The organism is Psychromonas ossibalaenae ATCC BAA-1528 (assembly GCF_000381745.1).
Lineage (GTDB): Bacteria > Pseudomonadota > Gammaproteobacteria > Enterobacterales > Psychromonadaceae > Psychromonas > Psychromonas ossibalaenae.
Map to the genome: position 1 here is coordinate 1 of NZ_KB906970.1, position 56,870 is coordinate 56,870.

58 protein-coding genes and 7 tRNA genes (1 of these 65 running past the window's edge) are annotated in these 56,870 nt (G+C 41.3%); 35 read left to right on the top strand and 30 right to left on the bottom strand.

Annotated elements, in window-relative coordinates; genetic code table 11:
• Positions 1-20 precede the first annotated feature (20 nt).
• From G327_RS0102880 to G327_RS0102930, 11 genes are all read left to right on the top strand, one after another.
• Positions 21-111: transfer RNA gene (locus tag G327_RS0102880), tRNA-Ser, on the top strand.
• A gap of 490 nt (positions 112-601) precedes the next feature.
• The gene (uvrY, locus tag G327_RS0102885; protein ID WP_019613263.1) at positions 602-1,246 is read left to right on the top strand and encodes a UvrY/SirA/GacA family response regulator transcription factor; all 645 of its coding nucleotides are present in this window, start codon (positions 602-604) and stop codon (positions 1,244-1,246) included.
• A 42-nt stretch (positions 1,247-1,288) separates the two neighbouring features.
• Positions 1,289-3,121, top strand: a complete 1,833-nt coding sequence (gene uvrC, locus G327_RS0102890) for an excinuclease ABC subunit UvrC (protein WP_019613264.1) — start codon at positions 1,289-1,291, stop codon at positions 3,119-3,121.
• Positions 3,122-3,285: 164 nt separating this feature from the next.
• On the top strand, positions 3,286-3,834 hold the full coding sequence (gene pgsA / locus G327_RS0102895; protein ID WP_019613265.1) for a CDP-diacylglycerol--glycerol-3-phosphate 3-phosphatidyltransferase: 549 nt from the start codon (positions 3,286-3,288) through the stop codon (positions 3,832-3,834).
• A gap of 385 nt (positions 3,835-4,219) precedes the next feature.
• Positions 4,220-4,294 (top strand) — tRNA-Gly (locus G327_RS0102900).
• Positions 4,295-4,309: 15 nt separating this feature from the next.
• Positions 4,310-4,383: transfer RNA gene (locus G327_RS0102905), tRNA-Cys, on the top strand.
• Between the two features lie 18 nt (positions 4,384-4,401).
• Positions 4,402-4,487 (top strand) — tRNA-Leu (locus G327_RS0102910).
• 73 nt (positions 4,488-4,560) lie between these two features.
• A tRNA-Gly gene (locus tag G327_RS0102915) sits at positions 4,561-4,635 on the top strand.
• A gap of 106 nt (positions 4,636-4,741) precedes the next feature.
• Positions 4,742-4,815: transfer RNA gene (locus tag G327_RS0102920), tRNA-Cys, on the top strand.
• A 15-nt stretch (positions 4,816-4,830) separates the two neighbouring features.
• Positions 4,831-4,916, top strand: a tRNA-Leu gene (locus tag G327_RS0102925).
• A gap of 370 nt (positions 4,917-5,286) precedes the next feature.
• The gene (locus tag G327_RS0102930; RefSeq protein ID WP_019613266.1) at positions 5,287-7,059 is read left to right on the top strand and encodes a glycoside hydrolase family 36 protein; all 1,773 of its coding nucleotides are present in this window, start codon (positions 5,287-5,289) and stop codon (positions 7,057-7,059) included.
• A gap of 92 nt (positions 7,060-7,151) precedes the next feature.
• Here the strand turns inward: G327_RS0102930 and arcA are convergent, their stop codons facing one another.
• A complete protein-coding gene (gene arcA, locus G327_RS0102935; protein WP_019613267.1) occupies positions 7,152-7,868 on the bottom strand; it encodes a two-component system response regulator ArcA in 717 nt (238 codons plus the stop codon).
• An 895-nt stretch (positions 7,869-8,763) separates the two neighbouring features.
• Here arcA and thrA point away from each other — a divergent pair.
• From thrA to tesB, 4 genes are all read left to right on the top strand, one after another.
• Positions 8,764-11,226, top strand: coding sequence for a bifunctional aspartate kinase/homoserine dehydrogenase I (gene thrA / locus G327_RS0102940; RefSeq protein ID WP_019613268.1), 2,463 nt, complete (start codon positions 8,764-8,766; stop codon positions 11,224-11,226).
• A gap of 86 nt (positions 11,227-11,312) precedes the next feature.
• Entirely contained in the window at positions 11,313-12,269 is a 957-nt protein-coding gene (gene thrB / locus G327_RS0102950) for a homoserine kinase (protein ID WP_019613269.1), read from the top strand.
• A complete protein-coding gene (thrC, locus tag G327_RS0102955) occupies positions 12,266-13,543 on the top strand; it encodes a threonine synthase (RefSeq protein ID WP_019613270.1) in 1,278 nt (425 codons plus the stop codon). Before thrB ends, thrC begins: the two co-directional genes overlap by 4 nt.
• 97 nt (positions 13,544-13,640) lie before the next feature.
• Entirely contained in the window at positions 13,641-14,501 is an 861-nt protein-coding gene (gene tesB, locus G327_RS0102960; RefSeq protein WP_019613271.1) for an acyl-CoA thioesterase II, read from the top strand.
• 397 nt (positions 14,502-14,898) lie between these two features.
• On the opposite strand, the gene grcA is transcribed toward tesB, so the two are convergent.
• Positions 14,899-15,279, bottom strand: coding sequence for an autonomous glycyl radical cofactor GrcA (gene grcA / locus G327_RS0102965; protein ID WP_019613272.1), 381 nt, complete (start codon positions 15,277-15,279; stop codon positions 14,899-14,901).
• Positions 15,280-15,632: 353 nt separating this feature from the next.
• Here grcA and ung point away from each other — a divergent pair, with 353 nt between their 5' ends.
• Positions 15,633-16,283, top strand: coding sequence for a uracil-DNA glycosylase (gene ung / locus G327_RS0102970; protein ID WP_019613273.1), 651 nt, complete (start codon positions 15,633-15,635; stop codon positions 16,281-16,283).
• Between the two features lie 76 nt (positions 16,284-16,359).
• Positions 16,360-16,899: a hemerythrin domain-containing protein gene (locus G327_RS0102975; protein WP_019613274.1), complete on the top strand. Its 540-nt coding sequence runs from the start codon at positions 16,360-16,362 to the stop codon at positions 16,897-16,899.
• A gap of 83 nt (positions 16,900-16,982) precedes the next feature.
• Here G327_RS0102975 and ruvX read toward each other — a convergent pair whose 3' ends face one another.
• From ruvX to rsmE, 4 genes are all read right to left on the bottom strand, one after another.
• Positions 16,983-17,420, bottom strand: a complete 438-nt coding sequence (gene ruvX / locus G327_RS0102980; RefSeq protein ID WP_026339158.1) for a Holliday junction resolvase RuvX — start codon at positions 17,418-17,420, stop codon at positions 16,983-16,985.
• 59 nt (positions 17,421-17,479) lie between these two features.
• Entirely contained in the window at positions 17,480-18,109 is a 630-nt protein-coding gene (locus G327_RS0102985) for a YqgE/AlgH family protein (protein WP_019613276.1), read from the bottom strand.
• Positions 18,110-18,317: 208 nt separating this feature from the next.
• Positions 18,318-19,274: a glutathione synthase gene (gene gshB, locus G327_RS0102990; RefSeq protein ID WP_019613277.1), complete on the bottom strand. Its 957-nt coding sequence runs from the start codon at positions 19,272-19,274 to the stop codon at positions 18,318-18,320.
• Positions 19,275-19,302: 28 nt separating this feature from the next.
• Positions 19,303-20,031 (bottom strand): 16S rRNA (uracil(1498)-N(3))-methyltransferase, encoded by a 729-nt coding sequence (gene rsmE, locus G327_RS0102995; RefSeq protein WP_019613278.1) that lies wholly within the window; start codon positions 20,029-20,031, stop codon positions 19,303-19,305.
• Between the two features lie 170 nt (positions 20,032-20,201).
• Here rsmE and G327_RS0103000 point away from each other — a divergent pair, with 170 nt between their 5' ends.
• The 4 genes from G327_RS0103000 to G327_RS0103015 all read left to right on the top strand — a co-directional run bounded on the left by G327_RS0103000 (position 20,202) and on the right by G327_RS0103015 (position 22,937).
• On the top strand, positions 20,202-21,158 hold the full coding sequence (locus G327_RS0103000) for a methylenetetrahydrofolate reductase (RefSeq protein WP_019613279.1): 957 nt from the start codon (positions 20,202-20,204) through the stop codon (positions 21,156-21,158).
• Between the two features lie 31 nt (positions 21,159-21,189).
• Complete coding sequence (locus G327_RS0103005) at positions 21,190-21,966, top strand: threonine/serine exporter family protein (RefSeq protein ID WP_019613280.1); 777 nt, start codon at positions 21,190-21,192, stop codon at positions 21,964-21,966.
• A 57-nt stretch (positions 21,967-22,023) separates the two neighbouring features.
• A complete protein-coding gene (locus tag G327_RS0103010; protein WP_019613281.1) occupies positions 22,024-22,488 on the top strand; it encodes a threonine/serine exporter family protein in 465 nt (154 codons plus the stop codon).
• Between the two features lie 113 nt (positions 22,489-22,601).
• Entirely contained in the window at positions 22,602-22,937 is a 336-nt protein-coding gene (locus G327_RS0103015; protein ID WP_019613282.1) for a PBPRA1643 family SWIM/SEC-C metal-binding motif protein, read from the top strand.
• 185 nt (positions 22,938-23,122) lie between these two features.
• On the opposite strand, the gene G327_RS27305 is transcribed toward G327_RS0103015, so the two are convergent.
• The 3 genes from G327_RS27305 to G327_RS0103025 are packed head-to-tail and all read right to left on the bottom strand — an operon-like array spanning position 23,123 to position 24,789.
• Positions 23,123-23,371, bottom strand: a complete 249-nt coding sequence (locus tag G327_RS27305) for a GDCCVxC domain-containing (seleno)protein (RefSeq protein ID WP_483826382.1) — start codon at positions 23,369-23,371, stop codon at positions 23,123-23,125.
• Entirely contained in the window at positions 23,371-23,784 is a 414-nt protein-coding gene (locus tag G327_RS0103020; protein WP_019613283.1) for a hypothetical protein, read from the bottom strand. The genes G327_RS27305 and G327_RS0103020 overlap by 1 nt, the downstream gene beginning before the upstream one ends.
• Before the next feature lie 15 nt (positions 23,785-23,799).
• Complete coding sequence (locus G327_RS0103025) at positions 23,800-24,789, bottom strand: DUF2333 family protein (RefSeq protein WP_019613284.1); 990 nt, start codon at positions 24,787-24,789, stop codon at positions 23,800-23,802.
• A 159-nt stretch (positions 24,790-24,948) separates the two neighbouring features.
• Between G327_RS0103025 and folA the strand changes: the two genes are divergently transcribed.
• Together folA and G327_RS0103035 are read left to right on the top strand one after the other, a co-directional pair.
• Positions 24,949-25,437 (top strand): type 3 dihydrofolate reductase, encoded by a 489-nt coding sequence (folA, locus tag G327_RS0103030; RefSeq protein ID WP_019613285.1) that lies wholly within the window; start codon positions 24,949-24,951, stop codon positions 25,435-25,437.
• A gap of 44 nt (positions 25,438-25,481) precedes the next feature.
• Positions 25,482-26,750 (top strand): GGDEF domain-containing response regulator, encoded by a 1,269-nt coding sequence (locus tag G327_RS0103035; protein WP_019613286.1) that lies wholly within the window; start codon positions 25,482-25,484, stop codon positions 26,748-26,750.
• Positions 26,751-26,775: 25 nt separating this feature from the next.
• On the opposite strand, the gene G327_RS0103040 is transcribed toward G327_RS0103035, so the two are convergent.
• From G327_RS0103040 to lptD, 5 genes are read right to left on the bottom strand one after another with little or no spacing between them, the layout of a single operon-like run.
• On the bottom strand, positions 26,776-27,597 hold the full coding sequence (locus tag G327_RS0103040; protein WP_019613287.1) for a symmetrical bis(5'-nucleosyl)-tetraphosphatase: 822 nt from the start codon (positions 27,595-27,597) through the stop codon (positions 26,776-26,778).
• Positions 27,597-28,412 carry a 16S rRNA (adenine(1518)-N(6)/adenine(1519)-N(6))-dimethyltransferase RsmA gene (gene rsmA / locus G327_RS0103045; RefSeq protein WP_019613288.1) on the bottom strand — a complete coding sequence of 272 codons (816 nt, stop codon included), beginning with the start codon at positions 28,410-28,412 and terminating at the stop codon, positions 27,597-27,599. The genes G327_RS0103040 and rsmA overlap by 1 nt, the downstream gene beginning before the upstream one ends.
• A 25-nt stretch (positions 28,413-28,437) precedes the next feature.
• Entirely contained in the window at positions 28,438-29,421 is a 984-nt protein-coding gene (gene pdxA / locus G327_RS0103050) for a 4-hydroxythreonine-4-phosphate dehydrogenase PdxA (protein WP_019613289.1), read from the bottom strand.
• On the bottom strand, positions 29,421-30,740 hold the full coding sequence (locus G327_RS0103055) for a peptidylprolyl isomerase (RefSeq protein ID WP_019613290.1): 1,320 nt from the start codon (positions 30,738-30,740) through the stop codon (positions 29,421-29,423). The genes pdxA and G327_RS0103055 overlap by 1 nt, the downstream gene beginning before the upstream one ends.
• Positions 30,741-30,750: 10 nt before the next feature.
• On the bottom strand, positions 30,751-33,135 hold the full coding sequence (gene lptD / locus G327_RS0103060) for an LPS assembly protein LptD (RefSeq protein WP_019613291.1): 2,385 nt from the start codon (positions 33,133-33,135) through the stop codon (positions 30,751-30,753).
• Positions 33,136-33,406: 271 nt separating this feature from the next.
• Here lptD and djlA point away from each other — a divergent pair, with 271 nt between their 5' ends.
• The 3 genes from djlA to dapD all read left to right on the top strand — a co-directional run bounded on the left by djlA (position 33,407) and on the right by dapD (position 35,895).
• Positions 33,407-34,204: a co-chaperone DjlA gene (gene djlA / locus G327_RS0103065; protein WP_019613292.1), complete on the top strand. Its 798-nt coding sequence runs from the start codon at positions 33,407-33,409 to the stop codon at positions 34,202-34,204.
• The gene (locus tag G327_RS0103070) at positions 34,205-34,732 is read left to right on the top strand and encodes a DUF2937 family protein (RefSeq protein ID WP_019613293.1); all 528 of its coding nucleotides are present in this window, start codon (positions 34,205-34,207) and stop codon (positions 34,730-34,732) included.
• 134 nt (positions 34,733-34,866) lie between these two features.
• Entirely contained in the window at positions 34,867-35,895 is a 1,029-nt protein-coding gene (gene dapD / locus G327_RS0103075) for a 2,3,4,5-tetrahydropyridine-2,6-dicarboxylate N-succinyltransferase (RefSeq protein ID WP_019613294.1), read from the top strand.
• A 145-nt stretch (positions 35,896-36,040) separates the two neighbouring features.
• Here dapD and G327_RS0103080 read toward each other — a convergent pair whose 3' ends face one another.
• From G327_RS0103080 to G327_RS0103115, 8 genes are all read right to left on the bottom strand, one after another.
• Positions 36,041-36,340 carry a YciI family protein gene (locus G327_RS0103080; RefSeq protein WP_019613295.1) on the bottom strand — a complete coding sequence of 100 codons (300 nt, stop codon included), beginning with the start codon at positions 36,338-36,340 and terminating at the stop codon, positions 36,041-36,043.
• A 2-nt stretch (positions 36,341-36,342) separates the two neighbouring features.
• Positions 36,343-36,915: a septation protein A gene (locus G327_RS0103085; RefSeq protein ID WP_019613296.1), complete on the bottom strand. Its 573-nt coding sequence runs from the start codon at positions 36,913-36,915 to the stop codon at positions 36,343-36,345.
• Between the two features lie 41 nt (positions 36,916-36,956).
• A complete protein-coding gene (gene trpA, locus G327_RS0103090; RefSeq protein ID WP_019613297.1) occupies positions 36,957-37,766 on the bottom strand; it encodes a tryptophan synthase subunit alpha in 810 nt (269 codons plus the stop codon).
• Positions 37,766-38,953, bottom strand: coding sequence for a tryptophan synthase subunit beta (trpB, locus tag G327_RS0103095; RefSeq protein ID WP_019613298.1), 1,188 nt, complete (start codon positions 38,951-38,953; stop codon positions 37,766-37,768). The genes trpA and trpB overlap by 1 nt, the downstream gene beginning before the upstream one ends.
• A gap of 162 nt (positions 38,954-39,115) precedes the next feature.
• Positions 39,116-40,525 carry a bifunctional indole-3-glycerol-phosphate synthase TrpC/phosphoribosylanthranilate isomerase TrpF gene (gene trpCF, locus G327_RS0103100; RefSeq protein WP_019613299.1) on the bottom strand — a complete coding sequence of 470 codons (1,410 nt, stop codon included), beginning with the start codon at positions 40,523-40,525 and terminating at the stop codon, positions 39,116-39,118.
• Positions 40,519-41,541, bottom strand: a complete 1,023-nt coding sequence (trpD, locus tag G327_RS0103105) for an anthranilate phosphoribosyltransferase (RefSeq protein ID WP_019613300.1) — start codon at positions 41,539-41,541, stop codon at positions 40,519-40,521. The genes trpCF and trpD overlap by 7 nt, the downstream gene beginning before the upstream one ends.
• Positions 41,542-42,150: an aminodeoxychorismate/anthranilate synthase component II gene (locus tag G327_RS0103110; protein WP_019613301.1), complete on the bottom strand. Its 609-nt coding sequence runs from the start codon at positions 42,148-42,150 to the stop codon at positions 41,542-41,544.
• 4 nt (positions 42,151-42,154) lie between these two features.
• Complete coding sequence (locus G327_RS0103115; RefSeq protein WP_019613302.1) at positions 42,155-43,756, bottom strand: anthranilate synthase component 1; 1,602 nt, start codon at positions 43,754-43,756, stop codon at positions 42,155-42,157.
• 370 nt (positions 43,757-44,126) lie between these two features.
• Between G327_RS0103115 and rnm the strand changes: the two genes are divergently transcribed.
• The 4 genes from rnm to galU all read left to right on the top strand — a co-directional run bounded on the left by rnm (position 44,127) and on the right by galU (position 47,684).
• A complete protein-coding gene (gene rnm, locus G327_RS0103120; RefSeq protein ID WP_019613303.1) occupies positions 44,127-44,996 on the top strand; it encodes an RNase RNM in 870 nt (289 codons plus the stop codon).
• The gene (locus tag G327_RS0103125) at positions 44,993-45,613 is read left to right on the top strand and encodes an L-threonylcarbamoyladenylate synthase (protein ID WP_019613304.1); all 621 of its coding nucleotides are present in this window, start codon (positions 44,993-44,995) and stop codon (positions 45,611-45,613) included. Before rnm ends, G327_RS0103125 begins: the two co-directional genes overlap by 4 nt.
• Positions 45,614-45,794: 181 nt before the next feature.
• Complete coding sequence (rluB, locus tag G327_RS23905) at positions 45,795-46,682, top strand: 23S rRNA pseudouridine(2605) synthase RluB (RefSeq protein ID WP_019613305.1); 888 nt, start codon at positions 45,795-45,797, stop codon at positions 46,680-46,682.
• Positions 46,683-46,859: 177 nt separating this feature from the next.
• On the top strand, positions 46,860-47,684 hold the full coding sequence (gene galU / locus G327_RS0103135) for a UTP--glucose-1-phosphate uridylyltransferase GalU (protein ID WP_019613306.1): 825 nt from the start codon (positions 46,860-46,862) through the stop codon (positions 47,682-47,684).
• Positions 47,685-47,750: 66 nt separating this feature from the next.
• Here galU and murQ read toward each other — a convergent pair whose 3' ends face one another.
• Positions 47,751-48,644, bottom strand: coding sequence for an N-acetylmuramic acid 6-phosphate etherase (murQ, locus tag G327_RS0103140; protein WP_019613307.1), 894 nt, complete (start codon positions 48,642-48,644; stop codon positions 47,751-47,753).
• Between the two features lie 118 nt (positions 48,645-48,762).
• Between murQ and G327_RS0103145 the strand changes: the two genes are divergently transcribed.
• The gene (locus G327_RS0103145) at positions 48,763-49,170 is read left to right on the top strand and encodes a CidA/LrgA family protein (protein ID WP_019613308.1); all 408 of its coding nucleotides are present in this window, start codon (positions 48,763-48,765) and stop codon (positions 49,168-49,170) included.
• 2 nt (positions 49,171-49,172) lie between these two features.
• Entirely contained in the window at positions 49,173-49,850 is a 678-nt protein-coding gene (locus tag G327_RS0103150; protein ID WP_019613309.1) for an LrgB family protein, read from the top strand.
• A 113-nt stretch (positions 49,851-49,963) separates the two neighbouring features.
• On the opposite strand, the gene purN is transcribed toward G327_RS0103150, so the two are convergent.
• Both purN and purM read right to left on the bottom strand, forming a co-directional pair.
• Positions 49,964-50,629 (bottom strand): phosphoribosylglycinamide formyltransferase, encoded by a 666-nt coding sequence (gene purN, locus G327_RS0103155; protein WP_019613310.1) that lies wholly within the window; start codon positions 50,627-50,629, stop codon positions 49,964-49,966.
• 3 nt (positions 50,630-50,632) lie between these two features.
• Positions 50,633-51,673 carry a phosphoribosylformylglycinamidine cyclo-ligase gene (gene purM / locus G327_RS0103160; RefSeq protein ID WP_019613311.1) on the bottom strand — a complete coding sequence of 347 codons (1,041 nt, stop codon included), beginning with the start codon at positions 51,671-51,673 and terminating at the stop codon, positions 50,633-50,635.
• A gap of 297 nt (positions 51,674-51,970) precedes the next feature.
• Here purM and G327_RS0103165 point away from each other — a divergent pair, with 297 nt between their 5' ends.
• Positions 51,971-53,026 carry a DUF2066 domain-containing protein gene (locus tag G327_RS0103165; RefSeq protein ID WP_019613312.1) on the top strand — a complete coding sequence of 352 codons (1,056 nt, stop codon included), beginning with the start codon at positions 51,971-51,973 and terminating at the stop codon, positions 53,024-53,026.
• Between the two features lie 12 nt (positions 53,027-53,038).
• A complete protein-coding gene (gene hda / locus G327_RS0103170) occupies positions 53,039-53,767 on the top strand; it encodes a DnaA inactivator Hda (RefSeq protein WP_019613313.1) in 729 nt (242 codons plus the stop codon).
• A gap of 22 nt (positions 53,768-53,789) precedes the next feature.
• Here hda and G327_RS0103175 read toward each other — a convergent pair whose 3' ends face one another.
• The 5 genes from G327_RS0103175 to G327_RS0103195 form a co-directional block, all read right to left on the bottom strand.
• A complete protein-coding gene (locus G327_RS0103175) occupies positions 53,790-54,182 on the bottom strand; it encodes a DUF2069 domain-containing protein (RefSeq protein ID WP_019613314.1) in 393 nt (130 codons plus the stop codon).
• A gap of 42 nt (positions 54,183-54,224) precedes the next feature.
• Positions 54,225-54,575 (bottom strand): arsenate reductase (glutaredoxin), encoded by a 351-nt coding sequence (gene arsC / locus G327_RS0103180; protein ID WP_019613315.1) that lies wholly within the window; start codon positions 54,573-54,575, stop codon positions 54,225-54,227.
• Positions 54,576-54,656: 81 nt separating this feature from the next.
• Positions 54,657-55,097 carry a YcgN family cysteine cluster protein gene (locus tag G327_RS0103185; RefSeq protein WP_019613316.1) on the bottom strand — a complete coding sequence of 147 codons (441 nt, stop codon included), beginning with the start codon at positions 55,095-55,097 and terminating at the stop codon, positions 54,657-54,659.
• A 7-nt stretch (positions 55,098-55,104) separates the two neighbouring features.
• Positions 55,105-56,121 (bottom strand): lytic murein transglycosylase, encoded by a 1,017-nt coding sequence (locus tag G327_RS0103190; RefSeq protein WP_019613317.1) that lies wholly within the window; start codon positions 56,119-56,121, stop codon positions 55,105-55,107.
• Positions 56,118-56,408, bottom strand: a complete 291-nt coding sequence (locus tag G327_RS0103195; RefSeq protein ID WP_019613318.1) for a YcgL domain-containing protein — start codon at positions 56,406-56,408, stop codon at positions 56,118-56,120. The genes G327_RS0103190 and G327_RS0103195 overlap by 4 nt, the downstream gene beginning before the upstream one ends.
• Before the next feature lie 126 nt (positions 56,409-56,534).
• Between G327_RS0103195 and minC the strand changes: the two genes are divergently transcribed.
• Positions 56,535-56,870, top strand: partial view of a septum site-determining protein MinC gene (gene minC, locus G327_RS0103200; RefSeq protein WP_019613319.1) — the beginning only. The gene runs 381 nt beyond the window's last position; 336 of the gene's 717 nt are visible here — the first part of the coding sequence; the start codon lies at positions 56,535-56,537; its stop codon lies beyond the right edge, outside the window.

Consider the following 56,870-nt stretch of genomic DNA (forward strand, 5'->3'; position numbering starts at 1 on the left):
TGTATTATTCGCCTCGTTCCGGAGGGGTGGCAGAGCGGCTGAATGCACTGGTCTTGAAAACCAGCGAGGGTTAATAGCTCTCCGAGAGTTCAAATCTCTCCTCCTCCGCCACATAAAAAGGCCGTTTTAGTATGTGTGAGATTATCAATCTTTCCTACTCTTAGCTAAGCCACATAAAAACCCCACTGCTTGCAGTGGGGTTTTTTGTTTGTATAAGAAATGGTTTAAGAATTACGTGATGAAAGTTAAATTTCTCCTGCCTGCAGTTTTTTGTCTCCAGCAGTAAGTTCTGAAACCTATAAGTAAGAGTTTATATCTCTCCTGCTTTAAACTAAGCCGCTTTTGAAAAGGTCTATCAAGTAAACTGACTTTTCGTTCTAACTAAATGTTTCATTTTTACCTGCTTAATTAACACTGTTTTTTTATGTTATAATTATCTAGCTTTGATTGTTCTATTGTATAGTTCTGCATTATTGTTAAGTAACGCAAAAAGTTATGTTTTTTGACTATGTGAAATATAACTCAGTCGTTATTATCTGCGCTCTTAAAATGTGTCCGTTTTATCTTAATGCCTGCCTATAGGTATTAATGGAGAAGTATTGTGATAAATATCCTGCTGGTCGATGACCATGAATTAGTTCGTACAGGGATTAGCCGTATCATTGATGATGTTCGAGGCATGAAAGTTATTGGTGAAGCCGAAAGTGGTGAAGAGGCGGTAAAGTGGTGCCGCAGTAATGATCCAGATGTAATATTAATGGATATTAATATGCCCGGTATAGGTGGTTTAGATGCTATGCATCGAATTTTGCGTATTAATGAAGATATAAAAATCATCATGCTGACCATGCATACTGAAAACCCTTTTCCCTCAAAAGTGATGCAGGCAGGTGCTGCCGGCTACCTCAGCAAATCAGCTGCACCCGATGAAGTGCTTAATGCAATTCGAGCTGTCAATTCAGGACAGCGTTATTTAGCACCGGAAATAGCGCAGCAGATGGCCCTTTCACAGATATCACCGGCAACGGAAGATCCGTTCAGCGTACTGTCTGAAAGAGAGCTGCAGATTATGATGATGATAACCAAAGGGCAGCGAGTTGTAGATATTTCTGAGCAGCTTCATCTCAGCCCTAAAACAATTAATAGTTACCGTTACCGTCTGTTTGATAAATTAGGTGTTAATGGTGATGTTGAGTTAACGCATTTAGCTATACGTTACGGCATGCTTGATGCCGATACGCTGTAGCCTGCAGACTAAGAAGATGGCACTTAGGGCGGCCATTTTTGTATGACTGACTTTTGCTCTGAAAGTTTTTTAAAAACAGTGACCAGTGAACCTGGTGTCTACCGTATGTTCAATGAGCAGCAGACGGTCATTTATGTTGGTAAAGCTAAAAATTTAAAAAAACGCCTCAGCAGTTATTTTAGTCTCACCCAGAAACATCCTAAAACCTTAGCCTTAGTCAGTCATATTGCTAATATTGAAGTAACAGTGACGCACACTGAGACTGAAGCATTAATTCTCGAACATAATTTTATTAAGCAGTATAAACCGAAATACAATGTACTGCTGCGTGATGATAAATCTTACCCATACCTTTTTTTAAGCGCTCACAAACATCCGCAGTTAACATTAGTACGTGCGCAGAACAAAAAGCGCAAAGGCACTTATTTCGGACCTTACCCCAGCGGCGGGGCGGTGCGCGAAAGTCTGCATTTGATGCAGAAGCTGTTTCCTATTCGTCAGTGTGAAGACAGTTATTACAACAATCGTTCTCGGCCGTGTCTTCAGTATCAGTTAAAGCGCTGCTTAGGCCCCTGTGTCAATGCCATGCCTGAGGATGAATATAAACACCAGGTCGAGCTTGCTGCTGAATTTTTACAGGGTAAAAGCCAGAATGTTATCAACCAGCTGGTTAGTGAAATGGAGCTGGCCAGCCGGGAGCTTGAATTTGAAAAAGCTGCGGTCAGGCGGGATCAGATTCAGTCCCTTAAAAAAGTACAGGAACAACAGTGGGTCAGCGGTGACATTGAACAGCTTGATGTGATCGGGGTTGTGTATGAGCAGGGCGTTGCCAGCATTCACTTGTTATTTGTCCGCCAGGGACGAATTTTAGGCAGTCGTAATTATTTTCCCAAGGTCCCCAAAAACTCCACTAAAGATGAGCTGTTAAGTTCTTTTTTAAGTCAGTTCTATCTTTCCGGTCAAAACGGCAGGGCAATTCCTAAAGAAATTTTACTCAGTGATGATTTTGCCGAGCGTTTTTTATTTACGGATATGTTTACTGAATACTGCGGTTATAAAACCGTATTAAAAATTGAGATGCGCGGTGAACGTGCAAAGTTTACTAAACTTGCTAAAACCAATGCGAAAATAGCCCTGCAGACCCATCTAAGTCAAAAAAACAATATTCTGCAGCGTTATCAGCTTCTGGAAGAAAAGTTAGAGCTAACCAGGCCTATCAAGCGTATGGAATGTTATGATATCTCTCATATGATGGGGGAAAAAACGGTTGCCTCTTGTGTGGTTTTTAACCGTGAGGGGGCTAATAAATCGGCCTATCGGCGCTTTAATATCAGCGGGGTCACTCCAGGTGACGATTATGCCGCCATGGGGCAGGTTTTAGAGCGTCGCTTCAAAGACTCGCAGTCACCGGAAAGTATTCCTGATATTATCTTTATTGACGGCGGACTCGGGCAGCTGAGTCAGGCCGAAACCATCATTAGTTCACTGGAGCATAATTTTTCCGGTAACTACCCGTTGCTGATCGGGATTGCTAAAGGTGTAACCCGAAAAGCGGGGCTCGAGACATTAATACTGGCAGAGAGTCATGAAATCTTAGAAATGTCAGACGATTCTCCGGCACTGCATTTAATTCAGCAGATACGTGATGAATCACATCGCTTTGCTATTATGGGGCACCGCCAGCAGCGGGATAAAAAAAGACGTACCAGTACCTTAGAAGGGATTCCCGGGGTAGGGGCGAAACGCCGTCAGGCTCTATTGAATCACCTTGGCGGCTTACAAGGAGTTAAATCTGCAAGTGTTGATGAACTGTTGAAAATACCGGGAATCAGCCGTGCATTAGCAGAAACGATTTATGAGACCCTGCATCTTTAATAAGACATATTTTGTCGTATTATTCTCTATTCAGTCTGCCTATTTGTCCTTGAAATTAGTATATGTAAAGCGCTGATATATATTTGGTAAATTATCACGGTTAAGCATTTGCATAATGAAACAATATAATGCAAAAATAGATGTCTCACTCAAAGGACATTTTAATGATAAACATTCCTAATATTTTAACGGGCTTTCGAATTTTCTTAATCCCTGTTTTTGTCGTTTTTTATTATTTACCCGTCGAATGGTCATCTTTCAGCGCGGCCCTTATCTTTTTTATTGCCGGCAGTACCGATATGCTCGATGGTTATCTGGCTCGAAAACTTAATCAGTCAACGGCATTCGGCGCGTTTCTCGATCCGGTTGCCGATAAAATAATGGTTGCTGTGTCACTGGTGATGATTGTTGAGCATTATGAAGTTATCTGGATCACCATACCGGCAATGATAATGATCTGCCGGGAAATTATTATTTCAGCCTTACGTGAGTGGATGGCTGAGCTGGGAGAGCGTGCCAGTGTCGCTGTTTCCTGGGTAGGTAAAATAAAAACGGTTGCGCAGATGCTGTCGTTATTTTTACTTATCTGGCAGGATTCTCCGGAAATGGAGTGGGTTGGTTTTACACTGCTTTATGTCGCCACTGCTTTAACCCTGTGGTCAATGATTGTTTATCTAAAAGCTGCCTGGCCTGCGCTGAGTAAAAATTCATAGGTTATGCTGTTGCCGAAAATATATAGTAAAAAGCCGTCATTCATCTGACGGCTTTTTTGTATGTCTCGTTTGAGTAAAGTGGATAGAGGTGGTGATTATTAGTTTTAATTTTCAAAATTACTTTTTGATTGTTTTCTGAAAGTAGAAATGCAGTTTTTATCAAGCGTAATTATCGAGTTGGTTAGTCTCTGAATTTATGGCGGCTGAACACACTAATTTTGCTGGATAAGCAAACGCTTCGTTTGAAAAAACAGCGAACAGCATGAAATTAACAAAAAAGTTGCTAAAGAGTGTTGACTCAGTTCGGAAAATCCTTAGAATGCGCACACATCGAGAGGGGAAACAGTTTACTGCAAACCTTAAGATAAATAGTTTAAAATGTTGCGCGGTACTAGCTCAGTGGTAGAGCACAACCTTGCCAAGGTTGGGGTCAAGAGTTCGAATCTCTTGTACCGCTCCAAATTTTAAATTATATGGCGGAATGGCAGAGTGGCCATGCAGTGGATTGCAAATCCATCTATCTCGGTTCGACTCCGGGTTCCGCCTCCACTATCTATTTATAGATTTGCCCGGGTGGTGGAATTGGTAGACACAAGGGATTTAAAATCCCTCGCTTTCTGAGCGTGACGGTTCAAGTCCGTCTCCGGGCACCAATTCTATAAATCAACCAGCTTTTAGCTGGTTTTTTTGTATTTAAACCTATAAATACAATAGTAAGAATATAAAGCGGTACTAGCTCAGTGGTAGAGCACAACCTTGCCAAGGTTGGGGTCAAGAGTTCGAATCTCTTGTACCGCTCCAATTTCGAAGTGTTAGGTGTTCAATATTTTGAGCACAACCTTGACCATAATAGTCGGGTTCATGAGATGTTTTTAATCTCTTATAGCGCTCCAAATTTAGTAATACTGGCGGAATGGCAGAGTGGCCATGCAGTGGATTGCAAATCCATCTATCTCGGTTCGACTCCGGGTTCCGCCTCCAATTTTTAAAAGTTTTGCCCGGATGGTGGAATCGGTAGACACAAGGGATTTAAAATCCCTCGCCTTATGGGTGTGCGAGTTCAAGTCTCGCTCCGGGCACCAGTTTTAGAAAGCCTCGACATTTATGTTGAGGCTTTTTTTTGTTTAAAATTTGTGTTTTTATGAAAACCCACCTGTGTTTTCAATAAATTGTGGTGCGTAATACCAAACCCATTAATCACCTATTCATTTACGCTTGCTAAAATGAATGCTGGCTTCGTTATTGATTTTGCAATTAGAACAACTAGTTACTGCAATCAATGCCTTGCTTTCATCCATTTTTCCTTACGCCTAAATTGAGCATCTAATTAGTGGAATTGGTATAAATAAACAAAAATGTTGGAGGCGAGCCTGATAATCACTTTTAAAAAAAGACTATAATTTCCTGCCTCATCTTCTCGTAAATTTCTAACTTTTAAAAGGATAGAACCCAGTGAACAGTGCATGTTTAAATACTCAATCAGCAATAATATTCCCTTGCGGTTTATCTGCCCGCGTATCATCTGAGGATCTTTGCTGCCGCTTAGACGGAGAAACGCTTTCTACTGCATTTTCTGGTTCTGATACGTTTGTAACGGACTCTGAGCAATATGCAGTTGTCGAGTTTACTTTTCCGGTTAACGGCAGCGCTCAAGTACTCGGAGATGGTTTTCAAATGCTGGCGCAAACTGCCGGCACACTGAATAAGCCTATTGATGTCGGACGCTGCCCGGATAACAATGACAGTTACCGAATTTATTCACAGAATGCACCAAAACGTTATTATAACTACCTGGTGATTGAAGATAACGGCCAGTATATTCTGCTGGGTTTTACATCATGCCGTCGTTTTTCGGGCTATTTTGAATTTAGTGACAATACAGTTAAAGCCTATATTGACGCAGAAAACAAAACTATTTTACAACAGGCCCAGCAGGATAAAAGTTCATTAGAATCGATCACTGCCCTGCATGGGCCAGATGTGAATGATCTGTATTTACGTTTTACTCAACTAACTGCCCTTAATCATCAGCCTCGTTCAGGTACTGCTCAAAAAGCCCCTGTCGGCTGGTGTTCATGGTATGCCTATTATGCCGGGGTATCTGAGCAGAATATTCATCAAAATGTCGACCAAATGAGCGGTCAGCTTGATGCTCTAGAGTGGGTATTATTAGATGATGGTTATCAGGCGTTTATGGGGGACTGGTTAGTACCTTCGGATCATTTCTCCGGCGGCGTGAAACAGTTGATCAAAGAGATAAAAGCTAAAGGCAAGAAACCCGCTATCTGGATGGCGCCTTTTATTGCGCAGGCTGAGTCTAATGTATTTAAACAGCACCCGGAATGGTTTGTCAGAAACAGCTGCGGTGAGCTGCTTAAGGCGGAAGAGATTACCTACGGAGGCTGGCGCTGTACTCCCTGGTATATTCTTGACTGTAGTCATCCGGAAGTCTGTGCTCATTTGACCCGTGTAGTGCGTATTATGCGTGAAGAATGGGGAGTTGAACTGTTTAAGCTCGATGCAAACTATTGGGGCACCTTAAAAGGTCTGCGCTATCAAAGTACCGTGACCGGAGTTCAAGCATATAGAATGGGTATGCAGGCAATAGCAGAAGGAGCGGGTGATGCCTGGTTATTAGGCTGTAATGCGCCTATCTGGCCTTCACTAGGGCTTGTTGATGCAATGCGTGTTTCCGATGATGTCGAACGACAGGGGCACCGTTTTGAGCAGATAGCGAAGGAAACCTTTCAGCGCAGCTGGCAGCATAGACGTTTGTGGCAGATTGATCCTGACTGCGCCACACTGATTTCGATAGAAGGTCAGGGCACTACTTCGGAAAACTATCATTTTCACCGAGATGTACTGCTTGCCTGCGGCGGTTTACTGCTTTCAGGTGATCCTTTATATCATTTAGATGATTTTGCCCGTCAGAGTTTAACGGCTTTAATTAACAGGCAGAAAATAACTCAGTTTTCGGCTGTTTTTTCTGACCTTGCCATGTCTCACGCGGTGTTGAATTACGGCTCAGAAGATAAACTGCATCTGCTGTTTAATTATCAGGATCAGCAAAGCCGTGAAGTTGTTTTAGAAAGTGATCATGATGGCGAGTGGTGTGATTATTGGACGGGAGAAAATTTATCCAGTGACTCTGGAAAACAATGTAAGATTCTTTTAAAAGCAGGGTTAAACAGCCGCGCTGTTTTATTAAAAGCCAAGGCTGTTTAATAGTTATTTCTATCTGTTAGATACAAAAAATCCGACGATTTTTGTCATCGGATTTTTTAATTTATTCGAAAGTTTTTGAGTTTAACTACTGCTTATTCAATTTCACCACAGAAACGGTAACCTTCACCATGGATAGTGGCAATGATCTCCGGCGCTTCAGGAATGCTTTCAAAGTGCTTACGGATACGACGAATAGTGACATCAACTGTACGATCATGCGCTTTTAATTCACGGCCGGTCATTTTCATTAACAAGTCCGCACGAGTCTGAATTTTTCCTGGATTTTCAATGAAATGTAAAATCGCTCTGAACTCACTGCGTGGTAATTTGAAAACATCACCATTCGGGCTGATTAATGAGCGGCTGTCAATTTCAAGTGTCCAGCCGTTGAATTTATAGTTTTCTACTTTCTGACGCACTTCTTCAAAATACAGGTTGTCCTGCATTGTACGAGTCAGTAAATTACGTGTACGAATAGTTAACTCTCTCGGGTTAAATGGTTTAGTAATGTAGTCATCCGCACCAATCTCTAAGCCTAGAATTTTATCTACTTCGTTATCGCGCCCTGTTAAAAAGATAAGCGCAATGTTTTGGTTTTCACGCAGCTCTCTTGCTAGCAACAACCCGTTTTTACCGGGCAGGTTAATATCCATAATAATCAGATTGATATTATTTTCTTTGATCGCCTGGTGCATTTCATCACCATCGTTCGCTTCTAAAACATTATAACCTTCTGCTTCAAAGACACTCTTTAAAGTATTTCGTGTTACTAATTCATCTTCAACAATAAGTATGTTTGCTGTTGACATGGGGTACTCCTTTATTTTGAATCTTGTATATCCCTAAGTAAAAAAGCAATAATTTCCTAAAAACGTTAAATCAAAGACAGTAAAAATCAGTGATATATGTTTTATTTTTAAATAGTTAACGTTTAATTGCTTTTTTAAACAAATATTTTACATAATTGGGGTTCTTACGAAGGAAACTAGTGCAGCTTCAAATAATACGACATCTTAATGAGACAAGCGGTGCAGTAATTCACTTCTAATATGCGATTAACTATAATAACTTAACATCTAGATAACAACTAGATTGTAGGTGAAGGATCACAAATACATGTTAATCATTGATGTGCATCAACTGCCGGAGGCTGCCTGAGCGCTATTTTAGCGGGTATTAACTTTGTTGATGTATAAAAATCACCATTATGAAATGAAATATGTCTGAAATATTCATTTCTAGCAGAAAGGCCGCTGAATTCAAGGTAAATTGTTTCTATCAGGATAAGACTTTGTTAAACCTGGTTAATAGTTAATATAAACAGGAATTTCATGGTAAAAATGGTGCATTAACCGCCGTGACTCGGCATGTCTACTTGTTTTGCAGACCGACGGTGCTTTTTCCTGAACCAATGGAATAGTTCTATACATAAGCGGAAACTGGGATTTTATTTCCTAAATTTTGTTTCTTCTCTACTTGCTGATTTCTTAATTTTCAAGTAGTTTGGTTGTACAACAATTTTTAATAATAATTTAAGTAAAAAACAACACTATGGATTATGTCTTATTTCATCAATTTAACTTCTATTCCGGGCCCTTTTATAAGAGGTCTTCGGCTGCTGTTAAATTAATGAAATGAATCATACCTTTTTCTGAACCCGCGTTTACCTGCGGGTTTTTTTGTATTAAAGCAGGGGGAGTACGAATGCGCGTACTTAAATTTGGCGGCACATCGTTAGCAAATGCCGAACGTTTCAATCAAGTTGCTGATATTGTTATCAATAACCAGCTTCAATCACAAATCGCTTTGGTTTTATCTGCACCGGCAGGCGTCACCAATAATCTAGTAGCTATTGTTGAAAAAACCAGTCTCGGTTTACCTGCTGAAAGTCATTTAGTCGATATTCAGCGCATTTTTGCTGAGTTAATCAAAGGTCTGAAAAGCAGCTATAGTGAATTTGCCGATGATCTGCTTAGAACAGTTTTTGAACGTGAATTATCACATTTGAGTGATCTTCTGGAGGGGGTGCGTTTATTAGCGCAGTGTCCTGCCAGCATAGAAGCGCAGATTTTAAGTAAAGGCGAATTACTCAGCATCGCCTGTATGAAGCAGCTTTTAATTGCCAAAGGTCATGTGGTTGAAGTGATTAAACCGCAGGAAATGTTAATTGCTTATAAAGGCGGTTATCTGGAAGCTCAGATCGATATTGAAGCTTCACGTGCTCTGTTTGAAAAACAGACGATTATCAAAAATGCCGTCTACCTAATGCCCGGTTTTACCGCTGGCAATGAACAAGGTGAGACACTGGTGCTTGGCCGTAACGGCTCTGATTATTCTGCAGCTGTATTAGCCGCCTGTTTAAAAGCACAATGCTGCGAAATCTGGACTGATGTAGATGGTGTTTACAGCTGCGATCCGCGTTTAGTGAATGATGCAAAATTACTTAGTTCATTAAGTTATGCTGAAGCGATGGAGCTTTCTTACTTCGGCGCCAAGGTACTGCATCCGAAAACTATTGCGCCTATTGCTCAGCATCATATTCCATGTTTAATAAAAAACACCCATAACCCTCAGGCTGATGGAACATTGATCGGTGCAGAGCACGGTGATGAGGAGATACAGGTGAAAGGTATTTCTGATCTTAAAGGTTTAACTATGTTAAGCGTTTCAGGTCCTGGCATGAAAGGTATTGTTGGTATGGCGGGGCGCATTTTCTCAACGGTATCACGCTCGGGTGTTTCAATTATTCTGATCACTCAGTCTTCATCTGAATACAGTTTAAGTTTTTGTATCTATTCTGTTGATACAAAGAAAGCATTAGAGGCGCTGAACGAAGAGTTTGCTTTAGAGTTTAAGAATAATTTACTAGAGCCGATTGACGTTGTTGAAAAACAAGCAATTATTTCACTAGTCGGCGATGGTATGAAGAAGGCTAAAGGGGTGGCTGCGCGTTTCCTAATGGCCTTAACAGAAGCTTCTATAAATATTACTGCGCTTGCGCAGGGGTCTTCAGAACGGTCTATCTCTGCCGTTGTATCTGAGAAAAAAGCGCAGGAAGCGGTGATTGCCTGTCATCAGAATTTCTTCCGCAGTGTACAGTATATTGATATGTTCCTGATCGGCTGCGGCGGCGTCGGTGGTGCGCTGGTTGATCAGGTATACCGTCAGCAGGAACATTTATCTGAGCGTAATATACAAATCAGGGTCTGCGGTATCGCCAACAGTCGAGCGATGTTATTAGATGATCAGGGTATTGAATTAAGCAACTGGCGGGATCTGATTAAAGATGCTGCAGATGAGCTTTCTTTAGCTTCCATGCAGTCGCTGGTAAATGACTCACATATTATTAACCCGGTGATTGTTGACTGTACAAGTAATGATGCTATTGCAGCACGCTATGTAGACTTTTTAGGTGCGGGTTTCCATGTGGTAACCGCAAATAAAAAAGCCAATACCAGCAGTATGGATTATTATCATCAGCTGCGTTTAACGGCCTTAATGAAACGCCGCAAGTTTTTGTACGATACTAATGTCGGGGCAGGTCTGCCGGTTATTGAAAATATGCAGAATCTGTTTAATGCTGGAGATCAGTTAGTTAAATTTAACGGTATTTTATCGGGTTCGTTATCATTTATATTTGGTAAATTAGATGATGGTTTGTCATTCTCTGAAGTGACCACGGAAGCACGTAACCTAGGTTTTACTGAGCCGGATCCTCGCGATGATTTAAGCGGCACTGATGTAGCGCGTAAGTTGTTGATTTTAGCGCGTGAAGCGGGCATGAATTTATCACTGGACGATGTGGAAATCGAACAGGCACTGCCGCCTGGTTTTGATGATACAGGTACTGTTGAGGAATTTATGGCGCGCCTGCCGGAAGCTGATAAGTATTTTGCAGAGCTACAGGAAAAAGCCAATGAAAAAGGGCAGGTACTGCGCTACATCGGCAGTATTGAAGACGGAAAATGTAAATGCAGCATTAAAGCGGTTGATGCAGATGATCCGCTTAATAAAGTAAAAGACGGTGAGAATGCACTGGCATTTTACAGCCAGTATTATCAGCCTATCCCGCTGGTATTACGCGGTTACGGTGCCGGTACTGAAGTAACGGCTGCTGGTGTATTTGCCGATGTACTGCGCACATTGAACTGGAAACAGGAAGTTTAATATGTTTAACAAATTAACATATAAAAACCGCTTGTGTTTTTCAGCACTGCGTACAGTAGTCAAAATTCAGAAACAGGAGATTTAGTATGAGTGTTGTAGCTTATGCTCCAGCATCAACAGCCAATGTCAGTGTTGGTTTTGATGTTTTAGGCGGTGCGCTTGCGCCGATCAGCGGCGAATTATTAGGTGACCGGGTAAAAATATCAACCGGTGATTACGGTTTCTCTTTAGAGTGTACCGGCCCTTACGCACATAAACTGCCAAGTGATTCTGAAAGTAACATTGTTTACCAGTGCTACTTAGGCTACAAAGCCGCTATTGGAAAACATAATAAAGAGATTCTTCCTGTAAAAATGATTCTGGAGAAAAACCTCCCTGTCGGCAGCGGTTTAGGTTCAAGCTCCAGCTCTATTGTTGCTGCATTAGAAGCGTTAAATGCATGGCATGATTACCTGCTTGATGAAACCACTATGCTGGCTTTAATGGGGGAAATGGAAGGACAGATCAGCGGTAGTGTGCATTATGATAATGTCGCGCCCTGCTATCTTGGCGGTATGCAGCTGATGATTAATGAAGATGATATTATCAGTCAGACTATTCCCTCTTTTAAAGAGTGGTACTGGGTAGTTGCTTATCCGGGCATAACTATTTCCACTTCTGCCGCACGGGATATTCTGCCGGCGCAGTATCGTTTAAGTGAAACCTTAACTTACGGCCGCCGTCTGGGGGCATTTGTACATGCTAGTTACAGCAGTCAGCCGGATCTGGCCGCCAAAATGCTTAAAGATGTGATTGCTGAACCTTACCGCTCACAACTTATTCCCGGGTTTAAAGAAGCTCGTCTTTTTGCTGAGCAAAGCGGTGCTTTAGCGATGGGAATTTCAGGATCAGGTCCAACAGTCTTTGCTGTAATGACCGATCTGATACAAGCTCAGTCTTTACAAAACTGGTTAACGGAAAACTTCCTTCAAAACGATGAAGGTTTTTGTCATATCTGCCGCCTTGATGAACAAGGTGCGCGCGTGTTAGGAACAGAACTATGAATTTATACAACATCAAAGACAGCAGCGAACAAGTCAACTTCCAACGAGCTGTAAAACAGGGGCTAGGACGCGGGCAGGGGCTTTTCTTCCCGGAAACGATCACACCGCTGAGCAATATTGATGCGCTTTTAGAAATGAACTTGGTTGATCGCTCGACAGAAGTTTTATCACACTTAATTGGTGATGAATTAAGCAAAGAAGTTGTTCATAGTATTGTATCAAAAGCATTTACTTTTGAAGCTCCGGTTAAAAAAGTGACTGATAATATTAATGCGTTAGAACTGTTTCACGGCCCGACTTTAGCATTTAAAGATTTTGGCGGTCGTTTTATGGCGCAGTGTTTAGCACAGTTTAAAGATGACGGTAAAATTACTATTTTAACGGCAACATCTGGTGATACTGGTGCTGCGGTTGCCCATGCATTTTATAACATGGAAAATATCAACGTTGTTGTACTTTATCCGAAAGGAAAAATCAGCCCGCTGCAGGAAAAACTGTTTTGTACATTAGGCGGTAATATCACAACGGTTGCTGTTGAAGGTACTTTTGACGACTGTCAGGCGATGGTTAAGCAGGCCTTTGATGATCAGGCATTAAAACAAGCCATTGGCCTTAACTCTGCAAATTCAATTAATATCAGCCGTTTATTTGCGCAGATCTGTTATTATTTTGAAGCTTTTGCGCAGTTGAATACGACTCAGCGTGAAAACTTAGTGGTTTCGGTGCCAAGTGGTAACTTTGGTGATTTAACTGCGGGGTTATTAGCTAAGTCATTAGGTCTGCCGATTAAACGTTTTATTGCCGCAACTAATGAAAATGATACGGTACCGCGTTATTTAGCAGGTGGAGAATGGGTGCCTAAAGCGACTGTTGCAACACTTTCTAATGCAATGGATGTCAGTGCGCCTAATAACTGGCCGCGTATTGAAGAGTTATTTAAAGTTAAAAACTGGGCTTTATCTGAACTTGGTTACGGTAAGCTGAATGATCTACAAACTAAAGAAGCCTTAACTGAACTGGATAATTTAGGTTACTTATGTGAGCCGCACGGCGCTATTGCATACAGTGAGCTAACAAAACAGTTGAAACAAGATGAAACAGGTTTATTCTTATGCACTGCACATCCGGCGAAATTTAAAGAGAGCGTTGAAGATATTTTAGGACGTGATATTTTCATTCCAGAAGAGCTTGCTTCGCGCGCTGATTTAGATTTACTTTCTAAAGAGTTCCCGGTTGATTTTGCAAAAGTACGTGAATTATTAATGTCCTTATAGACATATTTGCAAATATAGCCTAGCTGCTTGATGATTTTTTTTAAGCAGGATGGATATAATAAAGGGCGGTTTATCCGCTCTTTTTTTGGAGCTAAAAATGGGTAAAGTATTAAATGATCTCTTAGATCAGCTGAGTTTAGAGAAATTAGAAGAGAATTTATTCCGCGGCGGCAGTCAGGACCTGGGATTCGGTGCCGTTTTTGGTGGACAGGTGATGGGGCAGGCAATCTCTGCAGCTAAAGAAACCGTTGAGCCTAAGCATCAGGTGCATTCTTTTCACTCATATTTTCTGCGTCCAGGTAAAACAGATAAACCTATTGTTTATGATGTAGAACGGATCCGTGACGGTAAGACGCTTTCTGCAAGACGTATCAAAGCGATTCAAGACGGCAAGCCGATTTTTTATATGACAGCTTCGTTTAAAGCGAAAGAAAAAGGTTTCGAGCATCAGGATCAAATGCCTAATGCGCCGGATCCTGATGCACTAATTTCCGAACAGGAGATGGCATTGATTCATACGGAGATGCTGCCGGATTCTATTCGCGATAAACTGGTCTGTGAAAAACCGATTGAGATGCGTCCGGTAACATTTGTTAATCCTATTGAGCCTGAAATCGAGCCTGCAAAACGTTTAGTCTGGTTTAAAGCGAATGGTAAAATGCCCGATGATTTACGTATTCATCGTTATTTACTGGCTTATTCTTCTGATTTTAATTTTTTACCTACGGCGCTGCAGCCGCATGGTGTTTCTTATTTAACAGATGGCATGCAGGTTGTTACGGTGGATCATTCGATGTGGTTCCATCATGACTTTCGTTTAGATGAATGGTTATTATATTCTGTTGAAAGCACCGTGGCGTCAGACGGACGCGGTTTAGTTAAAGGTCAGTTTTTTAGACGAGACGGCAAACTGGTAGCCTCTACGATTCAAGAAGGCCTGATTCGCTATCGGAAATAGTGTGAGTTTACTTAATGCCTATATAAAAAGGGAAGTCACTGACTTCCCTTTTTATTATCTGATAAAAATTTTGAGATTCAGTACATGGTCGAGTTAATACATTCGGCTGTTGTTCTGCCATGTAGTAGGTATAGCAGAGTTAAAACACTCAGGCATAGCCTGAAATTTGTATTTAACAGGTACAAAAAAAGGAAGCCAGTGGCTTCCTTCTCAGAGCTTACTATGCGTCACTATAAGTTATAGAGACTCTGTAAATGTACGTGTTAGTACGTTCGGCTGTTGTTCTGCCATGTAGTAGGTCTAGCGAGTTAAAGCGAACGGTTTAATCTTTAATACAGGCATAAAAAAGGGAAGCATCAACTTCCCTGTTCAGTCTTATCTGATAATCAGTAAACGATTATAGAGACTCAGTAAATGTACGTGTTAATACATCCTGCTGCTGTTCCGGCGTCAGTGAGTTAAAACGAACTGCATAACCAGATACACGAATTGTTAACTGCGGGTAATTTTCCGGGTGTTTAATTGCATCTTCTAATGTTTCACGACGTAAAACATTAACGTTTAGATGCTGGCCGCCTTCTTGTGCAGCCGGTGCTTGAACTGCAATTTCTTTGTATTCGATATCACCTAGATCAGCGATAGATACAACTTGATCTTCAGCATATGCATTGTCTTTAACACATAAACAGCGTGCTTGAGCATTTGCTTCGTCTAATAACCAGAAAGAGTTAAGTAGAGATGCATTTTCAGATTTAGTGATTTGGATACCAAAAGCCATGATAAGCTCCTTATTTAAGGTTAATATAAAAATGTGTATTTAAATTACAGTTTCGTAACAAAGGTACGGTTATCAACTGCAATTAGTAAATCTGAGTTGATTATATGACTTGAAATGATTGATGTAAATCAATATTCACATATTTTTATTGGGGGTTAATTGCACTTTTATTGAGTAATGTCAGTGCAATTGACGAGGCTAGTCGTGGTGCGGTCTGTAAAGTTGTTTTATATCAATTTTTAGTGGTGTTATTAAGTTTCAGAATGGTATGTTAACTGGTTGTTGTGGAAAAGTTAATATTTAACACCTGTTTAATTTTGTATTTTGTCTGTAGTAGAAAAAAGGAATAATAAATGAGTTGGAATGAATTTTTAAATGAGCAGCAAAACAGAGGGTATTTTCAAGAACTTCAGAGCTTTTTATCTGAGCAGGAGTCGTTAGGTAAAACAATATATCCGCCGGCACAGCTGCGCTTTCATGCTTTTGATTTAACACCGTTAGAAAAAGTCAAAGTGGTTATTTTAGGACAGGATCCATATCATGGCGAGGGGCAGGCACATGGCTTAAGTTTTTCCGTACCCGAAGGGATAAAAATTCCACCTTCGCTGCGCAATATGTATAAAGAACTCTCGAGCAGTATCGACGGTTACAAAATACCAGAATCCGGTAATTTAGAACACTGGGCAAAGCAGGGCGTTTTATTGTTAAATGCTGTGTTAAGTGTTGAGCTGGCCAGTGCGGGCAGTCACGCGAATAAAGGCTGGGAGACTTTTACCGATAATGCTATCAGTAGAATTAATCAATCACAAAACGGGGTTATTTTCTTGCTGTGGGGGAGTTATGCACATAAAAAAGAAAAGTTAATCGATACTGAAAAACATACTGTTCTCAAGTCTACGCATCCGTCACCGTTATCGGCTTACCGAGGTTTTTTAGGATGTGACCATTTTCGCCAAGTGAATGAAATATTAGCGAAAACAGGACAAACAGCAATTATTTGGTAATGTGATTTAGTTCAGCGGTTTATAAAAATTGAACAGTTATACTACAATTTCATTTTTCATATACTGAGTATTTATTATGCTAGCGATTATCCGCAATGATCATGCCAATATTAATCAATTATTGAGTATTTTAAGAAAGAAGATTATCCGGTTAGAGCAGGATGAAAAAATAGATTATCGCTTAATCAAAGCTATGATCACTTATTTAAGAGAATATTCTGATAAATATCACCATCCTATGGAAGACTTAATTTATGATTATTATCTGAAATATCGCGTTGTGCCTGACGAGGTTGCAAACCGTTTATCTCGGGAGCATAAACTGATTTCTAAAGTCACTATTGAGCTGGATGAGCTGCTGGATATGATCCTGCTCGATGCGATTGTCCCGAAAGAGCACTGTATTAAAAAATTAAGTGATTTTGTAACATTTCAATCTGCACACCTGGCCTATGAAGAGCAGGAGGTGTTCCCGGCGATTAAAGACAGTTTATCACCTGATGACTGGTCTACTCTGCAGCAGCAGTGGTTACTTGATGAGTATAGTGATCCGTTGTTTGGAGATACGATTTCTGATCAGTATCGGGACCTGGCAGATCGTATCAATCAGGAGTAATAGGACATTTGGATAAAAGTGAATTAAAAGCGCATTTATGCCGTCAGGCAATGCGCTTTTGTTTTACTGTTATCATTTAACTCTCAGCCGTAATAACTTTCCATCCAGCTTTCAAGAATCAAGGCTGCAGAGACACTGTCAACCTTACCCTTATCAAGGGCTTTATAACCGCCGTTAGCAAAGATGAATTCTTTAGCGCTTGCCGTTGTTAAGCGTTCATCCTGAAGGGCTGTTTTTACCCCGAAGCGGCCGTTTAAACGGTTAGCGAATTTTTTTGCGCGCTGCGTTATTTTCTGCTCTGTACCGTCCATATTCAGTGGTAAACCAACCACTACTAAATCCGGTTTCCAGTCACTTATCACTTTTTCAACAGTATCCCAGTTAGGAATGCCGTCATTTGCTTTAATAGCCGCCAGCGGCTGTGCTGTAGCGGTTATCATCTGTCCGGTGGCGACGCCGATACTTTTTGTACCGAAGTCAAATCCTAAAAGGCTGGATGGTGCTTTTATCTTTTCTGTCATCTGTTCTTTATCGCCCTGCATTGATGGGGAAGTTTATAATATCAAGTCAAACATTTTTATTATGCGTGACCTATGCTGGTGGTAAGCTGCTCAGGGTTAATGCCTAAGCGGTGTAAAGATTCACTCCAGCGCAACTCTGCCGGGGTGTTAAAGATAATGTCATTTTCACTTTCAATAGTAAGCCAGTGATTATCATTCATCTCCTGTTCGAGCTGTCCTGAGTCCCAGCTGGCGTAACCTAATGTGACCATATATTTTTCAGGCTCATTTTTAGTGCCTAAGGTGGATAATATTGCATTGGAATTAGACATCATAAGATGATCATTCAGCTGCGTACTCTGTGAGTTGTCGGCAAGCGGGCTGTGCAGTACAAAACCGCGCTCCAACTCTAAAGGTCCACCTAAAAATACCGGATTAAGCAAAGGAGGCTCTGGTTGATGAGTGATTGTTTCGACATTTTTTAATAACTCCTGCAGGGTTAACTTAACGGGAAAGTTAATAATAAAACCCATTGCACCTTTTTCATCGTGCTCGCAGACGTAAACGACGGATTGTTTGAAATAGGGATCAGTTAAAGAGGGCATGGCAATCAGGAAATGATTTTTTAAAGTACTAAGTACTTCGGTATGGCTATTTTTATGCATATGATTAGTAGCCGGGCTATCATTTTTTGTTGTTATATTTGTCATGTGATACTCCCTTTTATAGGTTACCGCACTATTAAGTATGGCCGCATTTACAGATATTACTTAGTTTTTGTTACTGAGTTTAGCTGACAGCGATTAATGCAAAAATAAAGCATAAATGATGCACAAACTACTATCTTTATGTTTATTTTATAGTTTTAAAAGTAAACCGATTGAAGCTTCTAAGTTTTCAATCGGTGGGTCTATATCTTTATTTGCTATTAGTAATGCGTTTTTGGATCGCATCCATTAACTTAGCGCTGATATTCGTACCGTAGGCATTATCTATTTCTTGAATACAAGTTGGACTGGTAACGTTAATTTCAGTCACTTTATCGCCGATCACATCAAGCCCTACAAAAATAAGTCCTTTTTCTTTTAATTTAGGCCCTATGGTATTTGCAATATGCCAGTCACTTGTTGATAAAGGCTGTGCTATACCGCTTCCGCCGGCCGCCAGATTACCGCGTGTTTCTCCTTTAGCTGGAATTCGTGCTAATGAATAGGGCATTGGCTCTCCGTCAACGATTAAAATACGTTTATCACCGTCTTTAATTTCCGGTATAAATGCCTGTGCCATGCAGTAACGCTGCTGATGTTCGGTTAATGTTTCAATAATCACGCCGATATTAGCGTCGTTTTCTTTGATGCGGAAAATAGAAGCGCCGCCCATGCCGTCCAGCGGTTTTAAAATGACATCTTTATGCTTCGCATGGAAATCACGAATTTTTTGACTGCTGCGGGTTACTAGCGTAGTCGGGGTAAATTCACTGAACCAGGCGGTGAAGAGTTTTTCATTGGCATCACGTAAACTCTGCGGCTTATTAACAATCAGGCAGCCTTCATCTTCTGCGCGCTCTAACAGGTAAGTTGCGTAGATGTATTCTGTATCAAAAGGCGGATCTTTACGCATTAAAACAGCATTTAAATCAGAAAGCGGGTGGTCAACAGCTTCTTCAAGCTGGTACCAGTTATCTGCATCACGCTGCAGGGTTAGTTTTTTACTGCTGGCAAAACAGCGTCCGTTATCTAAATACAGATCCTGCATTTCTAAATAATACAGTTCCCAGCCTCGAGACTGAGCTTCCAGTAACATTGCAAAACTAGAGTCTTTATGAATTTTAATGTCAGAGATTGGATCCATGACGATACCGATTTTAATGGTCATATTCTTTCCTTTGTGGCGCTATAAATAGTTATGCAAGATCACCAAAACGACACTGCAGAGCCGTTATTGCTGTGAGTGCGGCGGTTTCAGTACGTAAAATTCGCGGACCTAATAAGGTCTCGGTGAAATTTAAGGTTTCAGTCAAGGTGATTTCTTCATCTGTTAATCCGCCTTCCGGGCCGATTAATAAACGAATATGACTGATTTCACCCGGTAATGTATTAATTGAATATTTTGCGCGGGGATGAAGGGTCAGTTTTGTTGCCTGATCCTGGCTGTTACACCAGACTTGTAAAGGAGTCGCAGTATGAATGGTCGGCACAATATTTCGCCCGGATTGTTCACAGGCGGCAATGGCTATTTTCTGCCACTGCTGCAGTTTTTTTTCCATTCGTTCTTTATTGAGTTTTACGCCGCAGCGCTCGCTTAATAACGGCGTTATTTCATTAACGCCTAACTCCACGGCTTTCTGAATAACAAACTCCATACGGTCACCGCGCGAAATAACCTGTCCTAGATGCAGGTGCAGCGGGCTTTCGTTACAGGTTTCCTGAAAGGAGGTGATAAGCGCAGTGCAGGAGCGTTTTTGTACCTCTTTTAAGCTTGCTTTGTACTGCCCGCCTAAACCGTTAAACAGAATAATTTCAGCACCCGCTTTCAAGCGTAAAACCCGGATATGCTGCGTGGCATCGTCGCCAAGTAATATTTCACTGGATACGGTTAAAGTTTGTGGATCATAAAATCGAGGGTTGCGCATAAGTATTCTATTGCTGTAATGAATAATGGCCTTAAGTATACCGCGAAAACTTTGCAGAACACTATTGCTTGCTGCTGTTTTCTTGATGACTCACTTTATCAGTGAGTTGATTTCAATTACTGCATAGATATGCGACAATTTATAGTTATTATAGGTTTAGGAATATTATTATGTATGATTCGATTTTAAAGAATAAATCCAGTGATCCCAAACAAGGGGTTTATTTTATTGGTACCACACCTCCTAAACAGGATACGGATATTGCGTTAGTATCCGGAATTGCTGATAAATTACTGAATAGACTGGAGTCGATCGATTATGACGGCCTGATTGTTTATGATATTCAGGATGAAACTTCACGAATTGATAAACCGCGTCCTTTTCCTTTCAAATATACCCACGACTCGCGTTTATATTCAAAATTACTGCATGATAAATCAACTAAACCGGTGATCACCTATAAAAGTGTTTCTCAGCGCGACGCTGCTGATTTTTCAAGCTGGTTATCGGATGCGTGGCATCAATATTCGGTGCGCGACATTGTTCTGGTCGGCAGCCCCTCCTCTGAAGGTGAAATTAAGCTGTCTTTGCCGGATGCTTACCAGGCATTGCGCGATCATAATTTAGATTTTCATCTTGGTGGTGTCACTATCGCTGAACGTCATATCAGCAAAGGTGATGAGCATTTACGCCTGCGTGCTAAAGAAGTACAGGGCTGTGAGTTTTTTATCTCTCAAGCTGTTTATAACGCGCAGGCAACGATTGATCTGCTGACTCGTTATGCGTTGGAATGTAAAAGTGAAGGGGTTAAACCTAAACGTGTTGTACTGACTTTTTCTCCTTGTGGTAGTGCCAAAACCCTGGAGTTTATTGAATGGCTGGGTATATCGGTACCTGAGGCGACAAGTTTACGTATTTTACAGTCAGAAAACCCGCTTAAAGAGTCGCTGCTGATCAGTCGTAATAATTTTGAACAGATTCTGCAGGCCTGCCTGCCGTTAGATATTCCTTTTGGATTAAATATCGAAAGTTTAACCAACCGCAAAGAAGAGATTGACGCTGCTATATTATTATTCAAATTATTAAAAGCGACCTTAGATCTTAAATTAGCTGAATCACAGCTGTAAGGTATGCACCAGTTGTACTAAAGGCAGGTAAATGGAATTAAGCAAAGAACAACAAACTGAATTAACACGAATAGCTGTAAAAGCCGGGCAGATTCTGCATCAGCACGGAGCTGAAAGCCGTTTAGTTGAGCAGACGACACAACGACTTGGTACTGCACTTGGAGCACAAAGTATCGAGCTGTCGGTCAGTTCTGATTCTATTGTTATTACCAGCTTATTTAACGGCAACTGTATAACGACTACCCGCCGTTGTTATGACCGCGGCATTAATATGCAGATGGTCTGTGAGGTGCAGCGGCTTTGTGTGATGGCTGAAAAGCAGCTAATGGATGCTGGACAGGTAAAAGAACGTTTACAGCGTTTAAAGCCGATGAAATACAACCGCTGGTTAGTGGTATTGATGATCGGTTTTTCATGTGCCAGTTTCAGTCACTTTTTTGGTGGAGATCTGCCGGTGTATATCACCACCTTTTTTGCCTCTGCCGGTGCAATGATTTTGCGTCAGGAACTTGCCCACCGCCATCATAATCCTTTTGTTAATTTTGCATCAGCCGCTTTTGTCGCCACTTCCATTTCCAGCCTTGGAGTGATATATGACTTTGGTGAAGAACCGCAGATTGCGATGGCTGCCTGTGTATTATTATTAGTACCGGGTTTCCCGTTGATTAATGCAGTATCCGATATGCTTAAAGGGCATATCAGTACAGGCATTGCGCGCTGGGTATTTGCAACATTATTAAGTATTAGTGTGGCGATTGGTATCGTTGCATCGATGACATTGACCGGTGTTGTCGGGTGGATAAATTAATGAAACGATTACAAATGATTAACAGCAGCTTTGAGCAGGTCAGAGGGAGTTTTTGAAATGGAGTTGTTAAAACTATTAGTCATTGATGCCTGGTTTGCCTGGATCCCGGCAGTTGGTTTTGCCATGGTATTTAATGTACCTAAGAAGATGCTGATCTACTGCGCGGTCGGCGGGGCATTTGCACACAGTCTTCGTTACCTGCTGATGCACTTTGGGATTCCTATTGAGTGGGCTACATTAGCCGCCTCAAGCAGTATGGGGTTTGTTGGATTATACTGGTCACGTAAGCACCTTATTCCGCGCCCGGTTTTTACTGTCGCATCAATTATTCCCATGATTCCAGGAAGTTATGCGTTTACCACCATTATCGGTATTGTTGAATTAAATTCCGGCGGATACAGCCTGGAACTGATGCAGGTTATTGTTGAAAATGGTCTGCGTACGCTGTTTATTCTTGGGGCTCTTAGTTTTGGTTTAGCGCTGCCGTCGATATTAATTTATCGAGGCCGGCCGATTGTTTGAGTTGAAAAAACTACGATAAGAATATAGAAAACTAAATTTTTTTTCTTTTACCGTTTAGCATGGTATTCGTGTAAGCTTCGCGCTGTTAATTATTTCTAAATATAGGTTTCATAATGTCAGATAAATTTTTCTTTAAAGGCAAGAAAGAGAAAAAACCCAAACACTCAAGTTATGGTTTTAATACAAAACGTGCTGTAAAAGCCGGAACAGAAGAGTCTCCACTGACATTAACAGTAAGCAGTGAAGCTAGAAAAACTGAAATCGAATTAATTCTGCAGGAAAATGCACTGTTTGCAGATATTAAAGTAGATGCAGACAGCGAAGAGAATATTGTAGAGCTTGAAGGTTTTTTAAATAAACCTAAAACGATGACCTTTGATAAACTACCTAAGCGTAATGATCCGTGCAGCTGTGGAAGTGGTAAAAAATTCAAGAAGTGCTGTGGTTAATTACTGACGTTTATAGTTATTGCTAAAGTCGTTAATTATCAACGTTTCAGTTTTTAACTATTGCTAAAGCCGTTAATTATTAACGTTTTTATTTTATGCTCTTTGTTAAAGCCGTTGATTATCAACGTTTCTATTTTATGCTCTTTGTTAAAGCCGTTGATTTATTAACGGCTTTTTTGTGTCGGTTATTTCCGGCAGCAGGGCTTGTGCAGCTGTATTGGAGGGCATTTTACACTTCCATAGGAGCAGAATACACAGCAGTCTCCCGCTTTGGGTTTTAATAGTTTTTTACAGCCGCTGCATTGATAAAAATATAGGCAGGCATCGACCGGCATTATTTCACTTTTTTGAAAACCGCAAAAAGGGCAGGTAAGTATACTTTGTAAAATAACTTCACCGATAAGTCTCCTCCCTTTTATTTTTAAATTAAGAATTACTCTGCATCATTAAGTGATTTTAAACTGCGCAGAAACAGCCCCAGTCCACCTACAGCAAGTACTAATATGGTAATCAAATCAAAAGCGCTCATGGTTCTGAAGTTAAACTGGATTGACGAAATTACGCCGAATATTAAAGCGGTTATTGAACCTAGACTTAATAACCAGCCGATAATATTTCTGCTGTTATAAAAAATTAAACCGATACCGAATATAAATGGAATCATTACCATACCACTGGTAATGCCAAAATGGCCGCCGGCAGCTGAAAACCCATATAAACGGGTGCTTAATGCAAAGTTTGATGTAACCGAAATCGCATTGAGCAAAAGATAAAAACCACCGCTCATCATGATTAAACCGATGAAAAATGTACCAATACCGCCAGATGTGCCACCTGCACCTTTCATATAATATCCTTATATTTAACCTTGTTCTAATAATGCGCGCAGATCAATAAGTGCCGCATTCGCCCGAGAAACATAATTTGCCATAACTAATGAGTGATTTGCAACAAGACCAAAACCGCTGCCGTTTAAAATAATCGGGCTCCAGACGGTATCCTGAGTTGACTCTAAATCTCGGATTATCTGTTTCAGGCTCACTTGCGCATTTTTCTTTTCTAATACATCTTCAAAGTCTATCTCTATTGCTTTTAAAAAATGCAAAAGTGCCCAGGTTGAACCGCGGCTCTCATAAAATACATCATCAATTTTAAACCATGGCGTTTTTACTGAAACCTGCTCATCACTCTGAGTAGATTGTTTCGCAGTCGGGTCTCCAGCTAAAGTAGTATCGTAACGATCATGTCCTACGCTGGCGCTTAAATTATGAGAAATTGCACCTAAACGTTTTTCAACTTCCCGCAGCCAGCCGCTTAAATTATCTGCACGAGTATAAAACTGTGCATCCTTTTGATCTTTGGAGGCTAGTCTGCTGCGGTATCGCTTTAAAGCAGTCACTGCGTCTTTATATTCCCCTTCAGCACTTGGAAATGCCCAGTTTTTGTGAGAAATGTTAACCTTGCTTTGCGCAACTGCTAAATCTTTATCACCACTTGACTGCGACTGGGAGCGGCTGAAGTCTAGGCGCATTACTAAGGTTAAGTCCCTTACCTGTTCTAGCACACCGTATTCAAAAGCCGGCATATTATCCATCAGCAGCGAAGGGAGGGTGACATCATTGGCTAAAAATCCTCCTGGTTTATCCGTTAACCAGCTGGTGATGTCGATCAGCGTTGTGGTTGTTGTATAACCGGCAACAATCTCATGATTATTGATTTTTGCCTGCTCGAGGACCTTAGCTTTTACATCATAGGTTGACGGCATCCATCCCCACCATAAGGAGATGAGCCATAATAATAGTGAGATAACCGCTAAGCCGCTGAGAATCCCTTTTTTTAGTGAAACTGTCATACATAATTCCTATTATTTGCTGTCTGCTGATACAGATAAAATAAAGATTTAATCATCATAACAAATGCTAAATATTTAATGCTAAATATTCTCAATATAAACAAGATTATCTGAGTATTATGATAATCTTGGCTGATAATATAAAGAATAAGGGTCAATATGAAAGTTTCAATGATTGCCGCTATGGCTGAAGATAGAGTTATCGGCTTAGATAATAAAATGCCCTGGCATTTACCGGCTGATTTACAGTTTTTTAAACGTGTGACGTTAGGCAAACCCGTTATTATGGGACGTAAAACCTATCAGTCAATTGGTCGTCCGCTTCCCGGCAGAAAAAATATTGTTTTAACGCGCGATAAAAACCTTGAGATACAAGGTGTCAGCTGTGTGCAGACTGTTGAACAGGCGCTTGACCTGGTACAAGGTGTTGAGGAAGTGATGGTCATCGGCGGCGCCACGATATATCAGCAGTTTTTAAACAGGGCAACACGCTTATACCTGACATTTATTGATTTTAAAACTCAAGGTGATACACAGTTTCCTGATTATCAGGCAGCAGCTGACTGGTCTGAAAGTGATCGTGAAGCCCATCTTGCGGATCAAAAAAATGTTTATAACTATCAATTTGTCACATTAGAAAGGGTTTAATAGCTTGTATTTAATTATCTGATTTTATTTTAAGAGAGGGCGTAGTGGTAAAAAAAACAATAAAATATATCCTGGTGGTGGAAGACAGCAAGATGTTCACCCGTATTTTAAAACGCAGCATCGAATCAGTTAAACAATTTAAAGTTATCTCAGTCGAAAATTTTGCTGAGTTGAAAGTTTTATTAGCTGAAAAAAAACATTCGTTTTTTGCGGCGCTGCTGGACGTCAATTTACCCGATGCGCCGAACGGCGAGGTTATCGATTATGTTGTACAGTTTGATATTCCGTCTATCATTTTTACCGGTAAGCTGAATGAACGTTTCCGTAATAAAATTTACACTCGGGGCATTGTTGATTACGTATTAAAAGAGGGGCGTAGCAATGTTGACTATGTTGTTTCATTATTAAATCAGCTGGAGCGTAATAGAAAACTTGAAGTGCTGGTGGTTGATGACTCTAAAAGTGTGCGCACCTATATTAGAAAACTGCTGTTGATTTATCAGTTTCAGGTTCAGGAAGCACAGGACGGCCCTGAGGCTTTAAAGATATTAAAAGAAAACAGTAATATCAGCTTAGTGTTAACGGATTTTAATATGCCCAAGATGGATGGTCTGGAGCTGACTAAAGAGATCCGCAGTATCTACAGCAGTCAGGAGATGGCCGTTATCGGTATGTCGACTTTTGGTAACAACCAGCTATCAGCGCGTTTCCTTAAATTGGGGGGCAGCGACTTCCTTACTAAACCATTTCTAGAAGAAGAATTTTTCTGTCGAATTAATCAGAATATGGAACTGCTTGAACATATTCGCGAATTAAAATATTTAGCTTCCAGAGACCATCTAACCGGTCTTTTTAATCGCCGTCATTTTTTTGAGGACGGCAACCGTTTATTTGAGCAGCAGAAAAAGAAACAGTCGACTATGGCAGTTGCATTATTAGATATTGATTTCTTTAAGAAAGTTAACGATAACTATGGTCATGATGCCGGTGATGCTGTTTTGCAGCAGCTTGGAAAAGTTTTACAGGAAGAGTTTAGCGGAAAAGATATCGCAGCTAGATTCGGCGGAGAAGAATTCTGCTTTTTACTCTGTGATAAAACATCAGAACAAGCACTGCTTGAGCTGCAGAGGTTAGCCGCACGCATTGCGGATCTGACTTTTGTTTTAGAAGACGACTTTGAGTTTAAAGTAACGGTAAGTATCGGTGTCTTCAGCGGCCGCGAAGGTAGTCTGCAGTCATCGTTAAGTCGGGCGGATAAAGCTTTATATCAGGCAAAAGAAAACGGCCGTAACCAGGTGATATTAGCTGAGTAATAACCTTCTGTTAAATGGAAGGTTATTACTCACTATGAACAGGGCAGGCTAGTGAAAATTGTTTTTTATCCTGCCAGCGCAGCATGGTTAAGCTGTTTCCCCATACACAGCCGGTATCTAATCCGTATACACCATTTTTACTGACTTTGCCTAATAACGCAGCCCAGTGCCCGAAAAGTATCTCACTGCTTTGATCCAGCGTGTTTATTTCAAACCAGGGTTTAAGAGAGCCGCTGTCGGTCTGCTCCGGTGCTAATTTATTTTCAAATTCTAAAGAGCCGTCTAAAAAGCAGTAACGCATGCGCGTAAATACATTAATGATAAAGCGTAAGCGTTCTATATCCTGTAACTGTTCGTCCCATGACTGCGGATGATTGCCGTACATATCCTCAAGCAGCTGTTTGTAGTTTTCACTATGCAGTTCTAATTCGACCTCTTGTGCATATTTTTCAGCTTGTGGAATGGTCCACTGCGGGGAAATACCTGCATGCACCATCACAAAATCAAATTCTGGATGGCGAAGCAGCAGCGGCTGCAGACGAAGCCATTTCAGCAGTTCGTCGCAGTCTGGTGCATTTAATAAATCAGTTAGCTGGTCTCTTTCTTTATTGCGGTGAATCCCCTGATGGATAGCCAGTAGATGTAAATCATGATTGCCTAATACAACTTTAGCGCTGTCCCCTAAGCCTTTAACAAACCTTAGTGTCTGCAGTGATTTTGGGCCGCGTGCAACTAGATCTCCAGTTAACCAGAGTTCGTCACATGCGGGGTCAAAGTCGGCCATTGTTAACAGCTGCTGCAGTTCGTCACAGCATCCCTGGATATCTCCAACAATATAAGTTGCCATTATTTTGCGTTCAGCTGCTGATCATAAACATAGTTAGCTACTTTAACATACTCTTCGACGGTAATATTTTCAGCACGCTTGCCCGTATCAATACCAATTTCCTGCAGCTGCTCTACGGTTAATAAATCTCTCCAGCCGTTACGTATGGTTTTACGGCGCTGATTGAAAGCCATTGAACATACCTGGTTTAATACTTTCAAACTTTTAGCAGCAAACGGTGGTGTATCATAGGGTTCTAAACGTACTACTGCTGATTCAACTTTAGGAGCAGGTATAAAGGCCGTAGGCGGTACTTCTAAGACAGGAATAACTTTGCAGTAATACTGCGCCATGACACTTAAGCGTCCGTAAGCTTTACAGTCAGGTCCGGCGCACAGGCGGTTAACCACTTCTTTCTGCAGCATAAAATGCATATCAGAAATTTTATCGGCATATTCAAACAGGTGAAACATTAACGGAGTTGATATGTTGTACGGCAGGTTACCAAAGACACGAAGCTGCTTATCTTCACTGGCTAGCTGACCAAAATCAAACTGCATTGCATCAGCTTGAGTGATATTGAGCTTATCAGCTAAAGTCGGGTGTTTGGCTAGGCGTTCGGCTAGATCTCGATCCAGCTCTACCACATTTAAACGATTCACTTTCGAAGCCACCGGCTCCGTCAGCGCGCCTAAACCTGGTCCGATTTCTACAATATTATCGTCACTTTGCGGTGCAATCGCGGCCACAATCGAATCAATAATATAATCGTCGTGTAAGAAGTTCTGGCCGAACCGTTTACGGGCGGTGTGGCCTAGGTGTGTTTTATCATTCATTGTAATTTTGCCTTGTTTCTTACTTTCAATTTTTATTTTGTATCATGGTGATCGCTTCGTTGACCGCGCATAGTAAACTGCCTGCATCGGCTTTACCAGTGGCGGCTAAATCTAATGCCGTGCCGTGGTCAACGGATGTGCGGATAAACGGTAACCCTAGGGTGATATTAACTGACTTTCCAAAACCTTTGTATTTTAAAACAGGTAAACCCTGATCGTGATACATAGCTAATACTGCATCAGCCTCTTTAAGGTATTTTTCCTGGAACAGTGTATCAGCCGGTAATGGGCCAATTAAGTTAATATTCTGCTGACGCAGTTTTTCTAGTGTCGGTTCAATGGTATCAATCTCTTCACGTCCCATATGCCCGCTCTCACCGGCATGCGGGTTTAAACCGCAGACATAAATACGCGGCTGTTTAATGCCGTATTTTACCTGTAGTTCTTCATTTAAAATATGAACAATTTCCGACAGACGTTTCTCCGTAATGGCGTTAGAGACATCAGCAAGAGGTAAGTGAGTGGTTACTAATGCGACACGTAGTCCGGTTGTAGCCAGCATCATGACCACTAAATCAATATCAGCTTGTTCAGCAAAGAATTCGGTATGTCCGCTGAAGGTAACACCGGCGTCATTAATAATGCCTTTATGTACTGGTGCTGTCACAACGGCGGAAAACTCACCGGATAAACAGCCTTGGCTGGCAAATTTAAGGGTATCGAGAACAAACTGGCCGTTTGCTGAATTCAACTTTCCTGCTTGGACATCTTGTGCCAGCGGCATGTGCGCAACCGTTAATCTACCGGGCTGCGAAACCTCTGCTGGTCTTTGCGCATCATAATCAAGCAGTGTTACTTTTTCATTGAGTAATGATGCTCGCTCTGCCAGCAGGTATTTATCTGTGCAGATAACCAGCTCAACAGGCCATTTTTGCTGAGCTAAGCGAAGCATTAAATCCGGGCCGATACCGCTTGGTTCACCTGCGGTAATGATTAAACGCTTAATCATTATTGTGCCTCAATAATATAATTGGGATTATTTATTTTAATATAAGCTTCCTGACGAATTTCGTTCATCCATGCATAAACTTCTGCCGGAAAACGCTGTTTAAATATAATGCCGTAAGCTTTTTGTTTGGTTGCCTGTTCTGTTGTATCTGATTCGCGTTTATCCATAACCTGCAGAATGTGCCAGCCGTGCATAGTACGGAAAGGTGCACTGATTTCACCAAGAGGAAGTGACAGTGCTAGATCTCTGAACTCAGGTACATACATATTCGGATCAGCCCAGCCCAGCTCGCCGCCTTTAACCGCAGAGCCTGGATCTTGAGAGTGTTGTTTGGCTAAATCAGCGAATGATTCTGTTCCGTCAATAATGCCCTGACGGTATTTAACCAGCAGCTGTTCGGCTTTTTTATCGCTAAGAATAATGTTAGATTTAATGAGGATATGGCGCGCATTAACTTCTTCGGTCATTACATTTTCAGATCCCTTTTTGTCAAGAACCTTAATGATATGTATACCCAGGTCGGTCTGAAATGGACCGATTAACTCGCCTTTACTGGGGTTTTTATCTGCAAATTCGCCTGCGAATGCAGTCGGGATTTCATTCACAGAGCGCCAGCCCCAGTCACCGCCTTCCAGAGATTTTGGACCCTGTGAAAACTCAATAGCCAGATCTGAGATATCAGTGCCGCTGTTTATTTTATCTGTTAACTGCTCAGCCTTCTGCTGAATAGCCTGCAGCTGCTCAGCAGAGCCGTTTTTATTTACTTTCAACAGGATATGCGCAAAGCGATACTTAGTGGTTTTTGCTCCCTGCTCGTTAATACGTTTTACCATCTGCTCAACTTCCTGATCAGAAATATTGATACGACGGCGTACCTGTACCTGGCGAATTTCATTGACTGTTAATTCATTGCGGATACTGTCTACAAAGGCAGAGTAATTCTTTCCATTTGCCAGAAGCTCATCTTGATACTGCTCTAATGTTTTACCTTCATTTTTAGCAATTTCTTCTAGTGTCTGTTCCAGTTGGGCATCGTTGATGCGCAGGCCGATACGTTCTGCAATCTGCAGCTGCAGACGGTCAGATATTAATTTATCAAGGATCTGTCTGGTTAATTTGTCACCGCTTGGTAAACTTTTACCGCTGTCCTGGTAACGTTTCTGCAGCTCTTCCTGCATACGTATGATATCACTGCTTAATATTACCTCCTGGTTAACCACCGCTTCGATTTTATCTAATGGTTTACTCTGTGCAGTAACTTGAGGCGTCAATAGCGAGGCGCAGACCAGAGGCAAAAGAATATGTTTTATTAATTTCATTATGTATCCATTATTTTAAGTAAAAAGGTCGGCCGTAATCGAATAGACCTTGTTCTCCGTCACTAAATCCGACGCCGCCTAATCCCATTAGTTCAAAAGTAAGGTTAAAACTTCGCTCTGTCTGATAGTCTTCTGTAATTGTATCAAGCGAACCATAGTATGGAAGCATATGATTATCATAGGATAAACCCAAAGACCAGCAGCATGACTGATAATTTATTCCTATGATACTTTCATAGGCATGTTTATATTCCATATCGTAATAGTAACTGGCAAAAGATGTCCACTGAGAATTGATTGCCCAGTTTATTTTTGTGCCGAACTGATTAACTAGACTAGCGGCCTGTGTAGATGAGCTTGTGTCTTCCTGCTCTGCAATGTAACGGTAATTTAACTGCGCATAGGTATTTGAGGCCCAGCGTTTTTCAAAGGTTGAGTTTGCTCTGTTGATCACATTGCTTTCACTGTCCCATTCAATGCCGCCATGATAGAAATAATCATTTTCAAAGTTTATGTCCAGCTCTGCAATAATCGAAGAGCGGCTGGCAGTCTGATCTTCTCCGTCTGTTGTCGGCAGCTCGACCTCTGATTCTGAGAAATAAAAATTCTGACCCACAGCAAAACGCATTTTTTCTTGGCCGCGTGCATTTAAGAAGCTGCTTGATACACCTAAGGTCAACTGATTCGCATCGGCAATACGGTCATAACCTGAGTAACGATTACTACGAAACAAACCATAATAATCCTGCTGCATAGTCGTAGTATCATAAATACCTATATTTGACTGATCCTGGTAGGGGACATATAAATATTGGACTTGTGGTACTAAGGTTTGTCGGTATTGGTTATCGAATAGGGCAAAATCACGTTCAAAATTAATGCCGGAATGGATTTTAAATGAAGGGATATAACGGCTGATATTTTCATCCAGATCATTATACCAGCTGTATTTCGGCGAGTCTGGTAATGTCTGTTCATAAAAACTCAGCATGTATTTAAGCTCAGTATTAACAAACAGAGAGTTGTAATAAAGCGGCAGTGATAATTTCGGCTCCAGGTGAACACGTGTACCGCTGTAGACATTATCATCGTTATGTGCAAATTTAGATATTTCTGAATACCAGTCCAGCTGTAGGCTTTTCCAGTTAATCGGCTGATAAGCACTTAGCGCCAGCTTAGGCATTACCTTATGCGGTGTATCACCACCTCCTAAAATTTGGAAGTCCCGCACCTCAAGCTCACTGTTCCACTCCTGCTCTGTATATCTTAGTTTGGCGGTCTGCAGCAGCTGGTTATCACTGCGTGTTCCGTAGTCGGTATCGATATCACTAAAATAATAGTCATCACTTACTCGGTTGTAATCGGCGCTAAAATGCCAGTTTTTAGCAAAACTAACATTGTGATTCCAGTGGTATAGATAACGTTCATCATTACGCAGTTGATCATCACCCAGGTATTCCGCCTGCATTTTACCTGAGCCGGCATCTAGAAGGTAGCGGTATTCAGCCGCCACTAAGGTACCACGCTTAGACATATAGGTGGGGGTAATGGTAGCATCCATATTTTCCGCAATATTGATATATAGCGGTTGAGTTATTGTCGTGCCGTTAGTGCTTGATAACTCATATGTAGGAAATAATAATCCAGTTTTACGTTTATCGGTAAGCGGATAAGTGAAATATGGAAAGTAAAAAACCGGCACATCTTTTACTCGCAATACGGCATTGTAAGCACTGCCCATTTCTGTTTCATTATCGATATAAAGTGTTGTGGAATCAATAGCCCAGGTATTATCCCCTGGAGGACAAGCGCTGTATGTTGAAGAGTCAAGTTCATAAAGATCCCGACCGTTATCATAAATACGATCCGCGTTACCGCGTCCGCCCCGCCCATGAAACTGATAATCTGACTGATATAATAGTGTCTGATCGGTTTTCAACTGTCTTTCAATTGAATCAGCATCAAGGCTCACGTCTCCGTTTATAAAATTGCTGTTGCCTTCGGCTGCTATTTTTTCCTGTTCAACAAAGTAGGTTAGTTTATCGGCAGATAAATATTTATCTCCCTGCCTGAGCTTTACATCATCCTGGTAAATCAGTTTATCCGGATTTCCGCTTAAAGTGCGGGCTTCTATATTGACCGGAGTTTGTTCCATTGGTCGTTTATTGGGATCTACAGTTATCGGGGGAACATTCTGGTAACACTGTTTGAAGAAAAACTCCGTAGAACGAGGCTCTTTAGATGCTGATTGTGCGGGGAACTGCTCTACAGCCTGGCTATTACCACTAAGCGTTTCATTATTAAGACTTGTATCTGATTCTGATTTTAATGCTTCATCTGCACTAGCAGCAGAAAAAGGCAGTGTAATCAAAAATAATGGTAATAATTTTAACATTTACAACTCACAAAGGTGCTTAGAAATTGAAAACGCTAAGCATATCTAAAGAAAATTTGAGCCTGCTATAATAGAGCAAACTTAAGTTTGCTCCAATCATTGTTAGTCATAAATATGCTAAATTCATCTGTTTTGACTAAATAATTGGCAAAACTGCAAATAGTTAGTCAAAATGTCTGCATTCTATATCGCCGATCCACTTGCTGATTTCTGCATTTTCAAGTGGACTGGGTATATTCATACACTTCTATTTTATAAGGTATTTCTGGTTATGCGTATTTGGGGAAAAATACTCGGCGGTTTTTTTGGTTTTATGTTCGGGCATATATTCGGCATGTTACTGGGTATCTGGTTAGGTCATCGTTTTGACCGGGCGATGGCAATCAATTTTAATATTCAAAACGGTCTGTTTGGTAATGCTGTCAGTAGTCAAGAACGACAAAAGCTCTTTTTTGACACTACATTTTCGGTAATGGGACATCTTGCGAAAGCAAAAGGCCAGGTGACACAGACTGATATTCAAGTGGCTAATGCTTATATGGATCAAATGCGCCTGCAGGGTGAAGCCCGCAGTCAGGCTCAGGCCTCATTTTCTTTTGGTAAAGAAGCCGATTTTCCGCTTGAAAAAGTGTTATCTGAGTTTGCACAGATGGTTAGAGGGGATCGCAATGTTCTGCAGATGTTTTTAGGTATTCAAGTACAGGTTGCATACTCCGACGGGACGCTGCATGACAATGAAAAAAATATTTTATATACGATTGCTGAATTACTGGGTTTTTCCCGTTTTGAGTTAGACAGATTACTACAGATGTTCGAAGGACAGCAGCATTTCCATCAGGGGCAGCAGCCGCAGGCTAGCGAAGAAGATTCATACAAGATCCTGGGTATTGAAGAAGGGGCTACAGATAAAGAAATTAAACGTGCTTATCGTAAATTAATGAGTCAGCATCATCCGGATAAGTTAGCTTCTAAAGGTCTGCCTGAAGAGATGATGGTTATTGCTAAAGAAAAAGCGCAGGATATCCAGCGTGCTTATGAGACGCTTCGTAAGAATCGAGGTTTTAAATAAATGCTGTTGTCCCTTGTACAGCGTTATAGTTTAAAACTTGTTTTTACTTTGGCTTTGTTACTCGGGATACAAATACCTAACTTTTTACAGCAGTATGAACATAGGTTAGATGCACATTATATTGAGGCAAAACATCAGTTACAGCAGTATCAGAATCTTGCTGATTTGTATTTTGACGGCTCCCTGCAGGCGCTGATAACTAAACATAAAAACAGCCGCGAAAACTTGTTCCAAGATGAAGCGCTGCTTATTGAAAATTTAATGGAACGTTTTAATTACCTGCAGGAGCAGAAAGACAGACTGCTTTCTCCTGTTAGTTCTCGCTTGTATCATTTACTCGCTAAACTGAACAGTCCTTTATTTATTGAAACAAAAAACAATTATCAGGCCGATATTGTACTGAATAAAAATGCGATAACGGTTGGTTTGATTTTTGCGCTTTTATCTACAATATTATTTGAATTGTTCTTTTATTTCATTTGTTTACTTGTAAAAAAAGTGTTTTCACCACGTTCAGTAAAACAATAGATAACCTAATTAATTGCTTAGTTTTGCATTTAACCCTTTAAATCTGTGATCTGCTTCTTTATGATGAACTGTTAATAATTAATCACCCTGATGGTGATAAAGTTTATTCAGACTTATAAATCGGAGCTTAATTCATGTCTACATTTGCACTTGCTTTTGGTACAGCGACTAAAAACCGTGACCAGAAAATTATTGAAGCATTTTTCCCTAACCCTCTATTAAATCCAAGTGATGATCTTGTTGCTGTTATTGCTGGCTTAGTCGGTTATGAGCAAGGCAATCAGGAAATTGAAATTACTCCTGCAGTTGCTGAGCTGCTGGCCGCTGCTTTTAACGGTGCCAATGAAACGGCTAATGCTGATTTTGCAGCCGCCGCCGCTAAATCTTGCCAGCCGCTTGTATTAGTTATTTTAGCGTCGGACGAAGCACCAGTATCTGTTGCTCAGGGCTACCTTAAACTGCAGCTTATCTCGCATCGTTTAGTTAAACCGCACGGTCTGGTTTTAGATGGTATTTTTGGTGTGCTGCATAATATTGCCTGGACTAATAAAGGGGCGATTGATCTCCCTGAATTAGCAGATCGTCAGATTACAGCGCGTTTAAACGGTGAAACTATCACTGTTGACTGTGTGGATAAATTCCCGAAAATGGTTGATTACATTGTGCCGAACGGTGTACGTATTGCCGATACTTCTCGTGTGCGTTTAGGTGCGCATGTTGGGGAAGGTACAACGGTAATGCATGAAGGTTTCATTAACTTTAATGCAGGTACAACGGGTGTAAGCATGGTTGAAGGACGTATTTCTGCTGGTGTTATGGTTGGCGAAGGCAGTGATATCGGCGGCGGTGCATCTATTATGGGCACATTAAGCGGTGGCGGTAAGATGGTTATCGCGATTGGTGAAAACAGTCTGCTTGGTGCTAATGCAGGCCTTGGTATCCCGCTGGGTAACCGCTGTACGATTGAATCAGGTTTATATGTAACAGCCGGCTCGAAAATCAAGATGCTTGATAATGAAGGCAAGGAAGCCGGTTTTGCAAAAGCGCGTGAGCTGGCAAATAAAGATGACCTGCTTTTCCGCCGCAACTCAATGACTGGACAAATTGAATGTCTAGCCAACAAAAGTGCCGTTGAATTAAACAGCATGCTGCATTCAAACTAACAGCTATTTGTCTTATTAATATCGTATTAGGGTTACTTTTAAGTAATCCTTTTTTATAGCGGTTGTTTATTAAAATGTACAATGGCAAATAAAATAAAACCAGCAGATGCTGGTTTTATTGATGATCTAAGGGCTGCTTTAAAAACTAAGGCAGAACCTTCTTAAAAGGTTTTACAATCACTTCTGCATAAATACCCGCTTCAACATAGGGATCTGCATCCGCCCAGGCCTGTGCATCTTGTAATGAATTAAACTCTGCAATGACGGTAGAACCGCTGAACCCGGCATCAGCAGGATCTTCGCTGTCAATCGCAGGATTTGGGCCGGCTACCAATAAACGCCCCTGATTATCCAGCTCTTGTAAACGAGTAAGGTGGGCAGGACGAGCCTGTTTACGCTGTGCTAAGCTGTTTTCAACATCTTGTGAAAAAATAACATATAACATATTTATTCCTCTGAATTTTTATTGGCTGAAGCTTCTTTTTCCGATTCTGGAACCGGTAAGTATTTATAGATATATATACCGCTTAAAACGGTAAATGCCAGCGTAAGACCCAGCAGACCGAATACCTTGAAGTTAACCCATATTTCCATCGACAAGCTGAATGCAACATAAACATTAACAGCACCTAACAGAGCGAAAAAAACTGCCCAGGCAAGGTTGAGGTTATTCCAGATATTATCCGGAAGAGTTAATTCTTTACCGAGCATCTGTTTGATAGCCGGCTTTTTAAAGACAAACTGAGTAACTAATAAGGCCAATGAAAACAGAGCGTAAACCACGGTTACTTTCCACTTGATAAAGACATCATCATGCAGAACCAGCGTTAAGGTACCAAATACCATGATCATTACAAAAGTAACAATATGCATTTTTTCAAGCCTGCCGTTTTTGAAATAATTAAACGCCAGCATAAGGCCCGTTGTCAGCATTAATGCCGCTGTTGCCGCATAAATATCGACCATTTTGTAAACCGCAAAGAAAATGATCAGTGGAATAAATTCAAAAAATTGCTTCATATCTATCTCTACTTAAAAGCGGGTAAACCCGCTTTAATATATTACTTATAGGTAGCAGCTTTCATTTTTTTAATGAATTTGTGCATTTCACTTAGCAGTTTTTCCGGGTTATCTAGATTTGATTCGATTACTTTAACAACAGCTGAGCCGGATATTGCGCCGGCTGCTCCAGATTTAATCGCTTCTTTTACCTGACCAGGTTTAGAAATACCAAACCCTAATAAAGAGGGCGCCGCGTTATGCTTGTTTAATGTTGCTAACATATGCTCAACCGGCATACCGGCTTTTGCATCTGCGCCGGTTACACCAGCACGGCTTAGCAGGTATGTATAACCTGAGCCTAGTTCAGCGACTTGTCGCAGGGTTTCTGGAGAGCCGTTGGGCGGCGCAATAAAAATCTGCTGAATATTATACTTATCAGCCGCCGCGCGGTAAGGCGCACTCTCTTCCAACGGCACATCAGCAATTAAGACTGAATCAACACCCGCTTCTTCGCAGCGCTGATAAAAGTTTTCAATGCCGTTACGGTATACAAGGTTAACGTAGAGTAATAAGCCGATCGGTATTGTCGGATGCTGTTTACGAATTTCACGAATGATTTCAAAGCAGCTGTCGGGTGTTATGCCGGAGTCTAAAGCACGTGTTGATGCATCTTGAATTACGATACCATCGGCTACCGGATCGGAGAAAGGGATGCCCAGTTCCAGTGCATCGGCACCGGCTGTCACTAAGGTGTCAATAATTTTAAGCGAAAGTTCCCGGTTAGGATCGCCGATAGCAACAAAAGGAACAAATGCACCCTGGTTTTCAGTTTCAAGGCGGTTAAATAAAGCTGCGTAACGTTTGCTCATTAGATCATTCCTTTTTGTTCAAAAATTTCAGCAACAGTGAAAATGTCTTTATCACCTCGGCCGGATAAATTAACAATAATAATCTGCTCTTTATCATCATGCTTGATAATTTTAAGAGCATGTGCCAGTGCATGTGATGATTCCAGCGCTGCAATAATACCTTCCTGCTCGGCTAGGACTTTAAAAGCTGCTAATGCTTCGTCATCAGTTGCATTGACGTACTGAGCTCTGCCTGTTTCTGCTAAATGGGCATGCTGCGGTCCGACAGATGGAAAATCCAGGCCGGCTGAAATAGAGTAAGACTCCTGCACCTGGCCGTGTTTATCCTGCATCATCAGTGAGTGCATACCGAAGAAGATACCTTTTGAACCGTAGGAGATAGGGCAGCCGTGCTCACCTGTTTCAATACCGTGGCCGCCGGGTTCAACACCAATTAATTCAACATTTTCATGGTCAATAAAATCAGCAAACATACCGATAGCATTAGAGCCGCCGCCGACACAGGCGATCACTTTATTGGGCAAGATACCTTCTTTTTTCAGACACTGCTGTTTGGCTTCTTCACCAATCATTTTTTGAAACTCACGTACAATGGTTGGGAATGGATGAGGCCCAGCCGCTGTACCTAATAAATAATGCGCAGTTTCATAACTGCCTGCCCAGTCCCGTAACGCTTCATTACAGGCATCTTTCAAGGTTGATGAGCCCGATGTTACCGGAATCACTTCCGCCCCCATTAAGCGCATACGGAATACATTAGGTTTCTGACGTTCACAGTCAACCGCGCCCATATAAACTTTACATTTTAGGCCCAGTAAAGCGCAGGCTAATGCAGTGGCAACACCATGCTGACCCGCACCGGTTTCTGCAATTATCTCATTTTTACCCATACGTTTAGCCAGCAGCGCCTGACCTAACACCTGGTTGGTTTTATGTGCACCGCCGTGCAGCAGGTCTTCACGTTTAAGGTAGAGTTTAGTTTTTTTACCTTTAGTTAAATTACGGCATAAAGTAAGGGGAGTCGGGCGTCCTGCGTATTCAGTTAATAATTCTGAAAACTCAGCAAGGAACTCCGGATCGCTTTGTGCTTTTAGAAACTCCTCTTCTAACTGCTTTAATGCCGGCACAAGAATTTGTGGTACGTACATGCCGCCGAATTGTCCAAAATAAGGATTTAACTTTTCCATTTTATAGAACCTTTTAATTTATATAATAAGATACGATGATCTTATAATTAATAATATTTTTTGAGCGAAAGCCTGTGAAACATATATCTCATATGCCCGGAAAAAATTGCTCCCAATTAGTTTTCAACTTTTCCATTTTATATAACCTCTTAAACTGTACTGTTAACGTTGTACATAACTTGTGATTGCTGCAAATGCAGCGTCTAATTTAGTTTGATCTTTTTTACCCGGCGCACTTTCAACACCTGAATTAAAGTCTAAACCGGCACAACCGATCAGGGCCGCCTGCTGTGCATTTTCAGGTGTTAAACCGCCAGCCAGCATGATCCTGCTTTTGTCTAAGCCGGCCTGCTCTGCCAGCAGTGACCAGTCAAAAACCTGACCCGTACCGCCGCTCTGGTCGCCCATTTGTGTATCAAGCAGGTGTTTCTGTACATTATATTTTTCGAAATCAGGAAGGCTGTCAGTGACACCATGCGTTTTCCATATTTCACATTGCTCAGGAAGCAGCGTGCGTAATGTTTTAATGTATTTCGGATCTTCATTACCATGCAGCTGAACAACGCGTAAACCAAGCTGCTTAACGGTATAAGCAATCAGTTCAGGATCTTCATTCTGGAATACACCCACATAGGATAATGGTGCACCTAACATCACCAGGCGTGCTTCTTCCATATCCACAAAACGCGGGGATTTTTCAACAAATATCAAACCGCCGTAAACCGCCCCTGCTTTATAAGCATCAGCCGCCGCGCGCGGGTGCGTTAAGCCGCAGACTTTGTTCTCGCCCAGGATTAGTCGGCGGCAGGCCTGGTCAATATTTGCCTGACTCATAATAGAACTGCCCACTAAGAAACCATCGGCATGTTTACTTAAATCTTTTATCTGCGCATGGTTATAGATACCGGACTCTGAAATTACTACCCGGTCTTTTGGTATTTTAGCCGCCAGTTCTTTAGTACGGTTCAGATCAATACTTAAGTCCCGCAGATTACGGTTATTAATGCCGATAATTTTTGCATCTAAGGCAATGGCACGTATTAATTCATGTTCATTACTGACTTCGGTTAATACTCCCATATTAAGGCTGTGCGCTGTATCGCGGTAAGCCTGATAAGCGTCATCATCTAATACTGACAGCATTAATAAAACCGCATCGGCTTTATAATGACGGGCTAAATAAATCTGGTACGGATCGATAATAAAGTCTTTACATAAAACCGGCTGCGTCACCTGTTCGCGCACTTTAGTGACATATTCAAAATCACCCTGAAAATACTTTTCATCGGTTAATACTGAAATTGCAGACGCGTAGTTTTTGTAAGTGCCGGCAATAAGGTCTAAATCAAACTCCTGACGAATCAGTCCTTTTGAAGGTGAGGCTTTTTTACATTCTAGGATAAAAACACTTTTACCCTGGTGCAGTGCACCATAAAAATTACGGCTGCTCATGCCCAGCTCATCTTTAAACTTAATTAAAGGCTGCTGTGCTTTACGTGCTTTTACCCATTCAATTTTGTCATCAACAATTTTACCAAGAATGGTGTCCTGTAAACTCTGGTCGTTTAACATTGGCTTTGCTCCGCGAGTTGCTGCACAAGCTGCAGCGGCTTACCGGTCTGCATCATATTTAGGGCCATTTCTGTACCTTGTTTAAAGTTGTCGGCTTTACCGTTAAGCACTAATAATGCTGATACATTAACCGCGACAGCCGCCTGCTGTGCATCTGTGCCTTTACCTTGGAGTATCTGCTCGATAATGACTTTGTTTTCCTGTGCGTCACCGCCGAAAATAGCTTCAACCGGGTAATGTTCAACACCGAAATTTTCAGGTGTTAATGTATATTCTTTTATTTCACCATTAATAAGTTCGGCAACTTGAGTTTGACCATGCACTGCCACTTCATCTAAACCGCTGCCGTAGACCACCATTACTCGTTTCATGCCCAGCTCTTTATGCACCTGTGCAATTGGTTTTAAAAGCTCAGGGGCATAGACGCCCATTAATTCAAATGCGGGACGTGCAGGATTGACCAGCGGCCCTAACACATTAAATATTGAGCGGGTTTTCAGGGCCGCACGAACTGGAGCTGCAAAGCGCATTCCGGCGTGATAGTGAGGGGCAAAAATAAAACATATATTTAAGTCGTCTAAACATTGACGTGCTGTTTCCGGGCTCATATTAAGGTTAATACCAAAAGCCGCCAGTAAATCAGAAGAGCCGGATTTGCTTGATACACTGCGGCTGCCGTGTTTGCAGACCTTAAGGCCACAGGCGGCTGCTACAAATGCACTCGCTGTGGAGATATTAATGGTGCCCAGGCCGTCACCGCCGGTACCGACAATATCAGTAAAATCATAATCAGGACGAGGAAAAGCTTTGGCCTGTGCCAGCAGAGCATTAGCAGCCCCGGTTATTTCTAATGGAGTCTCACCCTTAATTTTTAATGCGGTTAATACCGAAGATAAAATAACAGGATCGACTTCGCCTTTTACTACCTGCTCAAAAAAAGCCTGGCTTTGTTCACTGCTAAGCGATTCACCTGCATATAATTGTTCTAAAACTTCATGAATATCGAACTGACTCATTTAAAGGGTCTCCGTGTTTGTGACTAGCTCTAAGCTTGTTTCTAATAATTTTGCACCTTCACAGGTTAAAATAGACTCGGGATGAAACTGAAATCCGATCACTCTATCCTGCTGGTTATAAACGGCCATACACATACCGTTAAAGTCTGCAACCACCTCTAAAGAGGGCGGTACGCTTGTACCAAGAAGTGAGTGGTAACGGGCAACTGAAAGCGGCTGGCTTAAACCGGCAAACATACGGTCACCGCAGTGTGTTATTAATGAAGATTTGCCGTGCATAATCTGCTCTGCCTGACCAACTACGCCTCCGTATTGTTCGATCAATGCCTGATGGCCTAAACAGATGCCGAGCATAGGGATCTGACCTTTACATAATCCGATTAATTCAATCAGACAGCCGGCTGCACTCGGGGTACCGGGGCCGGGGGAGAGAATTAGGGCTGCTTCATTCTCACTGGCGTCAATATATGCCTTTACCTGTGATGCCGGCAGACTGTTACGATAAATTTTTACCGGATAACCCAGTGCTTTAAACTGATCTACCAGGTTGTAGGTAAATGAATCAAAGTTATCGAGAAAAAAGAGTGTTTGTTTTTTAGCTGTTTTCATCTGCTTATTCTCCCGCTTCAGTGGTGCTGACATTTTTTAATGTTGTGCCGTGTGCCAGTGCAATTGCATTTAATACCGCGGCCGCTTTACTGCGGGTTTCATCGGCTTCTGACTGCGGCACTGAATCATAAACAACCCCTGCTCCTGCCTGGGCCTGAGCAATGCCGTCTTTAACAAAGGCTGAGCGGATAACGATACAGGTATCCATATCACCTTTACCGTTAATATATCCTACTGCGCCGCCGTAACTGCCGCGGCGTTTTTTCTCAACCTGGCGTACCAGTTCTGAGGCGCGAATTTTTGGTGCACCGACTAAGGTACCCATATTCATGCACGCCTGGTAAGCATGCAGTGCATCTAAATCATCACGTAATTTACCCACCACTCGAGACACTAAATGCATTACATGACTGTATCTGTCCACTTTGAGCAGATCTGCTACATGGCGGGTGCCGGGCTCACTAATGCGGGCCACATCGTTACGGGCTAGGTCAACCAGCATTAAATGTTCAGAGGTTTCTTTACGATCTAAACGCAGTTCCAGTTCTAAACGACTGTCTAAATCTTTATTGATAGAGCCGTCGGCATTAAAACCACGAGGGCGGGTGCCGGCTATCGGATAAATCTCAACATCTTTTGTCTGCTGTGTATATTTAATCGCACTTTCAGGAGAAGCGCCAAATAAAACAAAATCACTGTCTTTTAAATAAAACATATACGGACTTGGATTGGTTTCTTTGAGTTTTGCGTAAGCTGCAATGGGATCTGGACAGGATAATGAAAAACTACGTGATGGTACAACCTGGAAAATATCACCTTTAATAATGTTCTTTTTCAGCTTTTCAACAATGGCGCAGTACTGTGCATCGGATACATCACAGCTGACTTTACCTTGTAAGGATATTTGTGTTTCAAGCTGTGGTTTATAGCTGATGCATAAATTTTGTAGTTCGGTAATGCGGGCCTGGATGCGTTTTTCATTTTCATCTGAATACAAACCGCCGAAAACACTGCCGATAATTTCTGACTGCTGTGTCTGATGATCTTGAATTAACAGTGTTTCAGCAACATAAAACATAAAATCGGGGCAGATATTGTCGCTTTCCGGCACATCCGTTAAATCTTCAAAAGTTGCAATAAAATCATAAGCAAAAGCGCCGCCAAGGAAGAGTGCCTGGTTATGTGAGGATTGTTTTTTAATATTATCAATAAGGCAGCGTAATGCATCAACTGGAGAAGCTGATTTTAAACGCTGTTCTTCATCACTACTGCTGTCGGATTTTGGAAAAGTTAACTGCAGCTGATCTGCTGACTGATGACTGATCAGCTGTATTGAAAACTGCGGAGTGATAAAGGTTAATAAATCTTTACCATTGTCGGTGATGGCGTCAAAAGTAACCACTAGTCCGTGACAGGTTATTTTCATGCACGCATCAAGCAGCATCAAACTTTTTAAATGTGCTTTGCTTTCAATTTCTGCGGAGTCAAAAAGCAGATGATTACTGCTGTCTGCCGTTATGCTCTGGAATAAACCCAGTGAATCACTAATGTATTCACAATTATTTTCAATGCTTTTTAAAACCCCAATCGGGTGTAGAGTATTCATGTGTCTTTGTCCTTTAAAATTAAGTCGGTAATCGTCTGCTAAAGGTTTATGACTGCCATCGCCAGGACTGTTTCAGGATGTTTTTTATTTTGCTCATCAGCTTTCTCTATTTATCGGGTTTTTAATTTACTCTTACATTTGTGCGGAATTAGATAAAAAAAAAGCCCGCAATGTGCGAGCTTTTAAATTTGGTTTTTTGGGAAAATTTTAAATATAAAAAAACCTCATTGCTCGCTTAAGAGAATGAGTGCCACCAAGAATAATCTTTAAGAGTAATTGTATTTAAAATCATATATCATGCGTCCCATAAATTTAGACATCCATTTTTTGCGATTCCGCCTTTAATGTCAAGGTGATTTTTAGGATATTCATGTTAATTGACCTTCACTCACACACTAATGCTTCAGACGGACAGTTAACTCCTAAGGAATTAGTGGTGCGGGCTGCTAACCGGCAGGTAGATATGTTAGCGATAACTGACCACGATAGTATTGATGGATTAGCGCAGGCTCGGCAGGTTATTACCGAGCAGGAGTTAAAATTAACCTTAATCAACGGTATCGAAATCACCACTAACTGGCTGAATCATGAAATTCATGTGGTCGGGGTAAATATTGATCCTGATAATAACGCTTTATTAACATTAATCGAAGCGCAGAAAGAAAAACGAGAGGCTCGTGCTGTTGAAATGGGGCGCCGTCTTGAAAAAGCGAAAATTCCCGGCGTTTACCAAGGGGCAAAAGCCTTAGCGGGTGAAGGTGCTATTACACGAGCTCATTTTGCACGTTATTTAGTTGAAATCGGCGCTGCGCCTACATTTCCTAAAGTGTTTGATAAATACTTAAGCCGCGGTAATACCGGTTATGTGCCGCATAACTGGGTATCGATGGAAGAGGCGGTTAAGGTTATTCATCTTGCCGGCGGGCAGGCGGTTTTAGCGCATCCGAATCATTATCATTTATCCAATAAGTGGATGCGCCGATTATTTACCGAATTTAAACAATTTAATGGTGATGCGATGGAAGTCGCAATGGGACAGCAGTCACCGCAGATGCGCCTACAATTAGCAATGTGGAGCAATGAATATGATTTATTAGCTTCGCAGGGCAGCGACTTTCATTTTGTCGGCCGCTGGCGGGATTTAGGTAAAGCACTACATTTACCTGAAATAGCAAAACCGCTTTGGTCGGACTGGCCTAGCTATTTGTTATTATCAGAAACAAAAGAAGCACTATTATGAGTCAATTTTTTTACGTACATCCAGAAAACCCGCAGGTTCGTTTAATGAAACAGGCGGTTGAAATATTAAAAAAAGGCGGCGTTATTATTTATCCGACCGATTCCGGTTATGCACTGGGCTGTACTATGGATAATAAACGCGGTCTGGATAAAATTTGTCAAATCCGCGATTTAGATAAAAAGCATAACTTTACTCTGGTATGTCGTGATCTTGCAGAGATTGCGACTTATGCGCGTGTGGATAACCAGGCTTATCGGGCTTTAAAAAATAATACCCCAGGCGCTTATACGTTTATTTTTAAATCAACTAAAGATTTACCCAAACGTTTAATGAATCCAGCTAAACGCACAATAGGTATTCGTATCCCGGATAACGCTATTGCATTAGCTTTACTTGAAGAGTTAGGTGAGCCGTTAATGACCACCAGTTTGATTCTGCCGGGTAAAGAAAGTACAGAATTTGATCCTGAAGAAATTCGCGATCAGTTAGAACATCAGGTTGAATTAATTTTAAACGGCGGTTATCTGGGCGAAGCCCCGACCACCGTCATTGATTTTTCTGATGATGGTGTGGTTATCCGCCGCGAAGGTGCCGGTGATTTAACCCCGTTTCAATAATACATTTAGATTAAGTTTAATAATAGCTTGATGGCGATGAAGATATTTTGTTTTAGTTCTAGGAGAGAACGCGCAGTTTAATAAGTATAAATGAGCATTCTCGACAACGAAATTAAACAAAATAGCAAAATCAGCATTAAGCGATGTTGGCATAATGAGAATTACCCAAAGGAAATAGAAAATGAGTGAAAAATTACAGAAAGTATTAGCACGAGCAGGACTTGGTTCACGCCGTAAAATGGAAGTGGTTATTCAGGAAGGGCGTGTTAGTCTCGACGGTAAAGTGGTCGGGCTTGGTGAGCGTGTAACTGAAGAGCAGATTATCCGTGTAGACGGACGTATTGTTAAAAGTAAAACACCAGAAAATGTTGTCTGCCGAATCCTTGCATATAACAAACCGGAAGGTGAAATCTGTACGCGCAGCGATGAAGAAGGCCGTAAAACCGTTTTTGAACGTTTACCGCATCTAAAAGGTGCCCGCTGGATCTCGATCGGTCGTTTAGATATTAATACATCCGGTTTGTTACTGTTTACAACTGACGGTGAATTTGCCAATAAAATGATGCACCCGAGCCATGAAGTTGAACGTGAATACGCGGTGCGGGTCTTTGGTGAAGTGGATGAAGCGATGCTTAACCGTTTACGCATGGGGGTTAAACTTGATGATGGTGAAGCTAAGTTTTTATCCATTAAAGAGTCCGGCAAAGAAGCGGGTGGTGAAGGTATTAACCGCTGGTACCATGTTGTATTAACGGAAGGGCGTACTCGAGAAGTGCGTCGTTTATGGGAAAGTCAGGGCGTGCAGGTAAGCCGTTTAATGCGTGTGCGTTACGGTAATATTCATTTAGATAAACAACTTCCACAGGGCGGCTGGTCTGAACTTAACCTGAAAGAAGTTAACTATCTGCGCAAACTAGTTGATATGCCTAAAGAAACGGAAACTAAAGTACGTGTTGATGAAAAGAAAGTGAAAAATACTCAGGCTCGTATCCGTCGAGCGGTTAAGAAACATACGCAGCATCGTAAAGCAGGTGAGCGTCGACGCAGTACCAGCCGTACGCGTAAATAATCAATGCGGTTATAATAAACTCTCCCCCAAAAGCATACTTAGGTATGCTTTTTTGTAGGTTTAAGAAAATCCGCTTCGCATTTTGTTTAATTTGCCGGGTGTCAAATCTATCAAAAAATGCTAAATTAACTTTAATTAATGCAATGAATTTATTAAATAAAAATAAGTAGAGATTTCATGATAAAAAAATGTTTATTTCCAGCAGCCGGTTACGGAACCCGCTTCTTACCTGCAACTAAGTCAATGCCGAAAGAGATGATGCCGATTGTTAACAAACCCTTAATTGAGTTTGGTGTTGATGAAGCATTAGAAGCAGGTATGACCGGTATGTGTATTGTGACCGGCCGAGGCAAACATTCATTAATGGATCATTTTGATATTAACTATGAATTAGAGCACCAGATCAGCGGCACAGCAAAAGAAGAGCAGTTGAAAGATATCCGCTCAATTATGGAAAGTGCGCATTTTACTTTTATTCGCCAGCGTGAAATGAAAGGCCTCGGACATGCTATCCTGACCGGAAGAAAGTTAATAGGTGATGAACCCTTTGCGGTTGTTCTTGCGGATGACCTGTGTGTTAATGAAGATGAAGGCGTTTTAAAGCAGATGGTTGCACTTTACAACCAGTTCCGCTGTTCAATTGTGGCAGTGGAAGAGGTGCCCGATGAAGAGACTCATAAATACGGCGTGATAAAAGGTGAAATGATTAAAGATGATATCTACCGTGTGGATGATATGGTTGAAAAACCAGAGCCGGGTACAGCGCCGAGTAATATGGCGATTATCGGCCGTTATATATTAACACCGGATATTTTTGAGATTATTAAAGATACGCCTCCGGGTAAAGGCGGTGAAATCCAGATCACCGATGCACTGCTTAAACAGGCGAAGAAAGGCTGTGTTCTGGCTTACAAATTTAAAGGTAAACGTTTTGACTGTGGAAGCGTACCTGGTTTTATTGAAGCAACTAATTACGTATACGATAATCTTTATCAAGAGTAAGTTGTAATTTCTAGATATAAAAAATCCCGGCTTAGTTCGGGATTTTTTATATCTGCTAATGGAAAATTATTCCTGGATGGCTTGACGAATATAACCGTTTTTTTCTGCTAATAATGTTTCTGCCTGCAAAGCATTTTTACCGGTTAACAGCATCACGATAGCTGTTTTACAATGATTATTACTCTCCAGAAGCGCCTGCTCGGCCTGCTGAGTTGTACAGTCGGCGGCTTGAATAACAATGTTTTTCTGACGTTCAAGCAGCTTTGCATTGCTTGCTTTTACATCAACCATTAAATTACCGAATACTTTACCCGTTTTGATCATGCTGCCTGTGCTGAGCATATTTAAAATTAGTTTCTGTGCTGTACCTGCTTTCATGCGTGAAGATCCGCTCAGTACCTCCGGGCCGACAACCGCGCAGATATCGATATCACTAATATCAGACATGGGACTTTGCGGATTACAGTTAATACTTATTACCTTTGCCTGCAGAGATTTAGCAAAAGACATTGCACTTAATACATAAGGGGTGCGCCCGCTGGCTGCAATGCCAACCAGTACGTCATGTTTTGTAAAGTTAATATTCTCTAAGTCAGTTTGTCCTGCCTGTTCATTGTCTTCTGCATTTTCGACTGCATTTAAAATTGCCCGATGACCGCCGGCAATCAGGCCGATTACCTGCTGCGGATCGCTGCCGAAAGTCGGCGGGCATTCACTAGCATCTAAAATGCCTAAGCGGCCGGAGGTGCCTGCGCCGCAATACACAAGTCGCCCCCCTTGCTGAAAAGCATAACTGATTACATCAACTGCGAGGGCTATTTCGGGTAAAACGGCCTGCACTGCAGCCGCTGCTTTGTGATCTTCATTGTTGATGACCTGAAGCATGTCAAAGGTTGATAAGATATCAATGCTGCTGCTGGCTGGATTAGAGCTTTCAGTGATCATATTTGCAATAGGCATAATTTAGGTCTTTAAATAATGTTGAAGGATTGAATTATTAATTCAGTATATGAGGTTAAAGTTATCAATTTATATATAATAACAAACTTAATCATACTAACGGGTTCAATGTCACATTATGAAATTTAAAAACAGGTTAGGGCGTCAGCGTTTGAGCTCCCTTATGTGCGGTGCTTTTGATTTTTTGCGTGGTTTTTTGTTGATCATGCTTTTTCTGACCGCGGGTAAATTAATCAGCAGTTATCTGCCGATTACTTTTCCGGGTAGTATTATCGGTTTAATCTTGTTGTTTATCGCTTTGTCCAGCCATGTGGTAAAAGCGGAATGGATCTTAATGTCCGGTAATTTTATTTTAAAATATATGGCACTGCTGTTTATTCCAATAGGTGTCGGTTTATTGAATTACCTAGAGTTAATTTTCAGTCACTGGCTGGTTATTGTGTTTTCTCTTTTTTTTACCACGCTGTTCATTATGTTATTAGTCGGACATTTTTTTCAGTATCTTAATAGAAATGAAGAGGTCTGATTTTGTTTTTATATATAGCGCTTCCTTTAACCTTAACTGTGTTTTTTACCAGTAAACGTCTTTATGCTTATAAAACCTGGCCGTTTTTTAATCCGGTATTATTATCGATTTTAAGTCTGATACTGATACATCTTCTTTTGGGCTTAGATTATGCGGAGTATGAGAAAGGCACCTTTTTACTCACCAGTTTATTAGAGCCTGCAGTTGTGGTGTTAGCATTACCTCTATATCTGCAGCTTCATCTTATTAAAGCAAAGCTGAATATCATATTAGCGGCATGCCTGCTTTCTGTATTGACCGCGTTTATCTGTGCTTTTTATATTATGCCTTTATTAGGGGCTGATTTAGTGACTGCCGCATCATTTGCCCCTCAGTCGGTTACAACACCGATTGCAATGGAAATTAGTAAAAGCCTGCAGGGGATCATTTCATTAACGGCCGCTATGGTTATTTTTGCCGGAATAATCGGCGCAAGTATCGGACTGGGATTTCTGCAGTTGTTCGGTGTTAAAGATAAACAAGCGCAGGGGATTGCCATCGGCTGTGCATCACATGCGCTGGGCACGGCAAAAGTACTGGAAGTTGATAAAGTAGCGGGCGCATTTTCTTCGATTGCATTGATTATATGTGCCGTTTTATCAGCGTTGCTGATGCCGCTGCTATATGCACTGCTTTTTTAACAGACATATCTGTTACCAATCAAAATGCTGATTTTTGCATCTTGAATGATAACGGGTATAAAAAAGCCGAAGAGTAACTTCGGCTTTTATGTACTGCTTATAAGCTGTTACTACTAATCAGCTGCATAACCATTTTCAGGTAATACTTCACCGTCAAGCATTGCCTGGTTATTTTCCATTGCTAAACGCCCGGTTAAAAACCACTGTGCGGCTAACGGAAAAATAGAATGCTCTTGAGTAAGTACTCGCTCACGCAGATCTTCGGCACTATCTTCAGTAAAAACAGGTACTTTAGCCTGTAATACAGTCGGACCTGAGTCGAGTTCCGGTGTTACGAAATGCACACTTGCACCATGCTCTGAATCACCGGCATCAATAGCACGCTGGTGTGTATTGGTCCCCTGGTATTTCGGCAGCAGTGAAGGGTGGATATTAAGCATTTTACCAAGGTATTTATTAACAAACTCGGTTGTTAAAATACGCATAAATCCAGCCGTCAAAATTAAATCCGGCTGATATTTATCCAGTGCCTCACTTAATAAAGCATCATATTCTTCACGAGTGTCGATGCCCTGGCTGGCTATCACCCGGCTGCTGATACCTGCATCAGCAGCGCGCTGCAGTCCTAACACGTCGCTTTTGTTACTGATCACTGCCGACACTTCAATGTGTTGATCTGCAATGGTGCTGTTATGCAGTTTATCAATGATAACCTGCAGATTAGTGCCGGTACCTGAGATAAGAACAACTATTTTTTTGCTGGGTAAGGTTGTACTCATTATTTATTTAATCTCTACTTGTGCTTCATTTTCACGGGCATCTTCGATATGGCCTAATACCCAGGCATTTTCACCTTGAGCTGTTAGGATTTCTACTGCTTTTTCTTTTTCAGATGCCGGAACAACGATCATTAGACCAACACCACAGTTAAATGTACGGTACATCTCTTCTGTTTCTACATTGCCGTTTTCCTGCAGCCAGTTGAAAATAGCAGGCCATTGCCAGCTTTTACCATCAACAACCGCTTTACTGCCTTTAGGTAAGACACGTGGAATATTTTCCCAGAAGCCGCCGCCGGTAATATGCGAAATAGCGTGTACTGGACAGTTTTTAATTAATTCCAGGGTCGACTTAACGTAGATTTTAGTGGGTGTTAATAACGTATCACCAAGCGTTGAGTCGCCGAACGGCGCACTGGTATCTGCTTTAGACACTTCTAAAATTTTACGCACTAAGGAGTAACCGTTTGAATGCGGACCGCTTGAACCTACTGCGATTAATGCATCACCAGCGCCAACTTTAGTACCGTCAATAACATCGGCTTTTTCTACCACACCGACACAGAAACCAGCAATATCGTAATCATCACCTTCATACATGCCCGGCATTTCAGCAGTTTCACCACCGATAAGTGAACAGTTAGAAAGTAAGCAGCCTTCGCCGATACCAGTCACAACATCTGCCGCCACGTCAACATCCAGTTTACCTGTCGCGTAATAGTCTAAGAAAAACAGAGGCTCTGCACCTTGAACGATAAGGTCGTTCACACACATTGCCACTAAGTCGATACCGACTGTGTCGTGCTTTTTAAGGTCAATTGCCAAACGCAGTTTTGTACCGACGCCATCAGTACCTGCAACTAATAAAGGCTCTTTATACCCTGTTGGTAGTTGGCATAATGCACCGAAACCACCTAATCCGCCCATAACTTCTGGTCGCTTAGTGCGTTTAGCTACACCTTTAATACGCTCAACTAATGCTGTACCCGCGTCAATATCTACGCCAGCGTCTTTGTAGCTTAAAGAGTTTTTGTCGTTGCTCACTTGCATTCCCCGCAAAATTAATTGGAAAAGCTGTTTAGGCTTTTATAGAGTTTGATGAATTAGAACTGGCGGCATTTTAGCATTTATATGAGCAGGAGCTAATTATTTATGCACTGATTTTTACTTTATGGTGAATCTTTCGGCAGCCGGGGGACTTATCTGTATTTTCAAAGGAACTGAATTGATTGAAGTTTCAGTGAGTTGGTGAATATAATGCGTTTATTATAATTATCATCTTGCAATAGAGTTAGATCTGCTTATGATCTAGTTTTATTATTTAAAATGGTAGTTAACTTAATGAAATTCATTTTCTTAACACGCAGTCTGTTTATCCTGCTTATCGCATTTACATCGCCGTTATCTGCCGGGCAATTTGATAACCCGTATCAGGGCAATATTGTGGTCGGAAAACAGAGTGAAGACCTGCTCAAGCAGCAGGCTTTAAAACAAGTGCTGGTAAAAGTATCGGGTAACACCGAGGTGGTCAAACTTGCTGAAAGTAAACTTCTATTAAAAAATGTCCAAAGCCTGTTATCACAGTTTGGTTACCGACTGTTTAAAGACAAACGTTACTTTTTTGCCGTCTTTGATCAGCGAAAAATTACTCAGGCCTTAAAAGATATGCAGCAGCCTGTCTGGGGAGATACTCGGCCGACAACACTTGTCTGGTTAATTAAGGATGATAAAGGCACGCGTAAACTGCTTTCTGACTATATGATCAATAACAGCAGCGAATCCAAATTTTCATCGGTGTTACAATCTCAACAGCATGATCGGGGTATTACCCTGCAGTTTCCTTTAATGGATCTGGATGATAATTTAGCATTATCCGTATCAGATGTTGCCGGACGTTTTTATACGCCTATTGCCGCCGCCAGTGCACGTTATGCTATGAATCATTTTGTTGCTGCTAATTTAAAACAGGTGTCCGAAGATAACTGGTATTTAGACTGGGTATTAGTACAGTCTGATACGCTGACGAAACAAAATAAAATGTTATTATCCGATAAATTTTACGGCGAAAAATCACAGCTTTTGGCAAAAATGACCAATGCTATTGCGGATTATTATGCTGGGCAGTATGCGGTGCTGGAAAACGAAGATGAGAAATTTAAACAAACCATTTATATTAACGGTATTACTTCATTAGCGCAGTTAACAAAACTGAATGATCTATTATCCGGGTTATTAGCTATTGCTTCATTTGAAGTTGTGTCAGTACAAGATCAGCAGGTTACAATTAATGTTAAAGTTAATGGCGGTCTGCACAGTTTTGCAAATGCACTGTCAGTCCAGACTGCTTTGCAGGAAGATCTTTCTAATGATGAAAAATTTCATTTTTACTGGCGTTAATTAAGGAAAACCATGCCTCAAGATGAGTTACGCTTTCAGTATCCGTTATTAGCACTTAAATTTCCAGATGATGAAACCTTTGCGAGTTTTTATCCGGGACAAAATGCCGCTTTATTAACTCAGCTGAAAAACAGTGTGGTAGGACTTGGTGAACCTGTCCTGTATATGTGGGGAGAGTCCGGCAGCGGCCGCTCACATTTATTACATGCTTTATGCAGTGAAGTTGATGAACGTGGAGACAGTGTTGCTTATATCCCTCTGCATCACTATCAGGGCATGACCCTGGATATTTTTGAAAACATGGAAAAAGTCACTCTGGTGTGTATTGATAATGTTGATGCGGTTGCCGGTGATAAAAAATGGGAAAAAGCACTTTTTGATTTTTATAACCGCTGGTTAGATAACAAAGAAAACCGTCCGCCAGGTGCTAGTTTAGTATTATGTGCCAGTGATCTGCCCAAACAGCTAGGTATAAAGCTCAATGATCTTGTGTCCCGTTTTGAGTGGGGGGCCTGTCATCATCTAGCCCCGCTGAATGACGAAGAAAAACTAGGTGCACTGCAGCTGCGGGCGCAGCTGAAAGGTATGAAACTGCCTGTTGATGTGGGACGATTTTTATTGAACCGTTTATCACGGGATATGAATACACTGTTAACAACGCTGGATCGTTTAGATAATGCCTCGCTTGAAGCAAAACGTAAACTTACTATTCCTTTTGTTAAAGAAGTCTTAGAACTATAGGTCTAAGACTTTATAACCTTCGTTATTTCTCTTGAGCAGCCTTCTTTTTACGAATGTTCAATCCCAGCTCCTGCCCTCGGTATTTCGCAAAATAGATATTACCGGAGAGAAACAAACAGGTCAGAAGCAGTTCAATAACAGCCAGCAGGCTCTGAGCCGGATCGGTTAATAAAATAACCATACTGTGCATCAGGTACAACAGAGCAACAAAAGCGCTCCAGGCATAAGTATAGGGATTGTTCTGTATAATGCCTTTCAGTGGAAACAGTAAAGGTATAAACCAAAGTGCAGCAACCAGCCAGGGGCTGATGCCTAAAGCCGGTGGTGACAGCCATAAATGCCAGGCTGGAATCAAAACCAGCAGCCCGAAGTAACCTGTTTTTGCCAGCAGTTTAAAAAGCTCAGTTTTTTTCATATACACTTCCGGCGGCCTGATCGAAGCACAGTTTATAAAACACTAAATAATAGCCAGAACGCTTTCCGGCGGGCGCCCAATGGCTGCTTTACCGTTTGCTAATACAATCGGGCGTTCAATCAGTTTCGGGTTTTCCAGCATTGCCTGTAAAAGTTCCTCTTCATCTTGTACGTCTTTTAAAGCTAAAGCTTTATAGATATCTTCGTTAGTACGCATTAACTGTCGTGCACTGTTAAAACCCAGCAGCTCAATAATCTGCTTTAATATTTCTAAGCCTGGTGGTGTTTTCAGGTATTCAACCACGGTTAGGCTGTCTGTTTCATTCTCAATCAGGGCTAATGTAGCACGGCTTTTTGAGCAGCGCGGATTATGATAAATTGTAATGTCGGTCATCTTTATTCCTTTTTTAAGTAGCGGTTATGCTTCAATAAGCCAAAGACAAAAATTAAAGCACAACTGTTGTGTTTATAAGAATTATTCTGCCGGCCAGGTGACAATATAATCTTCGAGATTGTCAGGGTTCACTGTGGTTTCTGAAACGATCTTTCCACGAATTGAACATCCGGCTTTATGCATTGCCGACTGGCTGCCGGTAATAAGAGGGTGCCATTCTGGTAATGGTTTTTCTTCAACTAATAAACGGTAGGCGCAGCTTGCCGGCAGCCAGTGAAACTGGTCAATATCATCCAGTGAAACTTTTACACAATCTTTAACTAACTTAAAGCGCTGTTCATATTTTTTACATTTGCATGTTTTTGTATGCAGAAGATGACAAGCCACATTAGTAAAATGCAGCTCTTCAGTGTCATCGTCAATGATTTTGTTTAAACAGCATTTCCCGCAGCCGTCACAAAGTGATTCCCACTCCTGCTGTGACATTTGTGATAGTGTTTTTTTTTCCCAGAAGTTAGCCATGTGTACCTTATTTAGTTGGAGCTGTAATGCGCGGGTGATTAATTCGTTCAGATAAATAGCTGACCGCTGTTGCAAAGTAATACGAACGATTCCAGTGCATTAATACTTTGTAGTTATTGTAGGCGAGATAAACCCGGCCGCTGGCATCATCGGGTATAACAATTGATGCATCAAGATCGACTTTAGGCAGCGCAGTACCGTCAAAACGTCGTACTCCGAGATCCTGCCATTGGGCAAGAGTTTTCTGTTTTTTTATGCCGGCTAATTCGCTGTCAAAATTTTCCGGTAATAAAACCTGGCGTCCCCAGGTTTCATCATAATTCCAGCCTTCAGTTTTTAAATAGTTAGCCGCCGAAGCAAATACATCTGCATAGCTGTTCCAGATATCTTTTCTGCCGTCACCGTCATAATCTACCGCATAATTAAGGTATGAAGTCGGCATAAACTGTACCTGGCCCATTGCACCGGCCCATGAACCGATGAATTTATCCTGTTCTATATGGCCTTCTTCGAGAATGGTTAATGCGGCAAATAATTGTTTTTTAAATAATGCTTCACGACGCCCTTCGTAAGCCATTGTTGTTAAAGATGAGATAACATAATGGCGTCCGGTTAAGCGGCCGAAGTTAGTTTCAATGCCCCATAGGGCAACAATAAACCTCGGCTGTACGCCGTACTCTCTACCAATTTTATGGAGCAGATGATAATGCTTCTGATACGCTTCCCGTGCCTGATCTATTTTCCAGTCAGGCACCGCTCGGGGAATATAGGTATCTAAGGTCAGTTTAAATTCCGGCTGTTCTTTATCTGATTTAACACTGCGCTGCAAAAACTCTACCTCAGTAAAGGCATTATCAACCACGGCCGCATCAATGCCTTTTTCTTTCGCTTCAACCTTTATATTTTCAACATACTGTTTAAAAGGTATTTTTTCTACCTCAGCCGCATTAACGACTTGAGCCATTAAAGATGCTGAGCAGATGCTGAGCACAGAGAAAAAACCGGCAAATTTATTTATTTTCATCTTGGATCCCTTGTTTGTTGTTTTTTCCACTTTTTATGTTCTTTTAAGTGGTCAACAGGCGGAGGAGGAAGCTGCAGATAATAACCATTATCGACAATTGAAGAGAGTACTTTTTCAGCATCCGCAAGGGCTAGTTTTGTTTCTTTTTTAATATTCAGCAGAGAAACTAACTGCGGCGGACCGAATTGTTCTAAAAGAGGATCGGGAACGGGTGAAAAATCATCTCTTTTAGCGATAAAAAGATAGGTTTGCGGTTTGCGAATACTTTTATATACAGCACATAACATAATACTAATTCAGCCCTTTACTTGCCTATTTCGGCAGCAGACTATAACATGTTATCTGCTTTAATTTTTATAGAAATTAGCTGAATTTTAAGTCAAATCATAAAGATGAACAAAGACAGGACAGTTATGACATTAAAATCGTTAAATTTCACCTTACTTGTGGTGAATGTTGATAATGAAGAGCTTTCTATATTAGCAGAAGAGCTTAATAAAAAACGTATGATGGCCCCTGATTTTTTCAGCAATGCTCCCATTGTTGTTAATATTGAAAGTGAAACACTGAATTTAGATTTTACCCAGTTAAAAAACGTAGTAAGTGAACAGGGATTTTTGTTAGTGGGAATTTCTGGTGAGTTATCCGAGCCCCAGAAAGCGCTGCTTAATGCGCAGAATATCGCCGTTTTACGCAGTTCAAGGCGTCATGCAGGCAAAACCGAAGTTAAAACAGAAGTTAAAGAACAA

What these genes read in the sequence shown, in the direction of transcription:
- G327_RS0103195 (WP_019613318.1), bottom strand. Translation starts at nt 56,408, where the DNA reads ATGTTATGTGCTGTATATAAAAGTATTCGCAAACCGCAAACCTATCTT.
- arsC (WP_019613315.1), bottom strand. Translation starts at nt 54,575, where the DNA reads ATGACCGACATTACAATTTATCATAATCCGCGCTGCTCAAAAAGCCGT.
- hda (WP_019613313.1), top strand. Translation starts at nt 53,039, where the DNA reads ATGCCTCAAGATGAGTTACGCTTTCAGTATCCGTTATTAGCACTTAAA.
- G327_RS0103010 (WP_019613281.1), top strand. Translation starts at nt 22,024, where the DNA reads ATGGAGTTGTTAAAACTATTAGTCATTGATGCCTGGTTTGCCTGGATC.
- G327_RS0103145 (WP_019613308.1), top strand. Translation starts at nt 48,763, where the DNA reads ATGAAATTTAAAAACAGGTTAGGGCGTCAGCGTTTGAGCTCCCTTATG.
- rluB (WP_019613305.1), top strand. Translation starts at nt 45,795, where the DNA reads ATGAGTGAAAAATTACAGAAAGTATTAGCACGAGCAGGACTTGGTTCA.
- djlA (WP_019613292.1), top strand. Translation starts at nt 33,407, where the DNA reads ATGCGTATTTGGGGAAAAATACTCGGCGGTTTTTTTGGTTTTATGTTC.
- G327_RS0103185 (WP_019613316.1), bottom strand. Translation starts at nt 55,097, where the DNA reads ATGGCTAACTTCTGGGAAAAAAAAACACTATCACAAATGTCACAGCAG.
- G327_RS0103085 (WP_019613296.1), bottom strand. Translation starts at nt 36,915, where the DNA reads ATGAAGCAATTTTTTGAATTTATTCCACTGATCATTTTCTTTGCGGTT.
- G327_RS0103190 (WP_019613317.1), bottom strand. Translation starts at nt 56,121, where the DNA reads ATGAAAATAAATAAATTTGCCGGTTTTTTCTCTGTGCTCAGCATCTGC.
- G327_RS0103125 (WP_019613304.1), top strand. Translation starts at nt 44,993, where the DNA reads ATGAGTCAATTTTTTTACGTACATCCAGAAAACCCGCAGGTTCGTTTA.
- trpD (WP_019613300.1), bottom strand. Translation starts at nt 41,541, where the DNA reads ATGAGTCAGTTCGATATTCATGAAGTTTTAGAACAATTATATGCAGGT.
- G327_RS0103025 (WP_019613284.1), bottom strand. Translation starts at nt 24,789, where the DNA reads ATGACAGTTTCACTAAAAAAAGGGATTCTCAGCGGCTTAGCGGTTATC.
- G327_RS0103080 (WP_019613295.1), bottom strand. Translation starts at nt 36,340, where the DNA reads ATGTTATATGTTATTTTTTCACAAGATGTTGAAAACAGCTTAGCACAG.
- G327_RS0103055 (WP_019613290.1), bottom strand. Translation starts at nt 30,740, where the DNA reads ATGAAATTAATAAAACATATTCTTTTGCCTCTGGTCTGCGCCTCGCTA.
- G327_RS0103070 (WP_019613293.1), top strand. Translation starts at nt 34,205, where the DNA reads ATGCTGTTGTCCCTTGTACAGCGTTATAGTTTAAAACTTGTTTTTACT.
- G327_RS0103005 (WP_019613280.1), top strand. Translation starts at nt 21,190, where the DNA reads ATGGAATTAAGCAAAGAACAACAAACTGAATTAACACGAATAGCTGTA.
- G327_RS0102985 (WP_019613276.1), bottom strand. Translation starts at nt 18,109, where the DNA reads ATGACAAATATAACAACAAAAAATGATAGCCCGGCTACTAATCATATG.
- G327_RS0103000 (WP_019613279.1), top strand. Translation starts at nt 20,202, where the DNA reads ATGTATGATTCGATTTTAAAGAATAAATCCAGTGATCCCAAACAAGGG.
- gshB (WP_019613277.1), bottom strand. Translation starts at nt 19,274, where the DNA reads ATGACCATTAAAATCGGTATCGTCATGGATCCAATCTCTGACATTAAA.
- thrB (WP_019613269.1), top strand. Translation starts at nt 11,313, where the DNA reads ATGAGTGTTGTAGCTTATGCTCCAGCATCAACAGCCAATGTCAGTGTT.
- trpB (WP_019613298.1), bottom strand. Translation starts at nt 38,953, where the DNA reads ATGGAAAAGTTAAATCCTTATTTTGGACAATTCGGCGGCATGTACGTA.
- rsmE (WP_019613278.1), bottom strand. Translation starts at nt 20,031, where the DNA reads ATGCGCAACCCTCGATTTTATGATCCACAAACTTTAACCGTATCCAGT.
- tesB (WP_019613271.1), top strand. Translation starts at nt 13,641, where the DNA reads ATGGGTAAAGTATTAAATGATCTCTTAGATCAGCTGAGTTTAGAGAAA.
- ruvX (WP_026339158.1), bottom strand. Translation starts at nt 17,420, where the DNA reads ATGACAGAAAAGATAAAAGCACCATCCAGCCTTTTAGGATTTGACTTC.
- trpCF (WP_019613299.1), bottom strand. Translation starts at nt 40,525, where the DNA reads ATGTTAAACGACCAGAGTTTACAGGACACCATTCTTGGTAAAATTGTT.
- lptD (WP_019613291.1), bottom strand. Translation starts at nt 33,135, where the DNA reads ATGTTAAAATTATTACCATTATTTTTGATTACACTGCCTTTTTCTGCT.
- rsmA (WP_019613288.1), bottom strand. Translation starts at nt 28,412, where the DNA reads ATGAATGATAAAACACACCTAGGCCACACCGCCCGTAAACGGTTCGGC.
- uvrC (WP_019613264.1), top strand. Translation starts at nt 1,289, where the DNA reads ATGACTGACTTTTGCTCTGAAAGTTTTTTAAAAACAGTGACCAGTGAA.
- G327_RS0102975 (WP_019613274.1), top strand. Translation starts at nt 16,360, where the DNA reads ATGCTAGCGATTATCCGCAATGATCATGCCAATATTAATCAATTATTG.
- G327_RS0103040 (WP_019613287.1), bottom strand. Translation starts at nt 27,597, where the DNA reads ATGGCAACTTATATTGTTGGAGATATCCAGGGATGCTGTGACGAACTG.
- galU (WP_019613306.1), top strand. Translation starts at nt 46,860, where the DNA reads ATGATAAAAAAATGTTTATTTCCAGCAGCCGGTTACGGAACCCGCTTC.
- thrA (WP_019613268.1), top strand. Translation starts at nt 8,764, where the DNA reads ATGCGCGTACTTAAATTTGGCGGCACATCGTTAGCAAATGCCGAACGT.
- G327_RS0103115 (WP_019613302.1), bottom strand. Translation starts at nt 43,756, where the DNA reads ATGAATACTCTACACCCGATTGGGGTTTTAAAAAGCATTGAAAATAAT.
- purN (WP_019613310.1), bottom strand. Translation starts at nt 50,629, where the DNA reads ATGAGTACAACCTTACCCAGCAAAAAAATAGTTGTTCTTATCTCAGGT.
- pdxA (WP_019613289.1), bottom strand. Translation starts at nt 29,421, where the DNA reads ATGATTAAGCGTTTAATCATTACCGCAGGTGAACCAAGCGGTATCGGC.
- folA (WP_019613285.1), top strand. Translation starts at nt 24,949, where the DNA reads ATGAAAGTTTCAATGATTGCCGCTATGGCTGAAGATAGAGTTATCGGC.
- murQ (WP_019613307.1), bottom strand. Translation starts at nt 48,644, where the DNA reads ATGCCTATTGCAAATATGATCACTGAAAGCTCTAATCCAGCCAGCAGC.
- G327_RS0103165 (WP_019613312.1), top strand. Translation starts at nt 51,971, where the DNA reads ATGAAATTCATTTTCTTAACACGCAGTCTGTTTATCCTGCTTATCGCA.
- arcA (WP_019613267.1), bottom strand. Translation starts at nt 7,868, where the DNA reads ATGTCAACAGCAAACATACTTATTGTTGAAGATGAATTAGTAACACGA.
- dapD (WP_019613294.1), top strand. Translation starts at nt 34,867, where the DNA reads ATGTCTACATTTGCACTTGCTTTTGGTACAGCGACTAAAAACCGTGAC.
- ung (WP_019613273.1), top strand. Translation starts at nt 15,633, where the DNA reads ATGAGTTGGAATGAATTTTTAAATGAGCAGCAAAACAGAGGGTATTTT.
- G327_RS0103015 (WP_019613282.1), top strand. Translation starts at nt 22,602, where the DNA reads ATGTCAGATAAATTTTTCTTTAAAGGCAAGAAAGAGAAAAAACCCAAA.
- rnm (WP_019613303.1), top strand. Translation starts at nt 44,127, where the DNA reads ATGTTAATTGACCTTCACTCACACACTAATGCTTCAGACGGACAGTTA.
- trpA (WP_019613297.1), bottom strand. Translation starts at nt 37,766, where the DNA reads ATGAGCAAACGTTACGCAGCTTTATTTAACCGCCTTGAAACTGAAAAC.
- G327_RS0103175 (WP_019613314.1), bottom strand. Translation starts at nt 54,182, where the DNA reads ATGAAAAAAACTGAGCTTTTTAAACTGCTGGCAAAAACAGGTTACTTC.
- G327_RS0103020 (WP_019613283.1), bottom strand. Translation starts at nt 23,784, where the DNA reads ATGAAAGGTGCAGGTGGCACATCTGGCGGTATTGGTACATTTTTCATC.
- grcA (WP_019613272.1), bottom strand. Translation starts at nt 15,279, where the DNA reads ATGGCTTTTGGTATCCAAATCACTAAATCTGAAAATGCATCTCTACTT.
- pgsA (WP_019613265.1), top strand. Translation starts at nt 3,286, where the DNA reads ATGATAAACATTCCTAATATTTTAACGGGCTTTCGAATTTTCTTAATC.
- thrC (WP_019613270.1), top strand. Translation starts at nt 12,266, where the DNA reads ATGAATTTATACAACATCAAAGACAGCAGCGAACAAGTCAACTTCCAA.
- G327_RS0103110 (WP_019613301.1), bottom strand. Translation starts at nt 42,150, where the DNA reads ATGAAAACAGCTAAAAAACAAACACTCTTTTTTCTCGATAACTTTGAT.